This window comes from Neokomagataea thailandica NBRC 106555, assembly GCF_001598495.1.
Classification (GTDB): Bacteria; Pseudomonadota; Alphaproteobacteria; order Acetobacterales; family Acetobacteraceae; genus Gluconobacter; species Gluconobacter thailandicus_A.
Map to the genome: position 1 here is coordinate 1 of NZ_BCZB01000019.1, position 54,949 is coordinate 54,949.

Annotated in this window: 60 protein-coding genes and 3 tRNA genes (1 of these 63 cut by a window edge); 31 read left to right on the forward strand and 32 right to left on the reverse strand. The window is 51.9% G+C overall.

All coding sequences use genetic code 11. The features are described from left to right. Both secD and secF read left to right on the forward strand, forming a co-directional pair. The coding region (gene secD / locus NTH01S_RS07695; protein WP_068171989.1) for a protein translocase subunit SecD at positions 1-1,050 on the forward strand (1,050 nt) is incomplete at its 5' end. Between the two features lie 5 nt (positions 1,051-1,055). After that, the gene (secF, locus tag NTH01S_RS07700; protein WP_068171992.1) at positions 1,056-1,988 is read left to right on the forward strand and encodes a protein translocase subunit SecF; all 933 of its coding nucleotides are present in this window, start codon (positions 1,056-1,058) and stop codon (positions 1,986-1,988) included. Between the two features lie 108 nt (positions 1,989-2,096). On the opposite strand, the gene NTH01S_RS07705 is transcribed toward secF, so the two are convergent. Both NTH01S_RS07705 and mscL read right to left on the reverse strand, forming a co-directional pair. After that, positions 2,097-2,441, reverse strand: coding sequence for a hypothetical protein (locus tag NTH01S_RS07705; RefSeq protein WP_068171995.1), 345 nt, complete (start codon positions 2,439-2,441; stop codon positions 2,097-2,099). 9 nt (positions 2,442-2,450) lie between these two features. Then, entirely contained in the window at positions 2,451-2,903 is a 453-nt protein-coding gene (gene mscL / locus NTH01S_RS07710) for a large-conductance mechanosensitive channel protein MscL (RefSeq protein WP_068171999.1), read from the reverse strand. A 202-nt stretch (positions 2,904-3,105) separates the two neighbouring features. Between mscL and rpmE the strand changes: the two genes are divergently transcribed. From rpmE to NTH01S_RS07740, 6 genes are all read left to right on the forward strand, one after another. After that, positions 3,106-3,330, forward strand: a complete 225-nt coding sequence (gene rpmE / locus NTH01S_RS07715; protein WP_068172002.1) for a 50S ribosomal protein L31 — start codon at positions 3,106-3,108, stop codon at positions 3,328-3,330. 306 nt (positions 3,331-3,636) lie between these two features. Next, positions 3,637-3,933, forward strand: a complete 297-nt coding sequence (locus NTH01S_RS07720) for an Hsp20 family protein (protein ID WP_068172005.1) — start codon at positions 3,637-3,639, stop codon at positions 3,931-3,933. 201 nt (positions 3,934-4,134) lie between these two features. Continuing rightward, entirely contained in the window at positions 4,135-4,716 is a 582-nt protein-coding gene (locus NTH01S_RS07725; protein ID WP_068172011.1) for a DUF1013 domain-containing protein, read from the forward strand. A gap of 107 nt (positions 4,717-4,823) precedes the next feature. Beyond that, a complete protein-coding gene (locus NTH01S_RS07730; protein ID WP_068172013.1) occupies positions 4,824-5,024 on the forward strand; it encodes a YdcH family protein in 201 nt (66 codons plus the stop codon). A gap of 60 nt (positions 5,025-5,084) precedes the next feature. Then, positions 5,085-5,609, forward strand: a complete 525-nt coding sequence (gene purE / locus NTH01S_RS07735; RefSeq protein WP_084367134.1) for a 5-(carboxyamino)imidazole ribonucleotide mutase — start codon at positions 5,085-5,087, stop codon at positions 5,607-5,609. Beyond that, positions 5,606-6,730, forward strand: coding sequence for a 5-(carboxyamino)imidazole ribonucleotide synthase (locus NTH01S_RS07740; RefSeq protein ID WP_068172015.1), 1,125 nt, complete (start codon positions 5,606-5,608; stop codon positions 6,728-6,730). The genes purE and NTH01S_RS07740 overlap by 4 nt, the downstream gene beginning before the upstream one ends. Before the next feature lie 65 nt (positions 6,731-6,795). Here the strand turns inward: NTH01S_RS07740 and radC are convergent, their stop codons facing one another. Further along, positions 6,796-7,479 carry a RadC family protein gene (gene radC / locus NTH01S_RS07745; protein ID WP_084367136.1) on the reverse strand — a complete coding sequence of 228 codons (684 nt, stop codon included), beginning with the start codon at positions 7,477-7,479 and terminating at the stop codon, positions 6,796-6,798. Positions 7,480-7,488: 9 nt separating this feature from the next. Further along, on the reverse strand, positions 7,489-8,181 hold the full coding sequence (locus tag NTH01S_RS07750; RefSeq protein WP_068172016.1) for a JAB domain-containing protein: 693 nt from the start codon (positions 8,179-8,181) through the stop codon (positions 7,489-7,491). A 27-nt stretch (positions 8,182-8,208) separates the two neighbouring features. Here NTH01S_RS07750 and NTH01S_RS07755 point away from each other — a divergent pair, with 27 nt between their 5' ends. The 6 genes from NTH01S_RS07755 (at position 8,209) to NTH01S_RS07780 (ending at position 14,859) form a co-directional block, all read left to right on the forward strand. Continuing rightward, positions 8,209-10,446, forward strand: coding sequence for an ATP-dependent helicase (locus NTH01S_RS07755; protein ID WP_068172018.1), 2,238 nt, complete (start codon positions 8,209-8,211; stop codon positions 10,444-10,446). Beyond that, on the forward strand, positions 10,446-11,348 hold the full coding sequence (locus NTH01S_RS07760; protein WP_068172151.1) for a 50S ribosomal protein L11 methyltransferase: 903 nt from the start codon (positions 10,446-10,448) through the stop codon (positions 11,346-11,348). Before NTH01S_RS07755 ends, NTH01S_RS07760 begins: the two co-directional genes overlap by 1 nt. Continuing rightward, the gene (locus NTH01S_RS07765) at positions 11,341-11,862 is read left to right on the forward strand and encodes a GNAT family N-acetyltransferase (protein WP_068172020.1); all 522 of its coding nucleotides are present in this window, start codon (positions 11,341-11,343) and stop codon (positions 11,860-11,862) included. Before NTH01S_RS07760 ends, NTH01S_RS07765 begins: the two co-directional genes overlap by 8 nt. 16 nt (positions 11,863-11,878) lie before the next feature. After that, positions 11,879-13,663, forward strand: coding sequence for an aminopeptidase P family protein (locus tag NTH01S_RS07770; RefSeq protein WP_068172155.1), 1,785 nt, complete (start codon positions 11,879-11,881; stop codon positions 13,661-13,663). A 49-nt stretch (positions 13,664-13,712) separates the two neighbouring features. Further along, positions 13,713-14,468 carry a transglycosylase SLT domain-containing protein gene (locus NTH01S_RS07775; RefSeq protein WP_068172023.1) on the forward strand — a complete coding sequence of 252 codons (756 nt, stop codon included), beginning with the start codon at positions 13,713-13,715 and terminating at the stop codon, positions 14,466-14,468. Positions 14,469-14,529: 61 nt separating this feature from the next. Further along, on the forward strand, positions 14,530-14,859 hold the full coding sequence (locus NTH01S_RS07780; protein WP_267288063.1) for a DMT family transporter: 330 nt from the start codon (positions 14,530-14,532) through the stop codon (positions 14,857-14,859). 172 nt (positions 14,860-15,031) lie between these two features. Here NTH01S_RS07780 and NTH01S_RS07785 read toward each other — a convergent pair. From NTH01S_RS07785 to gatC, 4 genes are all read right to left on the reverse strand, one after another. Then, positions 15,032-15,123 (reverse strand) — tRNA-Ser (locus NTH01S_RS07785). A gap of 93 nt (positions 15,124-15,216) precedes the next feature. After that, positions 15,217-16,674 (reverse strand): Asp-tRNA(Asn)/Glu-tRNA(Gln) amidotransferase subunit GatB, encoded by a 1,458-nt coding sequence (gene gatB, locus NTH01S_RS07790; protein WP_068172029.1) that lies wholly within the window; start codon positions 16,672-16,674, stop codon positions 15,217-15,219. Continuing rightward, positions 16,671-18,158 carry an Asp-tRNA(Asn)/Glu-tRNA(Gln) amidotransferase subunit GatA gene (gene gatA, locus NTH01S_RS07795; RefSeq protein ID WP_068172032.1) on the reverse strand — a complete coding sequence of 496 codons (1,488 nt, stop codon included), beginning with the start codon at positions 18,156-18,158 and terminating at the stop codon, positions 16,671-16,673. Before gatA ends, gatB begins: the two co-directional genes overlap by 4 nt. Continuing rightward, positions 18,158-18,445, reverse strand: a complete 288-nt coding sequence (gatC, locus tag NTH01S_RS07800) for an Asp-tRNA(Asn)/Glu-tRNA(Gln) amidotransferase subunit GatC (protein ID WP_068172158.1) — start codon at positions 18,443-18,445, stop codon at positions 18,158-18,160. The genes gatA and gatC overlap by 1 nt, the downstream gene beginning before the upstream one ends. 68 nt (positions 18,446-18,513) lie before the next feature. Between gatC and ruvX the strand changes: the two genes are divergently transcribed. Further along, entirely contained in the window at positions 18,514-18,990 is a 477-nt protein-coding gene (gene ruvX, locus NTH01S_RS07805) for a Holliday junction resolvase RuvX (protein ID WP_068172035.1), read from the forward strand. Between the two features lie 22 nt (positions 18,991-19,012). On the opposite strand, the gene NTH01S_RS07810 is transcribed toward ruvX, so the two are convergent. Next, on the reverse strand, positions 19,013-19,459 hold the full coding sequence (locus NTH01S_RS07810; protein ID WP_068172038.1) for a hypothetical protein: 447 nt from the start codon (positions 19,457-19,459) through the stop codon (positions 19,013-19,015). Positions 19,460-19,741: 282 nt separating this feature from the next. Here NTH01S_RS07810 and NTH01S_RS07815 point away from each other — a divergent pair, with 282 nt between their 5' ends. After that, complete coding sequence (locus NTH01S_RS07815) at positions 19,742-19,987, forward strand: hypothetical protein (RefSeq protein WP_068172160.1); 246 nt, start codon at positions 19,742-19,744, stop codon at positions 19,985-19,987. Positions 19,988-20,133: 146 nt separating this feature from the next. On the opposite strand, the gene NTH01S_RS07820 is transcribed toward NTH01S_RS07815, so the two are convergent. Further along, positions 20,134-20,208: transfer RNA gene (locus NTH01S_RS07820), tRNA-Val, on the reverse strand. A 75-nt stretch (positions 20,209-20,283) separates the two neighbouring features. On the opposite strand from NTH01S_RS07820, the gene NTH01S_RS07825 reads away from it, so the two are divergent. Together NTH01S_RS07825 and NTH01S_RS07830 are read left to right on the forward strand one after the other, a co-directional pair. Next, complete coding sequence (locus tag NTH01S_RS07825; protein ID WP_068172041.1) at positions 20,284-21,129, forward strand: N-formylglutamate amidohydrolase; 846 nt, start codon at positions 20,284-20,286, stop codon at positions 21,127-21,129. 9 nt (positions 21,130-21,138) lie between these two features. Further along, the gene (locus tag NTH01S_RS07830; protein ID WP_068172044.1) at positions 21,139-21,741 is read left to right on the forward strand and encodes a nucleoside 2-deoxyribosyltransferase; all 603 of its coding nucleotides are present in this window, start codon (positions 21,139-21,141) and stop codon (positions 21,739-21,741) included. A 74-nt stretch (positions 21,742-21,815) separates the two neighbouring features. Here NTH01S_RS07830 and NTH01S_RS07835 read toward each other — a convergent pair. Then, positions 21,816-21,890, reverse strand: a tRNA-Val gene (locus NTH01S_RS07835). A 128-nt stretch (positions 21,891-22,018) separates the two neighbouring features. Between NTH01S_RS07835 and NTH01S_RS07840 the strand changes: the two genes are divergently transcribed. Beyond that, entirely contained in the window at positions 22,019-23,101 is a 1,083-nt protein-coding gene (locus NTH01S_RS07840) for an acyltransferase family protein (protein ID WP_068172047.1), read from the forward strand. Here the strand turns inward: NTH01S_RS07840 and NTH01S_RS07845 are convergent. Together NTH01S_RS07845 and NTH01S_RS07850 are read right to left on the reverse strand one after the other, a co-directional pair. Then, a complete protein-coding gene (locus NTH01S_RS07845) occupies positions 23,098-24,972 on the reverse strand; it encodes a hypothetical protein (protein ID WP_068172050.1) in 1,875 nt (624 codons plus the stop codon). The genes NTH01S_RS07840 and NTH01S_RS07845 overlap by 4 nt on opposite strands. Before the next feature lie 14 nt (positions 24,973-24,986). After that, positions 24,987-25,919, reverse strand: a complete 933-nt coding sequence (locus NTH01S_RS07850) for a mitochondrial fission ELM1 family protein (protein WP_068172052.1) — start codon at positions 25,917-25,919, stop codon at positions 24,987-24,989. Between NTH01S_RS07850 and NTH01S_RS07855 the strand changes: the two genes are divergently transcribed. Genes NTH01S_RS07855 through NTH01S_RS07865 form a run of 3 tightly spaced genes read left to right on the forward strand, consistent with a single transcriptional unit; the run spans position 25,918 to position 29,420 of the window. Beyond that, on the forward strand, positions 25,918-27,165 hold the full coding sequence (locus tag NTH01S_RS07855) for a DEAD/DEAH box helicase (protein ID WP_245642274.1): 1,248 nt from the start codon (positions 25,918-25,920) through the stop codon (positions 27,163-27,165). The two genes, NTH01S_RS07850 and NTH01S_RS07855, sit on opposite strands and share 2 nt — an antisense overlap. Positions 27,166-27,211: 46 nt before the next feature. After that, complete coding sequence (gene argE, locus NTH01S_RS07860) at positions 27,212-28,399, forward strand: acetylornithine deacetylase (RefSeq protein ID WP_068172056.1); 1,188 nt, start codon at positions 27,212-27,214, stop codon at positions 28,397-28,399. Beyond that, positions 28,389-29,420, forward strand: coding sequence for a succinylglutamate desuccinylase/aspartoacylase domain-containing protein (locus NTH01S_RS07865; protein WP_068172058.1), 1,032 nt, complete (start codon positions 28,389-28,391; stop codon positions 29,418-29,420). Before argE ends, NTH01S_RS07865 begins: the two co-directional genes overlap by 11 nt. A 31-nt stretch (positions 29,421-29,451) precedes the next feature. Here NTH01S_RS07865 and glyA read toward each other — a convergent pair whose 3' ends face one another. Then, the gene (gene glyA, locus NTH01S_RS07870; RefSeq protein WP_068172060.1) at positions 29,452-30,756 is read right to left on the reverse strand and encodes a serine hydroxymethyltransferase; all 1,305 of its coding nucleotides are present in this window, start codon (positions 30,754-30,756) and stop codon (positions 29,452-29,454) included. A 128-nt stretch (positions 30,757-30,884) separates the two neighbouring features. Between glyA and NTH01S_RS07875 the strand changes: the two genes are divergently transcribed. Genes NTH01S_RS07875 through NTH01S_RS07885 form a run of 3 tightly spaced genes read left to right on the forward strand, consistent with a single transcriptional unit; the run spans position 30,885 to position 33,735 of the window. Beyond that, on the forward strand, positions 30,885-32,327 hold the full coding sequence (locus tag NTH01S_RS07875) for an APC family permease (RefSeq protein WP_068172062.1): 1,443 nt from the start codon (positions 30,885-30,887) through the stop codon (positions 32,325-32,327). A 15-nt stretch (positions 32,328-32,342) separates the two neighbouring features. After that, a complete protein-coding gene (gene hemB, locus NTH01S_RS07880) occupies positions 32,343-33,341 on the forward strand; it encodes a porphobilinogen synthase (protein ID WP_068172065.1) in 999 nt (332 codons plus the stop codon). 1 nt (position 33,342) lies between these two features. After that, positions 33,343-33,735 (forward strand): YraN family protein, encoded by a 393-nt coding sequence (locus NTH01S_RS07885; protein WP_068172068.1) that lies wholly within the window; start codon positions 33,343-33,345, stop codon positions 33,733-33,735. Positions 33,736-33,781: 46 nt separating this feature from the next. Here the strand turns inward: NTH01S_RS07885 and NTH01S_RS07890 are convergent, their stop codons facing one another. The 9 genes from NTH01S_RS07890 to purB form a co-directional block, all read right to left on the reverse strand. Beyond that, positions 33,782-34,093 carry a hypothetical protein gene (locus tag NTH01S_RS07890; RefSeq protein ID WP_084367138.1) on the reverse strand — a complete coding sequence of 104 codons (312 nt, stop codon included), beginning with the start codon at positions 34,091-34,093 and terminating at the stop codon, positions 33,782-33,784. Between the two features lie 190 nt (positions 34,094-34,283). After that, entirely contained in the window at positions 34,284-34,619 is a 336-nt protein-coding gene (gene grxD / locus NTH01S_RS07895; protein ID WP_068172074.1) for a Grx4 family monothiol glutaredoxin, read from the reverse strand. A gap of 111 nt (positions 34,620-34,730) precedes the next feature. Beyond that, positions 34,731-34,964 (reverse strand): BolA/IbaG family iron-sulfur metabolism protein, encoded by a 234-nt coding sequence (locus NTH01S_RS07900; protein WP_068172078.1) that lies wholly within the window; start codon positions 34,962-34,964, stop codon positions 34,731-34,733. A 2-nt stretch (positions 34,965-34,966) separates the two neighbouring features. Then, the gene (gene purL, locus NTH01S_RS07905; RefSeq protein ID WP_068172080.1) at positions 34,967-37,171 is read right to left on the reverse strand and encodes a phosphoribosylformylglycinamidine synthase subunit PurL; all 2,205 of its coding nucleotides are present in this window, start codon (positions 37,169-37,171) and stop codon (positions 34,967-34,969) included. Beyond that, complete coding sequence (gene purQ / locus NTH01S_RS07910) at positions 37,168-37,869, reverse strand: phosphoribosylformylglycinamidine synthase subunit PurQ (protein WP_068172081.1); 702 nt, start codon at positions 37,867-37,869, stop codon at positions 37,168-37,170. The genes purL and purQ overlap by 4 nt, the downstream gene beginning before the upstream one ends. Then, complete coding sequence (locus tag NTH01S_RS07915) at positions 37,866-38,252, reverse strand: Rap1a/Tai family immunity protein (RefSeq protein WP_068172083.1); 387 nt, start codon at positions 38,250-38,252, stop codon at positions 37,866-37,868. Before NTH01S_RS07915 ends, purQ begins: the two co-directional genes overlap by 4 nt. Further along, positions 38,249-38,491: a phosphoribosylformylglycinamidine synthase subunit PurS gene (gene purS, locus NTH01S_RS07920; RefSeq protein WP_068172087.1), complete on the reverse strand. Its 243-nt coding sequence runs from the start codon at positions 38,489-38,491 to the stop codon at positions 38,249-38,251. The genes NTH01S_RS07915 and purS overlap by 4 nt, the downstream gene beginning before the upstream one ends. Continuing rightward, positions 38,488-39,252, reverse strand: coding sequence for a phosphoribosylaminoimidazolesuccinocarboxamide synthase (purC, locus tag NTH01S_RS07925; RefSeq protein ID WP_068172091.1), 765 nt, complete (start codon positions 39,250-39,252; stop codon positions 38,488-38,490). Before purC ends, purS begins: the two co-directional genes overlap by 4 nt. A gap of 150 nt (positions 39,253-39,402) precedes the next feature. Further along, the gene (purB, locus tag NTH01S_RS07930) at positions 39,403-40,734 is read right to left on the reverse strand and encodes an adenylosuccinate lyase (RefSeq protein WP_068172094.1); all 1,332 of its coding nucleotides are present in this window, start codon (positions 40,732-40,734) and stop codon (positions 39,403-39,405) included. 105 nt (positions 40,735-40,839) lie between these two features. On the opposite strand from purB, the gene NTH01S_RS07935 reads away from it, so the two are divergent. The 6 genes from NTH01S_RS07935 (at position 40,840) to NTH01S_RS07960 (ending at position 46,368) form a co-directional block, all read left to right on the forward strand. Beyond that, entirely contained in the window at positions 40,840-41,436 is a 597-nt protein-coding gene (locus NTH01S_RS07935) for a YjbE family putative metal transport protein (protein WP_068172098.1), read from the forward strand. Then, the gene (locus NTH01S_RS07940) at positions 41,423-43,312 is read left to right on the forward strand and encodes a lytic transglycosylase domain-containing protein (protein WP_245642276.1); all 1,890 of its coding nucleotides are present in this window, start codon (positions 41,423-41,425) and stop codon (positions 43,310-43,312) included. Before NTH01S_RS07935 ends, NTH01S_RS07940 begins: the two co-directional genes overlap by 14 nt. Further along, complete coding sequence (locus NTH01S_RS07945) at positions 43,305-43,790, forward strand: CinA family protein (RefSeq protein ID WP_068172101.1); 486 nt, start codon at positions 43,305-43,307, stop codon at positions 43,788-43,790. The genes NTH01S_RS07940 and NTH01S_RS07945 overlap by 8 nt, the downstream gene beginning before the upstream one ends. 97 nt (positions 43,791-43,887) lie before the next feature. Continuing rightward, the gene (locus NTH01S_RS07950) at positions 43,888-44,700 is read left to right on the forward strand and encodes a MetQ/NlpA family ABC transporter substrate-binding protein (RefSeq protein ID WP_068172106.1); all 813 of its coding nucleotides are present in this window, start codon (positions 43,888-43,890) and stop codon (positions 44,698-44,700) included. After that, positions 44,697-45,728, forward strand: a complete 1,032-nt coding sequence (locus NTH01S_RS07955) for a methionine ABC transporter ATP-binding protein (RefSeq protein WP_068172108.1) — start codon at positions 44,697-44,699, stop codon at positions 45,726-45,728. The genes NTH01S_RS07950 and NTH01S_RS07955 overlap by 4 nt, the downstream gene beginning before the upstream one ends. Beyond that, positions 45,709-46,368, forward strand: coding sequence for a methionine ABC transporter permease (locus NTH01S_RS07960; protein ID WP_068172111.1), 660 nt, complete (start codon positions 45,709-45,711; stop codon positions 46,366-46,368). The genes NTH01S_RS07955 and NTH01S_RS07960 overlap by 20 nt, the downstream gene beginning before the upstream one ends. A gap of 46 nt (positions 46,369-46,414) precedes the next feature. Here NTH01S_RS07960 and NTH01S_RS07965 read toward each other — a convergent pair whose 3' ends face one another. The 9 genes from NTH01S_RS07965 to trpD form a co-directional block, all read right to left on the reverse strand. After that, positions 46,415-46,666: a hypothetical protein gene (locus NTH01S_RS07965; protein ID WP_068172115.1), complete on the reverse strand. Its 252-nt coding sequence runs from the start codon at positions 46,664-46,666 to the stop codon at positions 46,415-46,417. 80 nt (positions 46,667-46,746) lie between these two features. Beyond that, on the reverse strand, positions 46,747-47,199 hold the full coding sequence (locus tag NTH01S_RS07970) for a type II toxin-antitoxin system RatA family toxin (RefSeq protein ID WP_068172118.1): 453 nt from the start codon (positions 47,197-47,199) through the stop codon (positions 46,747-46,749). Next, positions 47,199-48,203: a lipoyl synthase gene (gene lipA, locus NTH01S_RS07975; RefSeq protein ID WP_068172121.1), complete on the reverse strand. Its 1,005-nt coding sequence runs from the start codon at positions 48,201-48,203 to the stop codon at positions 47,199-47,201. Before lipA ends, NTH01S_RS07970 begins: the two co-directional genes overlap by 1 nt. 3 nt (positions 48,204-48,206) lie before the next feature. Beyond that, a complete protein-coding gene (lpdA, locus tag NTH01S_RS07980) occupies positions 48,207-49,613 on the reverse strand; it encodes a dihydrolipoyl dehydrogenase (protein WP_068172125.1) in 1,407 nt (468 codons plus the stop codon). Positions 49,614-49,616: 3 nt separating this feature from the next. Further along, entirely contained in the window at positions 49,617-50,846 is a 1,230-nt protein-coding gene (locus NTH01S_RS07985; protein ID WP_068172126.1) for a pyruvate dehydrogenase complex dihydrolipoamide acetyltransferase, read from the reverse strand. A 5-nt stretch (positions 50,847-50,851) separates the two neighbouring features. Further along, entirely contained in the window at positions 50,852-52,222 is a 1,371-nt protein-coding gene (locus tag NTH01S_RS07990) for a pyruvate dehydrogenase complex E1 component subunit beta (protein ID WP_068172130.1), read from the reverse strand. A gap of 3 nt (positions 52,223-52,225) precedes the next feature. Further along, positions 52,226-53,170 carry a pyruvate dehydrogenase (acetyl-transferring) E1 component subunit alpha gene (gene pdhA, locus NTH01S_RS07995; protein WP_370664313.1) on the reverse strand — a complete coding sequence of 315 codons (945 nt, stop codon included), beginning with the start codon at positions 53,168-53,170 and terminating at the stop codon, positions 52,226-52,228. Positions 53,171-53,386: 216 nt separating this feature from the next. Next, positions 53,387-54,310, reverse strand: a complete 924-nt coding sequence (gene trpC / locus NTH01S_RS08000) for an indole-3-glycerol phosphate synthase TrpC (protein WP_068172138.1) — start codon at positions 54,308-54,310, stop codon at positions 53,387-53,389. Then, positions 54,307-54,949: the 3' portion of an anthranilate phosphoribosyltransferase gene (trpD, locus tag NTH01S_RS08005; protein ID WP_068172139.1), read on the reverse strand. Its footprint extends 452 nt past the window's final position; only the last 643 of its 1,095 coding nucleotides appear in the window; its start codon lies beyond the right edge, outside the window — the gene reads right to left on this strand; the stop codon is at positions 54,307-54,309. Before trpD ends, trpC begins: the two co-directional genes overlap by 4 nt.

Here is a 54,949-nt window from a genome sequence, read left to right on the forward strand (position 1 = left end):
TCCATTGATCCGAGCATTGCCCGTGAAGGCGATGACCGTATTGTGGTGGAACTGCCGGGTGTTTCTGATCCGGAGCGGATTAAGACGTTGCTGGGCACGACCGCGCGTTTGACCTTCCGTCTGCTTGCGCCGAACCCGACGGCTGCGTCCCCCGGTTCAACAATGCTGGAAGATATTAGCACGCACACGCAGCTTGCAGTGCAGGATCATGTGGATGTGGACGGCACAGATCTGACCAATGCAGGTGCTGTGATTGATCAACAATCTGGCGGCTGGGCGGTAACATTCCAGCTCAACAGTACCGGGGCGAGCGCCTTCGGAAATGTGACACGTACGAATGTTGGTCGTCGTTTTGCGATTGTGCTGGATAACAAAGTTATCGAAGCGCCGAACATTATTAACCCGATTACGGCTGGTAGCGGTCAGATTACGGGTGGTTTTGATGCGCGTAGTGCGTCTGATTTGGCCCTTCTGCTGCGTGCTGGCGCCCTGCCCGCGCCGTTGGCTGTGATTGAGCAGCGTAGTATTGGACCAAGCCTTGGTGCCGCCTCAATTCATGCGGGCGTTATCAGTCTCGCGGCTGGGTTTGTGCTCGTGGTCGCGTTTATGGTTTTGTTTTATGCGCGCTTTGGCCTTTATGCAGATATTGCCCTGCTGGCGAATTTAGTTTTGATGGTTGGTATCTTGTCTCTGTTCCAAGCGACATTGACCTTGCCGGGTATGGCGGGGATGTTGTTGACCCTTGGTATGGCAGTTGATGCTAATATCTTAATCAATGAGCGTATTCGGGAAGAAGTGCAGCGTGGTCGTGGTGTTCTCCAAGCTTTGCAAGCGGGCTTTGACCGTGCCACGGGGACTATTATTGACAGTAACGCAACGGCATTCCTTGCCCACGTCATGCTGTTTGTCTTTGGTACGGGGCCGGTGAAGAACTTTGCTCTGACCATTACCATTGGTATTGCCACGACGTTGTTTACAACCTTGGTCCTGTCTCGGTTGTTAATCGTGCGGTGGTATGCCGTGACCCGCCCCTCTAAGCTTCCGGTTTGAACGCCATGCTCTCTCGTCCTCTTTTTCGATTTGTTCGTGACGGCCAGCGCATTGCGTTTATGCGAGGACGTCATATGGGGTTGGTCGTTTCGGCTGTTTTGTCCGCGGCGTCCTTGTTGCTGTTTTTTCAGCCCGGTTTGAAGCTGGGTTTGGATTTTCGCGGCGGTATTGTGGTGGAGGCGCAAACTGCGGCTCCAGCGAATATCAATCAGCTGCGCTCGGCTTTGGATCGCGCTGGTATCCATCCGGATGCAGTGCAATCTTTTGGTTCGGATCGTGATGTGCGTATCTCGGTTAGCGCGCCTGAAGGCGCAGACCGTGAAGCGCGCACTCAGCAAATCGTTGACCGCGTTAAGAACACTCTGGCCAAGGCTGCGCCGGGTACGCAAATTCAGCGTGCTGATGCTGTCGGCGCGTCTGTGTCCCATGAGTTGTTCCGCAATGGGCTTCTGGCGCTGGGTTTAAGCTTGGGGATGATCCTTGTTTATATATGGGTGCGTTTCGAGCGAGAATTTGCGATCAGCGCCGTCCTTACTCTGGTGTTGGATCTGACTAAAACGATCGGTTTTCTGGCCATTACACGTTTTGAGTTTGATCTAGTGATGGTCGCAGCACTGCTGACCATTCTTGGTTACTCCACCAATGATAAGGTGGTTGTGTATGACCGTATCCGTGAAAACCTACGGAAATATCGAACCATGCCGTTGCGTGAGGTCTTGGACCTGTCCATCAACGAAACGCTGAACCGCACGCTTGGGACGTCTATGACTGTCTTTCTGGCGGCCCTGCCTTTGGCTCTGTTTGGTGGAAGTACGTTGACGGGTTTTGCAACCGTGATGTTGTTCGGCATCGTTGTCGGCACGTCATCATCTATTTTTATTGCAGCACCACTCTTGTTGCTTTTGGGTAAGAAGCGCCTACGCCCATCCGGTGAGTAGAGTGGATTAGTCTCTGACGTGACCGGATGGAAAAGCCGCCTCTCCGTATAGGAGGGTGGCTTTTTTTATTGTGCGATGAAGGGATGAGGCCTTGGTGTCGAAACGTTATTATCGTTCAATATAAGATAATAAATCCGATAAGGCTTTGGTGGCCTGAATATCATTGGTGTTTGGCGCAGAGTCATGGTGTTGAAGGTGCCTCTTGAGAGCATTTTCAACAGTTTGTCGAGCCGTATGGTCCAAAGCAATGACGTGATCTAGGTCATTGGAGTGGAGTGTGCCTGTTATGAAGGCGCCGCGCGCAATGCCGTGAATAATTAAATATGTATAAAGTGACGCATTGGGGGATGCGATGACTGGTTTAGGCTGGAGAGTGGCGCAGCCCAGAGAAGACATCAGAAGCAGTGCTGCCGCAAGGTGTGTAACCTTGCGGCAGAAAAGTGCTAAGCGCATTGAAGATTCTTAGCGGCTTGCAAGCAGGTCACGAATTTCTGTCAACAGAACTTCCTCCTTACTTGGTGCCGGTGGAGCGGCCGGAGCTGCTTCCTTCTTGCGGTAAAGCTTACCGACAAGGCGCACGACCCAGAAAATGAAGAAGGCTACGATGATGAACTGAATGACGGCGTTCAAGAAAACACCAATGTTCAGTGTAACAGCGCCAGCTTTTTGCGCTTCAGCCAAGGTCGCCAGATGTGGGCCCTTCAGCGTGATGAACAAGTTGGTGAAGTCAACACCGTTGGTTGCAAGGCCTAGCAGAGGTGTGATGATGTCTTTAACGGCGCTGGTAACGATTGCTGTGAATGCAGCACCGATGACGACACCGACGGCAAGGTCAAGGACATTGCCGCGCATAAGGAATTTTTGGAAGTCAGCAACCCAACCTGGGGTGTGGACTACGCCTTTGGAATCACTCAAGGTAATCTCCTAAAAAACATGGGTGTTCTTACTTCAACGATAACTGGGGCTAGAGGTTTCCGAGGGATTTGCTCGAAGCGTTCGATAATTAAGACAAAAAACGCGAAAAAGTCTTCTTTCATCTCGCGGCTAATTCCGTTATACGGCCCCAATTAAGTCGCCCCGGTCGGTATCGGGGCATTGCGTTATGGAGTGAAGAACCATGAAGTCCGATATCCACCCAGATTACCACGAAATCACCGTCATCCAGACAGATGGCACCGAGTACAAGACCCGTTCTTGCTACGGCAAGCCAGGTGCAACGTTGCGCCTCGACGTTGACCCGAAGTCACATCCGGCTTGGACGGGTGTTCAGCGTATGCTCGACACCGGAGGCCAGGTTGCTAAGTTCAACAAGCGCTTCGCTGGTATCGGCACGCGCAAGTAATAAGCTCCTGAGCTTTTCGATCGCCCCTCTTGTAGGGGCGATTTTTTTGCCTATCTGAGTCGTAGTCTTGATGCCGTGAACGGGTCAGGATCGGTGTCTCCGCGTCGTACTGCCATTTGGGGTGCGCATTGGGAGAAAAACCTGCCAGATAGGAGGTTCTATGAAGAACGATTTTTCGCCTCTTTTGCGGAGCGCGATTGGTTTTGAGCGTTTTGCGCATTTGGTTGCTGCGCCACATGCTCAAGAAACAGTTAATTACCCCCTTATAATATCGAGAAAATTGGCCCGAGTGATTATGCTGTTACGATGGCCCTCGCAGGGTTTGACGCGCAGAATGTGCACGTCATCCACGAGAATGGGGCATTAATTATACGTGGCCGTGCTGTTGAGCATGAGCGGGCACGTAAGCTTTTGCATAGGGGTATTGCGACGCGCCCGTTTGAAAAACGGTTTGCCCTAGCAGATTACAGTGAAGTGACGCAGGCATCTTTTGTGAATGGCGTCTTGTCTGTCATCGTTAAGAACATTGTCCCAGATGAACGATGCGCTAAGGTTATTCCGGTTATGACAGAACAAAAATGTGAAGGTGCAGCGCTGTCTTAAAAACGAAGGAAAATGCTCTGTAACGTGCTTATATGTGGGTTAATACTTGACCTATGGGGGGATGCTGCCCCATAGGAGGAGCACTATCGCTGTGCATCCTGCAGGTGCCGCGACTATGTTCCCGAGCGGGTTCTCCCTCCGGGTCTTCCGCTCGGTGCCTGCGTTTGCCGGCACTTTAGCGCCCCTGAAGGAACGCACATTATGACCCTTCCGTTGATGCCAAAAGCGACTGCCGTTTGGTTGATTGAAAAGACTGGCCTGACATTTGTTCAGATTGCTGAATTCTGCGGTATGCACCCGTTGGAAGTTCAGGCTATTGCAGATGGTGAAGTGGCTGCGGGCATTAACGGCTATGACCCGGTACAGAACCATCAAGTGACGGCACTTGAGATCAAGCGCTGTGAATCAAACCCAGATGCACGCCTGAAAATTTCGTCTGCCGCGAGTCCGGTAAAGCGCCGCGCCAAAGGTGCCCGTTATACGCCTGTTGCAAAGCGCAATGACCGCCCTGATGCGATTGCATTTGTGCTGCGTCAGTTCCCGCAACTGGCAGAAACGCAGATTGTAAAGCTGCTGGGCACGACCAAAGATACCATTATCAAGGTTCGTGACCGTCAGCATTGGAATAGCCCCAACATTAAGCCACGTGATCCGGTCATCCTTGGGCTGTGCACACAGACGGATCTGAACGCTGCAGTGGCTGCTGCGAATGACCGTTTGGCACGTGAAGGCCAAGCTCTTCCGGTTGTTGAGGCATTTTCTGTCCGTGGTGACGAAGACTGATTTTGTGATTGACGGAGTTGTGCATTGCATGGCTCCGTTAGGGACGTTTTGAATGAAGTTGGTGTCTCATTGTTCATGGTAGGATGAAACGGTAGGGGAGCGTAGAGATGATCACTGATGACAGTTTGATGTTGCGCCGTTTGCATGAACTGCGGAGTGAGCATCGTGATTTAAACACTGTTATTGAGCGTTTGATCCGCCACCCTCTGAATCAGCTCCAAATTCTCCGCCTAAAAAAGCGCAAATTGCAGCTTAAGGACGAGATATCATGGATTGAGACACGGCTTATTCCGGATGATATTGCCTAATGTGCCCATCGGGCACCACCACCCTTCCCTTTTGTTCATCAGAAAAGTTTACTCCTGAGCATGAGCCAGACTCTTAACCAGACCGAAATGCTTGTCTCTGATACGCCGGTGCGTGTTGGTGTTATTATGGGAAGCCAGTCTGACTGGGAAACCATGCGTCATGCCTGTGATGTTTTGGATGCGCTCGGGATCGCGCATGAGCGCCGGATTGTGTCCGCGCATCGGACGCCGGATCGCTTGGCGGAATATGCACGGACCGCACGTGACCGTGGTTTGCATGTTGTGATTGCTGGAGCTGGTGGTGCTGCGCATCTGCCGGGTATGTGTGCCGCATGGACGAGCCTTCCGGTGCTTGGCGTGCCTGTTGAGAGCCATGCGTTGCGTGGGCAAGATAGTTTGTTGTCTATCGTACAAATGCCGGGTGGTGTGCCTGTTGGCACGCTGGCAATTGGCAAAGCTGGCGCAAAGAATGCAGGTTTGCTGGCGGCGTCAATTTTATCTTTGGCGGATTCAGAACTGGCTGCGCGTTTGGATGCGTGGCGCGCCATGCAGACAGCAGCCGTTGGGGATGTGCCGGTCGAATGATTGATCAGCAAGCAGTTTTTGCCCCGGGATGCACGGTCGGGATTATTGGTGGTGGGCAGCTAGGGCGTATGTCCGCGATGGCGGCGGCTCGTTTGGGGTATCGGGTTCATGTCCTGAATACTGCGGCGACAAGCCCAGCTATTGAGGTATCTGCCTCAGCAACGGTTGGCTCTTACGATGACCCAGAGGCGCTGAAGGCTTTTGCTGAAAAATGCGATGTGGTGACATTTGAATTTGAGAATGTCAGTGCGGAGGGCTTGGCTTTGTTAGAGCGTTATCGCCCAGTCCGGCCTGCTGGTGCAATTTTGCAAGTTAGCCAAGATCGTATTTTGGAGAAGACACGTCTGACACAGGCTGGTGTGTCTTTGGCACCGTGGCGTGCGGTATATGGGCCGGAAGACCTTGCGGCGCTGCATGATTTTGGTTTTCCGCTTATCTTGAAAACAACGCGTTTTGGATATGATGGGAAGGGGCAGTTTCGGGTTGCGGATGCTGCGGAGCTGGATGCGTTGGAAGATCTGCCCTACCCGCTCGTGGCGGAACGGCGCATTGATTTTGCGCGTGAATTAAGTGTTATGGTTGCGCGTGGTCTTGATGGTCAAATCCGTTGTTTTGATACGGTAGAAAACCGCCATCGTGATGGTATTTTGGACATCACGTTAGCGCCTGCACCGATTAACCCTGTTTTGGCGCAAGAAGCACAGTCTATGGCTGTGCGTATTGCTGAGGAATTGGCATTGGTGGGGATCATGGGCGTGGAGATGTTCCATGCGGCAGATGGCTCTTTATTGGTCAATGAAATCGCGCCGCGCCCGCATAATTCGGGTCACTGGACGATGAATGCTTGCCTTGTTGACCAGTTTGAAATGCATATTCGTGCTGTGACGGGCTTGCCGCTCCCGCCTGCGACGCGCCATTCCGATGCTGTGATGCATAATTTGATCGGGCCGGATGATATGGCACGTGTACCCACTATTTTGGCTGCGGATGATATGGCGCTGCATCTCTATGGTAAAAATGATGCGCGCCCCGGTCGTAAAATGGGTCATGTGAACAGTATCTTCCCGAAAGGGGCGCTGCCGGGTGAGTTGGCGTTAAGCCATCTTTTGCCTCAGAATTAAGGGTATGAGGAGTTATCCTTGGGTTTGAATACTGACAGGGTAGCTCCTCTTTTGGGGCGTTAAAACTATAATAAGTTCTTATTTTTAAAGCTAATATGCTGTCCGTTGCCGATAATGAAGTGATCCACTAGTCTTGTACCAACAGTGTCTAACGCTGCCTTGACGTGTTTGGTCATGATAAGATCGGCTTCAGACGGCGTGGGGTCCCCGCTTGGGTGGTTATGTACGAGTACAACCTCTGTGGCATCTAACTCCATAGCGCGGCGTGCAACCTCACGGGGGTAGACAGGTGTGTGATTGACCGTCCCGCGTGCTTGCGCCTCATCTTTGATGAGAGAGTGGCGTTCGTTTAAAAATAAAACACGGAATTGTTCGATATTTTCTCGTGCCAAACGAGAGGTAAGGTAATCGAGTAGCTTATTCTCGTTGTTTAATAAATTATCATTAGGTAATCGTTCTTTATTATAGCGTAGTGATGCATCCTTTAAGACTTGTAACATCGGAATGATATGTATTCCAATCCCTTCAACGCTTGTGAGTTCTTTGCTCGATATGGAGAGAAGAGTGGCGAGTGATGTAAAACGTGATGATAAGGTAGCGCTGAGTGCTGTTTGTTCACGGCCTGTTATGCTTTTTAAAAATAGGTCTATGAGTGTTGCTTCGTTGAGGTGCCGCCCTCTACCGCTAATGAGGGCTTGCTCTGGCGTCAGGTCGTGTATGGGGGCTTTGTCTGTCGTTACCGTGGTCATAGAAAATATCTAAAATCGTCCTTCTTGGCGCATGCTGCGCGGGGCAGGATTATGGTCTGTGATTAAAATATCATGCACGGTAATAGAGAGGCATTGGGCGGATGAATCAAGGTTTTTAGCGATTGTATTGAGGACTGTATCTTTGTCTGCAGGGTGTACAAACAGCCCAATAAGAGCCGTTGCGTGAAGGGTGAGAGCACGGCGGAAAATACCGCGATGACGCGCGGTCATGTCAGGATCATCTGGCGCAACTTCGTCTGCTAAAAGACGGTTGCGATTATCAAGATATAAAATGCGGAATTGATTATGGACGGCCCCTTGAGTAGCGCTGGTGAGATAGGTGCTGAGCTGTGCCCAATCCCCCAATGTTATGAGATGTCTGGGTTCGGCTTGTGCTAAGCGTTCAGCGCCGATGGCGGGTAGGCGTAAGGCGCGGATAGAGGCATCATTGAGGCCGGAGGCGCGTAAGGCGGATGTGGGGGCACGAAAAACGTTAATCAGTGAGCCGTATTGGGCCAGTAAGCCTTTGGCGATGGGTTTTGTGTCTCGGCGCGGTATGCCTAGGAATAGTAGCATCTCAAGCAGTTCATAATCTGCGAGTGTCTCTGCACCGTTATTGAGAACGCGCGCGCGCATACGTGCACGGTGCCCTTGTGGGCCTGTACCACGATTGCGTGGTTCAGTAGGATAAGTGTTGGCCATGAGGCCATCACACTCTATATTGGAAGAGTGCCGCAAGACCTTTCTTCCCCTCGCCCTGATTATCTCACGCGCCTCAATCCAGAGCAGCGTCGTGCCATTGAGACGACCGAAGGGCCGCTCCTGATTCTGGCTGGTGCCGGAACAGGAAAGACGCGCGTTTTAACAACGCGTTTCGCGCATATTTTGCTCACGGGCCGTGCTTATCCGAGACAGATTTTGGCTGTGACCTTTACCAATAAGGCTGCGCGTGAAATGCGTGAGCGTGTTGGTGTGTTGTTGGGAGAGCCTGCTGAGGGGCTTTGGCTTGGCACGTTCCATGCCATTTGCGCCAGAATGCTGCGCCGCCATGCGGAATATGTTGGGCTTCAAAGTGGCTTCAATATCATTGATACAGATGATCAGATCCGTCTGCTGAAGCAGGTTATGGAACCATATAAAATTGATACAAAACGGTGGCCGGCCAACCAGTTGATGGGGATTATCCAACGCTGGAAAGACCGCGGCCTTACGCCGGATCGTGTCGGCACGGCAGATGATACGGATTTTGCAAATGGCCATGCACGTGCGATTTACCAAGCGTATCAAGCGCGTTTGATTGCCCTGAATGCGTGTGATTTTGGTGATCTGATGTTGCATATGGTGGAGATATTGCGGAGCCAGCCAAGTGTTCTGGAGCAATATCACCGTATGTTCCGCTATATTTTGGTAGATGAATACCAAGATACAAATACCATTCAGTATCTTTGGCTACGGCTGCTAGCGAAGCGCGGCGATGGTGTGTCGAACATTGCCTGTGTTGGTGATGATGATCAGTCTATTTATTCATGGCGTGGTGCTGAAGTAGAAAACATTTTACGTTTTGAGAGAGATTTCTCCGGCGCTGAGATTGTGCGATTGGAGCAGAATTATCGTTCGACGGAGCAAATACTTGCTGCAGCATCCGGGCTGATTGCGCATAATGAGGGCCGCTTAGGTAAGACGCTACGTAGTGGCAAAGATGACGCGGCGGGCGAGAAGGTGCGCATCATCGGGGTCTCTGATTCTGAAGAAGAAGCCAGTGTTACCGCTAAAATGATTGAGCGTTTGCGTCGCGAGGGGCATAAACTCTCTGAAATTGCCATCTTAATGCGGGCGGGGTTCCAGACGCGGCCCTTTGAAGAGCGTCTTTTATCGACGGGTATTCCCTATCGCATTGTTGGTGGTTTGCGCTTTTACGAGCGGGCGGAAATTCGGGATTGCTTGGCGTATATGCGTGCCCTCACCCAGCCTTCCGATGACTTGGCGTTTGAGCGTATTGTAAATACCCCTAAACGGGGTGTCGGCGCGGTGGCGCTGCAAAAATTACGTCAGCATGCGATGAGTGGCGCCGGGGCTTTGCAACACGCGGTGCAAGATCGGTTAGCCACGGGCCTTTTGAAGGGAAAATCCGGCCTAGCTTTGCAGGGTTTGATGGATGCGTTTGAGCGGGCCAAAAAAACCATAGAGACGGAAGGCCATGTTGTTGCGGTAGAGCAGCTTTTGGAAGATTCTGGTTACTTGCAGATGCGGCGTGATGATCGCTCTGTTGAGGCACCGGGGCGTTTAGAGAACATTCGTGAGCTGATACGGGCCATTGGTGATTTTGCGACGTTAGAGGAGTTTCTCGAGCATGTTGCACTGGTCATGGATGTGGAGAATGAAACATCTGAGCAAGACCGTGTGAGCCTGATGACGATTCACGGTGCGAAGGGCCTAGAGTTTGATACGGTGTTCCTGCCTGGCTGGGAGGAAGGAGTGTTTCCGTCACAGCGTTCCTTGGATGAAGGCGGGAATAATGCGTTGGAGGAAGAGCGGCGCTTAGCCTATGTTGCACTGACGCGTGCACGTTTGCGGGCGATTGTGTTGCATGCGGCGCGCCGACGGATTTTTGCGAATTGGCAATCTTCTATTCCGAGCCGCTTTATTGACGAAATCCCTGCGCGTTATGTACAGCATTCGGGTTATCAGGTGGGGCGTAGTCATGATACAAGGCATGACCGTTTTTCTGGAGGCGCCTCTGTGTTTGCATCAGGCCCTCTTGTGGCACAACGCTCATCCGCAGCGCGTCCGTCACGCCCGTCGGTTGCGGCCTTAGCGGCTACGCGTATGCCGCCGGGAACATCTGTCTTTCACGCAAAATTTGGTGAAGGTGTGGTGCTTTCTGTGGATGGTGAGCGGTTGGAAATTAATTTTGAGAATGGTGGAGTGCGGCGCGTTATGGCCAATTTTGTGGAGATCTGCTCATGATGGCCCCTCGGAGCATTGGCCGGCGTCATGCGACGCAGTTGGAAACGATTTCCATTACCGTTTTGGAAGAGCATGTTCCGTTGTTTGAGCAGGCTTTGGCTTGTGCGTGTGAGACGGTGGGCATGTTTGAAGCCGATGATGAGCAAAAATACTGGCGCCTTGAAGGTGTGAAAGATATTGGGCACCGTGAGGAAGATCTGGAAAATGCACTCGCTGTTGCGCGCGTTTTAACGGGCACGGATGCCCCTCTTCTGCGTGAGGCAACAGAAGCTGAAGGCTGGTTGGCGCGAACGTACGAATCTTTTCCTCAGCAAGATGTCGGGAAGCGCTTTGCTATTCGTGGTACGCATCTGCATGGTGCACCTGATCGTTCACGTTTGACGATTACGCTTGATGCTGGGATTGCTTTTGGTTCAGGTGAGCATGGTTCGACCCGTGGGTGCTTGCGTGCTTTAGAGCGTATTGCGTACCGTAAGCCACGGCGTATTTTAGATATGGGTTGCGGTTCAGGCATTCTGGCGATGGCGGCAGCAAAGATTTTGCATAAGCCAGTCTTGGCGGTGGATATCGAGCCTTGGTCGGTTCGTACGGCTGAAATGAATGCACAGATGAATGGCTTAAGTCATTTGTTAGATTGCCGTTTTGGTAATGGTTGGCTGACGCCATCTGTCCGGCGCGGTACGTATGACTTAGTGTTTGCGAATATCTTGGCGCGCCCGTTATGTCGGATGGCCCCTTCCCTTGCGAAGCGCTTAGCTCCTGGCGGGACGGCGATTTTGGCAGGCTTGTTGGTAACACAAGCGCGTATGGTTTTAGCGGCGCATAGAGCGCAAGGTCTTGTTTTGGAAGCGATGCTCCGTGAGGGTGACTGGGCAACGTTGATTGTCCGTAAGCGTGGCTGATCGCAGCATTACAGTGCGTGCTGCGCATGACGGCGATCTTGAGGTTATTCTTGAGATCACCAATCATGCTATTTTACACACAGACGCATTGTGGCTCGATACGCCGTTGACCTTGGCGCAGCGGCGCACGTGGATGGAGCAGCGTTTGTCTGCGGGGTACCCGGTTTTGGTGGCATGTGGCGCGAATGATGTGCCTCTGGGGTTTGCCTCTTATGGTGCATTCCGCCCCTTTGAGGGATATGCTCATACGGTAGAGCATTCTGTGTATGTCTCTCCGGATCATCAAGGGCGTGGTATTGGAGCGTCTTTGCTTTCAGCGCTGATTGACCATGCGCGGTTAAGGAAGATGCGCGTTATGGTGGCAGGAATTACTGCGGGAAACCGAGCGTCAGAGGCGTTGCATCATCGGTTTGGATTCCAAAAATCTGGGATTTTACCACAAGTGGGCTATAAGCAAGGGCGCTGGTTAGACCTGCTTTTCATGACACTGTGCCTGAATACACAAAACGACTGATTGAAAGTTTTTAATGATGACGTTTGCGCTCTCTCCGTCTGAACGTATTGCTGCTGTTCGTGCTGCTTGCAGTGCGGCCAGTGTTGATGGGTTTATTTTGCCACGTGGTGACGAATTTCTTGGTGAGTATGTTGCGCCATATGCTGAGCGTTTGGCGTGGCTGAGCGGCTTTACGGGGAGTGCGGGACTGGCAATCGTATTGCCGGGGAAAGCGGGGTTGTTTTCGGATGGTCGCTATACCGTGCAAATGGAGCAACAGGCACAGCATGATGTGTGGAGCCGGTGTCATATCATTGAGCACCCCCCTGCTGCTTGGCTTGCAGAGCATGCACAAGGTCTGTGCGTTGGGTACGACCCGAAGTTAGTAAGCCGTGCCATGCTGAATGCGTGGACGACGCCTGGTGTGACCTTTGTGCCTTTGGCGAGTAATCCGGTTGATCAAGCTTGGGCCGATCAACCACAAGCTCCGCAAAGTGTAGTCTTTCCGCAATCTGATGCGGATGCAGGGCAGAGTTCTGAAGAGAAGCGTCATCAGATTGCCGCGCAATTGCAAAAAGATGGCCATGACGCTGTGATTTTAGCGGATTGTACGTCTCTTGCGTGGCTGCTGAATATCCGTGGTGATGATGTACCCCTGACGCCCGTGGCACAGGGTTATGCAGTGTTACGGTCAGATGCGCATGTAGAGTTGTTTATTGCGCCAGAACGCTTGGAAGCAGGTTTGGCGCAAGCGTTGGGGGATGAAGTTTCTGTACGCTCCCCAAAAGAATTGGCCATGAGCCTTGCTGAGCTTGGTGGTAATGTGGTCCGGATTGATCCAGCAACAACGCCGGTATGGTTTGAAACCGTTCTGGTGGCACATGGTGCTGAGATTGATCATGCGTCAGACCCTTGTACTTTGCCAAAAGCGATTAAAAACAGTGTTGAACAAGAAGGTTCACGTCGCGCTCATGCGCTAGACGCGATTGCTGTGACACGCTTTTTGTATTCGTTAACGCAGTCTGCTGCAGGTAAGCACGAAACGGAACTGTCGGATCGTTTGAATAGTTTTCGTGAGCAGCATGCCGATTATCGTGGACAGAGTTTTGATGCGATCTCAGCATCTGGGCCGAATGCAGCTTTCCCGCATTATAAGGCGGAAGTAGGGCGTGATAGCGTTTTACCGGCTAATAGTGTGTATCTCATTGATAGTGGTGGGCAATACCCGTTTGGTACGACGGATATTACGCGTACTGTATGGATCGGCCCTGAGCGTCCTTCGGATGCCGCGAAAGAAGCATTTACGCGCGTTTTGAAGGGAAATATTGCCTTGAGTTTGGCTCGTTTTCCAACGGGAACACCGGGCTATCGTTTGGACGCTCTTGCGCGAGCATCCTTGTGGGATATTGGGCTGGATTATGACCATGGCACGGGCCATGGAATTGGTAATTATTTATCGGTTCATGAAGGGCCGCAGAATATTTCGCCCGCGCCGCGTCCAACGGGTTTGGTGAACGGTATGATCGTTTCCAATGAACCGGGTTATTATGAACAAGGCGCATTTGGTATTCGGATTGAAAACCTTTTGCTGGTGAAGGATGTACAGCTTACTGCAAAGGCGAAGCGCCCATTCTCAGAGTTTGAAGTTCTAACTTATGTGCCGATTGACCGTGCGTTGATTGAGCCCTCTTTGCTTGATGACCGTGAGCAAGCTTGGTTGAATGCATATCATCAGGAGGTTCTTAAACGTGTGGGCCCATCTCTTGATGGAGATGAGCGTGCATGGTTAGAAGTCGCTTGTCAGCCAGTTAAAGCCGGATAACACAGCCCTATTAGGGGTTTCTTAAGGAAAATTGTGGAGATTAAGGCGCATGACATGGCGCTTTGTCTCTACGATCTTTTTTTTTATGAACGTCCCTGCCCTTGCATATGGTGGGGATGAGACCGCGTGCCAGATTGCAGTGCAGCATGTGGAACATGAATCTGCGCTTCCGTTCGGGCTGTTGGGGGCCATTAGTACAGTTGAAAGTGGTCGCCATCTGACCAAAGCGATGCCGCGTATAGCGTGGCCATGGACGGTGAATGCTGAGGGAAAGGGCTATTTCTTTCCAAGTAAACAAAAAGCGATTGAGGCTGTTTTAGCCTTTCAACAACGCGGCCTGAATTCCATTGATGTGGGGTGTATGCAGATTAATTTACATCATCATGCTGAGGCATTTTCATCATTAGAGCAGGCATTTGACCCTGTGGAGAATGCACGTTACGCAGCCCATTTTCTTAAAGAGCTCAATAGTCAGCATCGTGGGTGGTTTGCAGCTACGGCCGCTTATCATTCTCTCACCCCGGGTTTGGGACAAGACTATGCCCGACATGTCTTTGCTGCATGGAAGGGCGGAGATGATTCGTATCATCCTCCTGATTTTCTGCCTCAGGTCATTATGACATCAAGCGGGCCGCGGGTGTTTATGCCTTTATTTGCGACTCAACGGCCGCTTGTACGGCAGGTACCGCCCGCTTTCCCGCTTTCTCATAACAGTATGATCGGAAGTGCCTCTGGGCTTGCGGAGAACATGGGGCGTAATTTGGCATCTTATCGTCGGGCACCAACACGTTTATGGCGCCAATAACGACGGAATCTTGTAAGGAGAATTGCGCTTAAGGTGTATTGCCTTCTGGCAGGAGGAACTCGTGACGTATTTTTATCTTATGATTGCCATTGTTGCTGAAACAATCGCGACTTCTTTGCTGAAGCAAAGTGAAGGCTTTACGCGTCTTGTCCCGACGCTCCTAATGGGCTGTGGTTATATTGTTGCTTTTTATGCACTGTCGCTGGCGTTAAAAGACATTCCCACCGGGGTGGCGTATGCAATTTGGTCTGGTATTGGTATTGTTTTGATTTCTGCGGTAGCTTGGGTTTTCCAAGGTCAGAAACTCGATATTCCCGCCATGATCGGTATGGCATTTATTATTGCCGGCGTGGTGATCATGAATGTGTTTTCAAAAACGGCAAGCCACTAAGAGTATAGCTCATGTGCTACGGTGCTTCAAAAGTATTGTAGGAGACAATCTCTCGACAGTAACTGTTAAGCGCCGTTCAAGCATTACACCACCATGGTGTGGTACGAAGTCACAGTGAATAATGCGTGATTTTTATATAGGATAAATGGTTTTTATAAGGAAGATAAATAACTGGCGGAGGGGATGGGATTCGAACCCACGATACGAATTTCTCCGTATAACGGATTAGCAATCCGCCGCCTTCAGCCTCTCGGCCACCCCTCCGCAGGAAACGCTGTTTTTATGCAGCGTTTGCTGGAGTGTTACTAGGGGGAAATTCCTTGCAGGTCAAACCCCCTAGAGCAATTTTTTTTAAATTTATGCGTCTAACAACTTACGTAGAACGTCATTGACCATTGCGGGGTTTGCTTTCCCCTTCATAGCCTTCATGGATTGTCCAACGAAGAAGCCAAAGAGCTTGTCCTTGCCGCTCTTATATTGCTCAACCTTATCAGCATTTGCTGCTAAGATGGCATTGATAGCCGCTTCAATTGCGCCCGTATCTGTAACCTGACGCAAGCCTTTACGCTCGACAATGGCGCTGGCGGAATCACCCGTCTCGACCATGTCTTCCAGCACTTCTTTTGCGATCTTACCGTTAATGGTTGAATCGGAAATTAGGCCGAGCAACTCACGCAAGCCTTCAGCGCTGACGGGGCTGTCTTCAATGGTGCGGCCTGTACGGTTCAGTGCGCCGAAGAAGTCACCCAAGATCCAGTTGGTGGCCAAGCGTGCATCGGCACCTTTCGCTACGGTCTCATAAAAATCCGCAACAGCTTGCTCAGCCGTTAGAACGCCGGATTCATAACGTGAGATGCCGTATTCTTTTTCCAGACGGGCGCGTTTGTCTTCCGGTAGCTCTGGCAGAGCAGCCTTTAGCTCATCCACCCAAGATTGTTCAATCTCAAGTGGCAGCAGATCTGGGTCAGGGAAGTAGCGGTAGTCATGCGCGTCTTCCTTGCTGCGGAGGGAGCGCGTTTCTAAGCGAATATGGTCAAACAGGCGGGTTTCCTGATCAACTTCACCGCCATTTTCCCAGATTTCAACCTGGCGGCGTGCTTCCACTTCAATGGACTGCATGACGTAGCGAATAGAATTCACATTCTTAATTTCGCAGCGTGTACGGAAGCCTTCTTCACCGGGGCGGCGCACGGAGACGTTAACGTCTGCGCGCATGGAGCCTTCTTCCATGTTGCCGTCACAGGTGCCGATATAGCGCAGAATTTGGCGCAGCTTACGCAGGTAAGCGCCGGCTTCTTCTGGGCAGCGAATGTCTGGCTCGCTCACGATTTCCATCAGAGCTACACCAGCACGGTTGAGGTCAATGAAGGAGCGTGTTGGGTCCTGATCGTGAATCGATTTGCCAGCATCTTGCTCCAGATGTAGGCGTGTTACGCCGATTTCGCGCGTGCTGCCGTCGGGTAGATCTACAACGACCACGCCCTTCCCGACGATCGGATGCGCAAACTGGCTGATCTGATAGCCAGTTGGAAGGTCAGCGTAGAAGTAGTTTTTACGGTCAAAGCGGCTGAACAAATTGATTTCGGCATTCAGGCCAAGACCCGTACGCACAGCTTGCGCAACGCATTCAGCGTTTAGCACTGGCAACATGCCGGGGAAGCCAGCATCCACAAGGCTAACATGCGTGTTTGGCTCGCCGCCATAGGTGGCAGATGCCCCGGAGAACAGCTTGGCTTGGCTGATAACCTGTGCGTGGACTTCAAGGCCGACAACAATTTCCCAATCGCCGGTGTTGCCAGTGATAACGGTGCTCATGCTGGGTTCCCTGCGTGAATGGTTGGTCGGTGCGTGAAGGAAGCTGCTTGTTCCAGCACATGGCCTGCGGCAATCAGCGTTTCTTCATCAAAGAATTTGCCGATGAGTTGCAGGCCCAGTGGTAGCCCCTGCCCGTCCAGCCCTGCCGGAACGGAGAGAGCCGGCACACCCGCCATGCTGGCTGGAACGGTGAAGACGTCATTGAGGTACATTTGAACGGGGTCGGACGGCTTCTCGTTGAGGGCGAAAGCGCTGGATGGTGCTGTCGGCGTCAACAGAACATCCACATCTTCATAGGCTTTCAAGAAGTCTTGCTGGATCAGCGTACGGACCTTCTGAGCGCGCAGGTAGTATGCGTCATAATACCCTGATGACAGAACATGCGTACCAAGGAGAATACGGCGCTTTACTTCTTCACCAAAGCCAGCAGCACGGCTTGCTTCGTACATGGCATCGAGTGAATCGGCCTTTACACGTGCGCCGAAACGGAGGCCGTCATAGCGGGCAAGGTTGGATGATGCCTCGGCAAGGGCCGCGATGTAATAGGTTGGAAGGCCGTATTTTGTGTGCGGCAGAGAGACTTCTTTGATCTCTGCACCGGCTTCGCGCAGCCAGTTGATGCCTTGTTGCCACAACGCTTCAATTTCGGCAGGCATGCCGTCTGCATGATATTCCTTCGGAATGCCCACGCGCAGCCCCTTGACGCCACGGTTCAATGCAGCTTCATAATTGGGGACAGGTGTATCAACACTTGTGGAATCACGCTGGTCGAAACCTGCCATAGAGCGCAGAAGAATGGCGCAATCTTGCAGGTTGCGTGCCATCGGGCCTGCTTGGTCTAGCGAGCTTGCGAAGGCAATGGTGCCGAAGCGTGAGCAGCGGCCATAGGTTGGCTTAATGCCCGCAATACCCGTATACGCTGCTGGCTGACGGATGGAGCCGCCTGTATCAGTGCCGGTTGCGCCGAGTACGAGGCCAGCCGCAACGGCAGCAGCAGAGCCGCCGGATGAGCCGCCCGGTACGAGTTTCTCATCAGAGCCGTTGCGCTTCCATGGGTTGATAGCCGGGCCGAACGCAGAGTTCAGGTTGCCGGACCCCATAGCGAATTCATCAAGGTTCAGTTTGCCGAGGAATACGGCACCATCACGCAGAAGGTTGCTTGTGACTGTGCTTTCATAGGGCGGCACGAAGTCACGCAGAATGTTGCTCGCTGCCGTGGTGCGTGTACCGTTTGTGCAGAACAGATCTTTAATACCAAGCGGCAGACCGCACAGCTCCCCGCCCTCACCTTTTGCCAGCGTTGCATCAGCGGCGTCAGCGGCTTTGAGCGCGCTTTCTGGTGTGGTGGTGATGAAGCTGTTGAGCGTACCATCAAGGCGCTCAATCGCAGAGAGATGTGCTTCGGTCAGTTCACGTGCTGAGATTTTGCGTGCGCGCAAAGCGTCACGCGCAGAAGCGAGTGTGTAATCAAAAGGAGTAGACATTATTCAACGACCTTAGGCACGGTGAAATACGGACCTTCACGGTCGGGGGCGTTGGATAGAACGTCATCAGGGCGTTCACCATCCGTGATTCGGTCTTCACGAAGGCGCGGCTTCGCAAGGCCTGTGCCGATCATCGGCGGGACGTCCGTGACATCCAGTTCATTAAGTTGCTCAACCCAGTCGATGATGGAGCCCATGTCTTTTTGCAGGGCTTCCACTTCGGCGGGAGCAAGACCAATACGTGCCAGTCTGGCAGTGCGTAAAACCGTTTTCGCGTCGAGCGACATGAAGATTCCTGAGTGAGAGGAAATTAAGAGTGGCTTTTCAGCCTCAGGATAGATCATAACGCCGTGTTATGTCCCTGTTCAATCCACAAGACTTACGTATCAGCTTAAAGGCTGGTCAACGCGTGCTCGGAATCGATCCCGGAGCACGCACAATCGGCCTCGCATTGACCGACGTGTCTCTAATGCTGGCCTCTCCTTTTGCTTCTTTGAAGCGCCGGAAGCTTGGCGAAAATGCTAAGGAAATTGCCGATATTATTGCCCGCCAAGATATTGGCGGCTTGGTTGTGGGGCTGCCATTAGGGCTGGATGGGAGCTTCGGACCGGCCGCGAGGGCAGCGTCTGACTGGACGGAGGCACTATCAGAGCGCGTTGGGGTTCCAGCCTGCGTGTGGGATGAGCGGCTCTCATCCAGTGCGGTGAATCGCTTTTTGATCAGTGAAGCCGATATGACTCGCGCACGCCGTGCGGAAGTCGTCGATAAAATGGCGGCAAGCTATATGCTGCAAGGATGGCTGGAGGCCTCTGAGCCGCCAGCCGATTACTAAAAATTTGAAGTGGTGGGTGGGTTTACCACCCATACCCTCCAAAACCTGGGCCAAAGCCAGGTCCCATGCCGAAGCCGGGACCCCACCCGCCCCACGCGCCCCAATTCCAGTTGGCGTCATTATATTCTTGGGCAGTCATCTGCTGTTCATCAGCAAGGTTTTGTTGCTGCTGATATTGTTGGTAGCGACCATAGGCATCTTGTGACCCGACATAGAGGCAATCACAGACCGTTGGGTCAGAATACACATAATTGACCGTGTCACCGTTGATGCGGCGTAGGAAGCGGTGTGCTGGTAGGCGTTTGAGCATGCTTAGACGTTCCGGCGTATTTGCGGGCTTCGCAACAAATCCGGCGGCGGCGAGGTGATCTTCTTTATCGCTCACTACTTGTTGTGCCGATTCGCAGGCGGTGAGAGACAGAAAGCTCGTTAGCACGAGTGCGGCGGTAGCTTTTGCTTTTATGGACATAGAAGTTTCCTCGCCAGACGTCTTAATAGGACAACAAAGACGACTATAGTCCAGTTTTTGTATAAGGGTGGTGACAAAAAATTTAAGTTTTCTATGCCAGTATTTTTTCACTTCTGAAGCATCAAAAAAATTGGGAATTTTTTTTGGTGACATTTTTTAGGCATGGTGACGGCTTTTGCCCAGAAGATAGCCGTTTTTTAGAAAACGCCCTGATTAAGGGGTGATTGACTTTTAGCCGTAAGCTGGGCCTTCATCACCTCAGTTTTAGAAAGGGCTATGATCATGGCTGAAGAAGAAGTTGCAGGTTACCTGATTCGTCGTGAACTCGAAAACGGTGATGAAGAGTTCTGGAATGTTGATAACGGCTGGGTTTCTGACCCGGGTGAATCTGAGCTGTATGAAGAGGAAGACGCAGCTTCCGCTCAAGCAGATGAACTCCGCGCAAAAGATACGCTCGTCGTGACGGTTGAAGAAGTTTACTTCGACGATGAAGAGTATGTCGACGAAGATCACGACGACGAAGCCTAATTAGGCCCCTCGCCCGTAGCGACAGTGCGCTGCGTTATGGGCGAGGATATTTTAAGAGAATTTTTAAGCGCGTAGCGCTGTAACGTTAATTTAACGTTTTATTTAGAAGAAGTATTTTATTTTTTGGATTTAATGACCGAGCCGGGTGGTGGGCGCAACAGGGATTGAACCTGTGACCCCTACCATGTCAAGGTAGTGCTCTACCGCTGAGCTATGCGCCCTCCGGCTCGGTGAGGTGGTGTTTAGCTGTATTCGTGGGGGGTGACAACCCCTTAAAAATAAAAAATTATCATTGAATGCGATTTTCTTCTCCCCCCTCCTTTGTGTCGGTCGAAAAGCCTCGGTTTTCTGCCTGTAAACCACTTCTGGTGTCCTCTCCACATTCTGGGCGCTATTATCCAGAGTCTTTTTTGGCGGCGTCTTGTTTGTCTGAAGCCTCTCTGCGGCGTACGGAAGATCGTCATATGGACTGGTTTTGTGATGGATTGGCAGAAGATGGTGTAACGGTAATCAAAACGTCCTTGCCGCGTGTTTGGTGCGGTGTGAACCGTGGGGCTGCTGAAATTGACGAGCGTATGTTTCGCCCGCCTCCTATGGGCCGTCATTTTGAGCGTACAGATAAAGTCCGCGCGGGGTTTGGGGTTATTCCACGCCTCGCCTCGCACTCGATACCAATTTATACGCATTGTTTGCCTCTGGAAGAGTTGGATCAAAGGCTGTCCGCTGGGTGGTTTCCTTATCATGCGGCTATAGAGCGTGAACTGGCACATTTGTCCCAGCAATACAGTCGGGGCGTTGTGCTATTAGATATGCACTCTATGCCTCCTCTCCCAATTTCTGCTCCGTGCGATATTGTTTTGGGGGATGTGCATGGGCGGTCGTGTGATTTTGAGGTTACGGCCGCTGTGCGAGACTTTTTTCAGAAACGCGGTTATGCCGTGCGGCTTAATGCTCCCTATGCGGGCGGGTATATTACTCAGCATTATGGTCGATCGACGCAAGGCCAGCACGCACTGCAAGTTGAAATAAATCGTTCCTGCTATTTGAATATGAATACTTATGAGTTGTCTAAAAATGCAGAGATCGTAAAGCGTGATATACGTGATATGATATGCTTTTTAGCGCATGAGATAATGAAATAGGATTTTTGCATGACGCGGATCGAGAAAAAAAATCCCAAGGTCTATTTGGCGGGGGACCTCGTTTTTCGTCCGGATGCATTATCTATTTTTCGGCAATTAAAGTTGATTTGTGCGGATTACGGGCTGATTGGTGTTGCTCCTTTTGATGGACAAGAAGAAGCGCGCCACCTCCCCCCGGGGCGAGAAACAATTTTGGCGTTTGTGCGTGCTGACCGTGATCTTATGGATGAGTGTGATGCGGGGCTTTTTTGCGTTGATCCATTTCGGCGTAGTGCCGACATGGATCCGGGAACGGCTGTTGAAATTGGCTATATGCACGCCCAGAGAAAGCCGCTGGAGGCTTATACTGTTGATAGACGTTCATATCCGCAAAAGGTGGAGGATTATTGGGGGAGTGTTTTCAAAGCCCCTTTGCGGCCTAGGGTAGAGAGTGACGTGCCTAGCTCAGGCGCGATGGAAGACCCCGATGGTATGCTCGTGCATTCTGAGGGCATGCTGCAGAATGGTATGGTTGATGGGTTTATTATGTTTTCTGGTGGGAAGATTTCTAGCGCCGATGATTTTTTCGACGCATTTTGTTTGGCCGCGCAGCGTTTAGCGGGACGGTTGTGACTGTATAACAGTTTTTTGAAGCATACAGATTTGAAGTAAAGGATTAAACTTAAAAGATATTTTTGGGGATCGAATGGTGGGCGCAACAGGGATTGAACCTGTGACCCCTGCCGTGTGAAGGCAGTGCTCTACCGCTGAGCTATGCGCCCATTCGTTGGTGGGCGTTCTATCAGGGTGACTCTTCTGTGACAAGGGGCTTTTTTGCCTTGATAGGGTCTTATTAAGGCCATGAAAGTCCTGACGATGCTTATCGCCTTCACAGAAAAGAGAGCGGTAAATGGCACGAAATGCTGGTCTAGACTGTATGCGCGGAGCTGCTGTCTTATTCGTTTTGGGAAACCATATCGGTATTCGTATGCCATTGAGCCATACGGCTCTCGTGGATATTTTCCCAAAATGGTTTTTATCGGGGTTAAATTATAACGGTACAGAGGCCGTGTATGTCTTTTTCGTTTTGTCAGGTTTCTTGATTACCTCACGTCTACGCGAAAAATATGGATCTTTAGATGCGTTAAATCCGGGGCAATTTATCGCTGATCGTGCGCGAAGAATATTGCCTTGTCTTTTGTTTTTATTGATTATTTTGTTGATGTTGAATGCATTTCGCGTGGATAATTATACGTTCGTAAAAACGGGGCAGACAGCGATTGGAGCAACTGCTGCAGCTTTGGGGCTGTATTTCAATCTTTGGCAAGCACAGCATGGCTGGAGTGTCGCTAGCTGGACGGTCTTATGGTCCCTCTCCATTGAAGAGCTGTTTTATCTCGGCTTTCCGTTGATATGCCGCATGGGGCGTTGGGTTCGGTGGGTATGCTGTGGCGTCTTGGTCGTGGCAGGTCAAATGATGATCGCCCGTTCGTATCATGATGAGATATGGCAAGATGAAAATACGCTGGCGGGTATGGGGTGTATTGCTCTCGGTGTTCTGTGTGCGCTGATAGCGCCGTATTTACGAGAAAAACGTTTTGTTTTTATTCTCCCTCTTTTGGCGGTGATGTTTATGCTGCCGGATATGTTTTTCATGCATTTTTGGTGGGATGTCTTAGGGCGTTTATGGCTTAACCTCTTTGTTGTTGGTACCGCTTGTTTGGTGTTGTTCTGTGCACTTAAAGCACAAACCCCTCTTCCCGGCCTGTATTGGTTAAGACGTATTGGACAATTATCTTACGAGATTTATTTATTTCATATGTTTGTCGTGCTGAGTGTTGTGCACATATGGAATGGATCAACCCGATTAAGTTGGGTCCTCTATCCAGCTATTATTTTAATGGTATGGGGGTTGGGTGAAGCCATACACTGTGGGATGGGTGTTTTGGACAGTCGATTATGGGGTCGACTGTCCAGTAAACCCGGCGTTTAGAAACCGAACATATGGTCTAGGGAGAACCCACCATCTGGGTTCTCTAGGCCATGATAACCGAACAGACGGCAGGTTAAGTCGCGGATAAGAACATATCCCCCCACTCCCGCTTGTTCGAGATGCGCGCCATCAAAGAGTTCATGCGGGCGTACCATATAGGAACCTGAAGGTGGGATCGTGATGGTTGTTTCGGCAATCAGATGCCCGCTTGCACTGTGCAGTAGTAATGTCGTGCTGGAATCATGTGTTCCTTCCACCGAGGCAGGATGGATAAGGCAGCAGAAGCTTTGAAGGGCATCATGTCCAAGCTTTAGAAAGAGGCGTGTTGTCAGTCCCGGTGGTGGGCCAGCATAAGATTGCGGTTCTGAGCGCCATGTCATTAATGTGTTGAAGATATGTGCACCAAAACTGGTTTCTGCCGCGTGGCCCGTATTGCGGCTGCGATACCGCATCAGGCCGTGTAGCCAGCCATCAGCTTCCCCACCATCACGGAAATCATAGACAAGGTCCGCATGCCCCGCCCGGTCTGTTAAGTCATGCAAAGCAATGGCTGTTTGATGGTCACGTGGCAGATTTCCCAAAAAGTGAGAGCCAACAGGCGCTCCGTTCTCATCAAAAAGATCTAAGCGCACAGGTTGAGAGTGCAGCGCCTCAGACATCGGCGTGGGTTGCACGAAGCTTGTATAGTGTTTGGGGTCTAAAATTGGGAATGGGAGCAAAAACCCTCGGCCTAGTGACTTAGGGAAAGCACGAATTGCGGGGTCAGGTTGAATATTATCCCGCTCAACATTCAGGTGAGCGATACGGGTACGGTTGCCTTCCCGAATTTCATAGCGTGGGCGTACCAGATGACGTTTGGGACGCATTTCAAGTTGAGCGGGCCACTGAACATCTGGAAATAAGGCACCAATATCAACAGCGACTGTTTCAAAGGGGCCAATGGTACGATCAACGCTGCGATGGTCCTCTTTCCCCATTGTGTTGAAAGTGATTTCGCCTGCCGGAATGGTTGTTCCGTGGCTGTTTTGCACCCAGACGGTAATGGTTTCATGTGGGGCTGGTGCCGGAAGTGTGGCAAAACGAACCGATGGCCAGGCATTGGCATCATGCGTGACGGAGAGGCTGGGGTTTTCGCCTTTGCCAAAAATATCGAGGGCATATTTAACGACGTCATGCCCACGCGCGCCGAGAACATGAATGAACAGTTGCCCTGTAAAAGCCGGTAGATCGAAGCGTTCGCGGATCTCTGAACTGTCAATGATAATACCAGAATTTGCCTTTTCAATAGGCATTTCCCATTCTGCAATGACAGTGCCGCCTTCATCAAACAGGCGCATCCAGTAACGCAGATTTTCGCTTTGATAATTGGACCAGTAATTTGCTGTGACAATGCGTGTTGAGAATGAAGCATCGTCACGGAAGAACGCAAAATTCGTGGCAAAGTTGAGTTTATCTAGATACGGACGGCCACGCACAATCATAGAGTCTGGCAAGCGCGCAGGTGCAAGCGTCTCAAGCTCTTTGCCGTGCAGAAGGTCTTTCAGTCGCCCCCGCATTTTGGCGTCATCAAAAGAAAGAGCCAGTACACAATCTGCCTCAATATCGGGTAGATCGACGAGTGCATGGTAAGACCCGCCAAACCCGTCATTTTTACCGACTTGCTCAGTATCATGCGTCAGGACGAATGTTGGTTTTAAGCCGGGATAAAGTGCGGTTAGTGTCTGGACGGTGTCATCGGGGTCGTAAACAGCAATTTTACGACCAGAAAGGCGCTGCTCCATGGCGCTCAGAGCTGTGGCAGCGACTGGATGTGCCAGAGCTTTGTATAGAACATTGCCGCCTTTGGGGCCGAATGTACGAATATCGAGCATGAAGGTAGAGCCTTTCAGAGCTTCAAACGTCGGCGCATTTCTCTCGCGATGTCCGGCGTGTCGTCAAGCGGACGCACAGTCCATGACGTATGTTCTATTGAAAACGGGCGGATGCGATCATCTTTTTCGAGGGCGGCGATAAATTGCCCAATGCGCTGTGACCGTCCGGGTAACGGCAAAATCATGATAGGTGCAGGCGTTGCCACCGCTTCAGAAATCATAGAGACACTATCGGTTGTTACGGCGATCATATCAGCACAAGCGAGCATTCCCATATAGGGGTTAGCGTCCCCTTCCCCAGTTTCTAATCGAATGCCGTGGGGTGTTAAGTGTTCACGTAATACCGTGATGACATCAGCGCCGGTGCGGCGTGAAGGTGTGACGATGGTTTGCATGTTGTGGTGCTGAGTATAGGCGATGATCGTGTCTGCCAAATGTGCCGCTTCGCGCGGGCCAAGAGTAAAACGTCCGTTCGCACCGCCAATCATGACAGCCAATAATGGGCGATGATCACGCCGTAAATGACTGTGCCATTGCTGGCGGGCACCCTCTAGTTTTTGTGGTGTGACCGGGTGAAGTGCATTGCGGGAGATCAAAATATTCCCTCCCATGATGCCATCATGCGGGTTTGCAATGATGACGTCAAAGCGCTTGAACTGCCTGCGTGGGTTTTGGATTTGTACAATCGGCAGATGATATTTACGCGCTAGTGCGCGCCCAATGATCCCGCCCGTTCCCCCTACCCCGATTAAAACGTTGGTGTGTGGGGGGAGAGCAATAGGCTCAATGCACGATAAGGGGCGCAGCCAAAAACGCGAAGAGAAGTTGCTCCAAAAGGGGCGCGCGAGGACTGGACAAAAATGTGCCTCCCACCCGGCCGTTTCCGCCAAGCCGAGGCCTTGGGTCCGCATTCCGGCAAAATCTTCGGCGATGATGGTGGCCGTCATGACCCCTCCGTTATTTTTCTTTCGTCAACAAGCACTGCCGAATTGCCTGCAAGGGGCGTCTTTTGGCAAGATGCACACCATGACAATCTCAAACGTATCTTCTCCGTCTGTTTCTTTTGAAGGCTTAGGCCTTGCGCCTGCTCTTTTGGCAGCTCTTGAATCTGCCGGGCATAAGCGGCCGAGCCTGATTCAGGCGCGGGCTATCCCACCTCTGTTGAAGGGGAAGGATGTTCTTATCGCGTCACAAACAGGGAGTGGAAAGACCGCTGCTTTTGTACTGCCTTTGCTGCAAGCATTGGCGCGACGAAAGGAAGAAGGTTTAGAAACGCAAGGCCCGTGGGCTTTGATCTTGGAGCCAACACGTGAATTGGCCGCGCAAGCAGCGTCTGTCTGTCGTCAACTAGGGCGCCGTTTACCCTTGAAAACACGCGTGATCTGCGGGGGTACTCCGCGTGATCAGCAATTGCGTGGCTTGGCGGATGGTGTGGACATCATCGTTGCAACGCATGGGCGGTTGCTTGACCTTGTCGTGCAAGGTGATCTGGTCATTGATCAGATTGGGTATCTTGTTTTGGATGAAGCCGATCGTTTATTGGATGATGAATTTACCGATTCTATGACGGCTTTAAGCACGCATTTCCCCGATATTCAGCCACAAACAGTTTTTTGTTCTGCTACCTTGCCTGCTCCGGTTATGGATCTTGCTAAGCGTGTGACACAGGACCCTGTACGTATTGAGCTTGAGACAGAAGACGCAGCGCCGCAGCGAATCCGTCAGCGCGCTATGTTCGTACTCAAAGATGATAAAGTCCCCACCATTAAGCATGTGCTGAACCATTTTACCGGTCGTACCATGGTTTTTGTGCAAACTAAGCAAGGGGCTGAGATATTGGGGCGTTCTTTGTCTCGTAGTGGAGTGTCTGTGGAGACACTGCACGGGGATCGTACGCAAGGTGCCCGTGCCCGGGCATTGACGCGTTTCCGTGAAGGGCAAGTGCAGGTTCTGGTCACAACCGATATCGCTGCACGAGGAATTGATATTCCGGATGTAGAATGTGTGATCAATGCGGATATGCCATCAAGCGTACCTGCTTATATTCATCGTATTGGCCGTACCGCCCGTGCGGGAAAGCGGGGCATTGCGTTATCCTTGCTTGACCCACAAGAGCGGCATCTGCTGCGTGACGTTGAGAAAGAAACAGGCCAACGTGTACGGATTGTGACCGAAGAAACACTGGACCGTTAAAAAATAGAGGTATGCGGATCATGTTAAGCATGTTGAGAATAACATTATGAGTGATCCCCATACCGTTCCCCCTCAATCGGCTGATATTTTGGCTGCTCTTGTGGCGTTTGATACGACAAGCGCTAAGAGCAATGCACCAATCATCACATGGATTGAGCAATATTTATCTGCGCATGGTGTGCCCTCGACCCGCTATCCCGGCCCAGAAGGGGCTGTAGAAAAGTGGAATCTTCATGCTGTTATCGGCCCTGACCGTGCAGGCGGTTTAGCTTTTTCTGGTCATGTGGATTGTGTCCCGGTTGAGGGGCAGGAATGGTCATCAGACCCTTTTATCCTTCGTGAAGACGGAGATCGGCTTTATGGGCGCGGTGCTGCGGATATGAAGGGGTTTGTTGCTTGTATGCTGGCGGCTGTTCCAGATTTAAAAGCATATGCAGCCAATGACCCTATCCACCTGCTGTTTACATGTGATGAAGAGATCACATGTGATGGTGCGCGTTATCTTATGGCTGATTTGCGTGCCGCAGACAGAATGCCTGATCGGTGCATTGTGGGGGAGCCGAGCCTTTTAGCCCCGATTATTGCGCATAAGGGGCGTTTTGCTGTCCGTGTAACGTTTCAAGGGCTGCCGGGGCACTCGTCTAACCCTGAAGCCGGGCGCAATGCTTTGCATGCTATGGGGCGTGCTATTGCTTTCTGTGCCGATGAAGCGGATCGCTTGGCTCAAGACGGGCATCGTGTTGCAGGTTTTGAGCCGCCTTATACGACTATGCAGGTCGGGGTTGCGTCTGGTGGATCTATTTTAAATATCATCCCAGAACATGCCTCCTTCGAGGTAGAGTGGCGCAATGTGCCGGGTGATGATGGGCCAACAATGTTTCAGGCTCTGCAAGATACGCTTCGCCCTTTGGAGCAGGCTTTAAAGTTTGGGAACTCTCAAGGTGGCATTACCTATGAACAGCTTTGTGATTTGCCGCCCCTTGCTTTGTCTAGGGAACATACCCTGACACTAGAAGCACAGAGCATAACGGGACGGAATACGGCGGGTCATGTCTCTTACGGCACAGAAGCGGGCATTTATCAGCGCGCGGGGATGGAAAGTATCGTCTGCGGTCCGGGGGATATCGCACAGGCACATCGGCCAGATGAGTTTGTAACCCGGGATCAGTTAGCGCGTTGTGACCGTATGATACGCGATTTTGCAAGGCGAGGCATTGAGGAGCATGAGCTGTAAGGCCGGTTTACGCCACCACCCTATTCGCCTTCGTAAAACGGTATTAAGCGAAGAGCTGTTCCCTCAGCGTGCCTCTATTCCGCCTGTCGTTCTGCTGCCGCCTGATTTAAGCGCATGGAATGTCACGAATACGGATATTCCGGGGGTGATCACCTTTGAAGCACATGCCCCCGGCCCGGACCTTGTTATCACCGGCTTATTGCATGGTAATGAGTTTGCTAGTGGACATGTTTTAGAGCGTTTGAGGCGCACCCCCCCTATTCTAACCTCAGGGCGTTTAACGCTTATTGTGGCGAACCTAGAGGCATTTAAGTGCTTTCAGGTGCGTCAGCCTCTCGCGGCGCGCTACCTTGAAGAAGATATGAACCGGGTTTGGAACACACACCGTTTGCGCGGGAGTGAAACAAGTCATGAATTACGCCGTGCTCGAGAGATAGAGCCCTTTATCCGCCGGGCAGATCTCTTATTGGACTTACATTCTACCCTATGGCCCTCAGAGGCATTTTTTATCGCTCCACACGTCAAACGTTCCATGGATTTCGCTGCGGGGTTGGCGTCGGCACAGGGTCTTCCATCCGCTATTGTTTCAGATTTGGGGCATCAAGGTGGTGCGCGCTTGATTGAATATGATCGTTTCGCAGCAACGGTAGGCGCTGGGCGTGGATGTTTACTGGAAGCGGGTCAACATTGGCAGCCAGAAACGCTCCGGACGATGGGACAGACGGTTGAAGTCTTTCTACAGAATATAGAGGGGCTACATCTACATGCAAAGACGGGTGGCCCTCAGCAAACGGCACATTCGTTTTTTGTGACAGATAACGTCGTAGCGCGTAGTGCAGATTTTACTTTTACGCAATTATGGGAGGGGGGAACGACTATTCCTCATGCAGGTACCGTAATCGCGCATGATGGGCGTGATGTTATTTGCACCCCGTATGATGATTGCGTTTTGATTATACCCAACCACCGCCCCCATCTGGGGCAACTCGCGGTACGACTGGCGCGCCGTACCGCTTGGTAGGGTGTATAAATACGACCCTACCATAATGTTCTTAGGCTGATGCGCTGGTGTAAATTGGGAAGCGGCCGCATAGAGCCTTCACTTCTTCATGCACACGGGCAGCGACAGCTTCAGCATTATCTTCTTCCAATGCTGCGGACAGCACTTCGTCGATCATACGGCCAATGGTGCGGAATTCTTCTTCACCAAAGCCACGTGACGTGGCCGCCGGGCTGCCCAAGCGGATGCCAGACGTGACGAATGGTTTTTCTGGATCGAACGGAATGGCGTTTTTATTAGCCGTAATCCCAGCTTTTTCCAGAATGTTTTCTGCCAGCTTACCCGTCACTTTTTTAGGGCGTAGGTCTACCAGAACTAAGTGGCTGTCTGTGCCGCCGGTAATGATGTTGAAGCCGCGCTTTTGCAGTTCATCTGCCAGAGCGCGTGCATTGGCCAAAACGCGTGTTTGATAGTCCTTGAACGATTCGCTCAAGGTTTCACCAAACGCAACCGCCTTACCAGCGATAACATGCATCAGCGGGCCGCCTTGCAGACCTGGGAAAACAGCAGAGTTTACTTTTTTTGCAAGCTCTGGGCTGTTGGTCAGAATAATGCCACCGCGTGGGCCGCGGAGGGTTTTATGCGTCGTGGACGTAACGATGTCAGCATAAGGCACAGGGTTTGGGTACAGACCAGCAGCGACCAAGCCTGCGAAATGTGCCATATCGACCATCAGGAACGCACCAACTTCATCCGCAATTTTGCGGAAGCGTGCGAAGTCAATAACGCGCGGATAAGCCGAGCTACCTGCTACGATGATCGTAGGCTTATGCTCGCGTGCCAGCGTTTCCATTTCCTCATAGTCGATGAGGCCATCTTCAGCGCGTACACCGTATTGAACAGCATTAAACCACTTGCCGGAGTAGTTTGGTGCTGCACCGTGCGTCAGATGACCACCGGCAGCCAAACTCAGGCCAAGAATCGTATCGCCAGGCTTTGCCATTGCCATGAAGGCAGCTTGGTTAGCATTGGCACCTGAGTGAGGCTGTACGTTTGCGAACTCAGCACCAAAAATTTTGGTCAGACGTTCAATCGCAAGGCGCTCAACCCGGTCCACATCTACGCAACCGCCATAGTAGCGTTTGCCCGGCAGGCCTTCAGCATATTTGTTGGTGAGGACAGAGCCTTGCGCTTCCATGACGGCAAATGACGTCATATTTTCAGAAGCAATGAGTTCAATCCCGTCCTGCTGGCGGACGAGTTCATCGTTTAAAATGGCTGCAACATCGGCATCAACGTCCTTCAAAGGGGCTTGAAAGAAGGAATTATGTGCGGACTGGCTGGCATGTTCTGACATGGTGGTCCATTCTCCATCAAAGCTGATGGCTCGTCACTATCGCAGAATGGACGGGTCCGCAAAAATATTCGCCGGGTAAATGAAGATATCAGTTCTTTTTTGCCCCACATTGTCGTCAGGAAACACACATGTCTTCTCCGCTGTGGCGGACAAAGCCCATTCAGTCCGATTTTTCATCTTCTTCTGGCCTGAAACGAGTCCTAGGGCGCTGGCAGCTCATAGCGCTGGGTGTCGGGGTTACAATTGGTGCGGGTTTGTTCTCGTTAACGGGCGTCGCTGCTGGGCAAAATGCGGGTCCCGGTGTCACGCTCTCTTATATCATTGCTGCGATTACCTGTGGCTTTGCCGGATTGTGCTACGGCGAATTGGCGAGCATGATGCCGTCTGGCGGGTCTGCTTATACCTACTCTTACGCGGCATTCGGTGAGATTATTGCCTGGATGATCGGCTGGGATCTGGTGCTGGAATATACCATCGGGGCGGCCGCCGTAGCCTCCAGTTGGTCGGGTTATATGACGTCCCTTCTTTCAGACTGGGGCATACAGATTGATCCGCGCTTGCTTGCACCACCAATGACGCCTGTTCATCTGGCGGATGGTACGGTTGTACCAGCATGGTTTAATGCGCCTGCAGTTTTTATTTTGATCCTTGTGACAGCGCTTTTGATGCGTGGCATGAGCGAGTCAACGAAGATCAATAATATTGTGGTCTTCTTAAAAATTGCCGTGATTGCGTTGGTGACCATAGCGTGTGCAAAGTACATTAACGTTTCAAACTATCACCCCTTTGTTCCGCAGAATCAGGGGGAGTTTGGGCACTTTGGTTTTTCCGGTGTTATGCGGGCTGCCGGTATGGCGTTCTTTGCCTATATTGGCTTTGATATTATTTCAACCACGGCGCAAGATAGTAAAAACCCAGCAAAAGATCTTCCTATAGCAATGATCACAACGCTGGTGGTTTGTGCGCTTGTATATGCGGGTTTCTCTTTGGTGCTCACTGGGGTGGTGAACTATCAAAAGCTCGCAAATGACCCTAGCCCCGTAGCGACGGTAGTGAACACGGCACATGCGGCATGGCTGCATAATTTCGTAAAAATGGGCATTGCAGCAGGTTACATATCCGTTTTGTTTGGCTTGCTCTTAGGGCAAGCTCGGGTATTTTTGGTGATGTCTCAAGATGGGTTGTTGCCGAGAGTATTCTCAAAGTTGAACCCAAAAACCCGCACGCCTTGGACATCACACGTTATGTTCTGTGTGATTACCAGTATTTTTGCAGCAGTTCTGCCGATTGGCGAACTGGGTAGCATGACATCCATTGGGACGATCTTCGCGTTTATTCTGGTGTGCATTGGCGTGCCCGTTTTGCGTCGTCGTGCACCAGAGGCAGAGCGTCGCTTTAAGGTGCCAGGCGGAATGATTATTCCCGTTCTGGGGGTCGTTTTCTGTGGGGTGTCCATGGCATCTTTGGATGAAATGACATGGGTTCGCCTGCTGATATGGCTGGCTTTGGGCTTGGTAGTCTATGCGTGTTACGGGAAGAAGCGTAGTGCTCTTTCCTCAGTTGATAAATAGGAGCATCGTTGCGTCATGTCTTATGGAAGCTTTCCTCTCTCCCGAGCACGCCGTAATCGGCATGACGCGTTCACTCGTACTCTTGTGCGCGAGCATACGTTATTGCCTGATCATTTGATCTGGCCTGTTTTTGTGTGTGAGGGCACACAACAACGACAAGCGGTCGCTTCGATGCCGGGGGTTATTCGGGTTAGTCTTGATGTGTTGGTGGAGCATGTGCGACCCGCGGTTGAGTTGGGTATTCCAGCTATTGCTCTCTTTCCCATTACACCACCAGAATTGCGCGATGCTCGTGGAACGGAAGCGCTGAACCCTGAAAACCTGATGTGCCGCGCATCACGGCGTCTGAAAGAGGCGTTCCCTGATCTTGGGATCATTGGGGATGTTGCGTTGGACCCATATACAGATCACGGACATGATGGAATCATTGAGAATGGTCGTGTTCTTAATGATGTTTCGGTCGAAATTTTGGCAGCGCAGGCTGTGAATCAAGCGCGCGCAGGCAATGACATCGTGGCGCCGTCGGATATGATGGATGGCCGTGTTCGTAAAATTCGAGAAACGCTTGATGACGATGGGCTGCAAGATACGCGTATCATGGCGTATTCTGCAAAATATGCTTCGGCGTATTATGGCCCGTTTCGTGATGCGCTCGGTTCTGGCGGTCTGCTGACAGGCGATAAAAAAACCTATCAGATGGACCCAGCCAACTCAGATGAGGCCCTGATAGAAGTTGCGCGTGACCTTGAAGAAGGCGCAGATATGGTCATGGTCAAGCCGGGTATGCCCTATCTGGATATTATTCGCCGCGTGCGCGATGAGTTCAAGGTCCCTACCTTCGCGTACCAAGTATCAGGTGAATACGCGATGATGGCAGCAGCCTTCCAAAATGGGTGGTTGGATCGGGATCAGACGATTATGGAAAGCCTTCTGGCGTTTCGTCGCGCCGGTTGTAATGCAGTCTTGACGTATTTTGCGTTAGACGCCGCGCGGATTTTGCGTTCACGCCTGTAATATGAGTGTACCGCCTTCTTGGTCGCAGCGACGTTCTTCACAAGGGTTACGGTCTTATCGCTCCGGCTTAGAGGCGGAAGCGCTGGTCGCGGCACGTTTACAAGAAGCAGGATATAGCGTGCTCGCAGAGCGGTTAAAAACACCGTTTGGTGAGATTGACCTGCTCATTTGTACGGATGAGTGTTTGGTTGCTGTTGAAGTGAAGCGTCGGCGCTGTTTGAAGACTGGCGCGGAATCATTAAGCGCAAGGCAGAAAACACGCCTTCTAGCAGCCTTTGATTTTATCTGGGCAACACAAGAAGAATGGCATAGGCCGGAGACACGCTTTGATTGTGTCTTTGTGGATTATTCCGGAGCCATGAAGCGTATTAAAAACGCTTTTCGCCAAGAGTAGGCGCGGCGAGATAAAATATATCTCGCCATTGAGACGATAAATCGTCTTACGTGCGGCGGTGTTTTGCTGCGTGGTGATGTGTCGCTACGGAAACATGCGTTCTATACGAAACAGAGCGGATCATAGCCGTAGAGCGGTGTGCATTCATGGCGAGTGCCGTTGCATGAGTATCATGTCGGTGGCGGATGATATGCATCACGGGACGGTGATAAACAGGAACAGATGTCAAAGCGCCGAGCGTCAGTCGACTAGCTTCATAATCCGTGATTGCGGGCCGTGCGATGGCATGCCCTGCCCCAAGAGAAACGGCAACCCCTGATAGGCCGCTGATCATGACTTTAAAAACGCTTCGCGCCATTAGAAAATATCCGTACCTGCTGATAGGTATGACCGTAAGCTGTTATGGGCGCGGACGGCAAGCCCGATAGTGGTATATTCAAAAAAAATCAAGATCCTGCCATGTTTGGTAACAACATGGCAGGAATGTGGCATGCGCAAAGCTGGATAAAACCCAGATAGTAAGCAGGTATTAACCTGCTTCTACGGATTTATGCATTGGCAATAGCAATGCCTTTTTCAGACATCAGCGTTTCAAGCTCACCATTTTGGTACATGTCAGTCACAATATCACAGCCGCCGATGAATTCACCTTTGACATAAAGCTGAGGAACGGTTGGCCATTGTGAAAAATCTTTGATCCCTTGACGGATTTCTGGGCTTTCAAGCACGTTGCATGTCTCAAATGTCACACCCAAATGGGAGAGAATTTGAACAACACGTGCAGAGAAACCGCATTGTGGGAAAAGCTTATCGCCCTTCATGAACAGCATGACAGGGTTCGTATCGATCAGGTTCTGAATGTGCTGAAACACGGTCTCAGGCATGGGATATTCCTTATTGTGTAGAGCGGAAACGACTTCCGCTCTACGGCTGGATCTCATCACTAAGGTGCTTGCTCAGTGCAGGAACTTCAAGAGGTGGCTCAAGCGCCTCTTTTATTCAGGCACAATCGTGCGTAGCGCCATCGCATGCAGTTCAGTGCCCATACGGGTACCAAATGCGTCATAGACGAGCTTGTGTTGACGAATGCGCGGCAAACCACGGAATGCTTCGCTGGTCACAGCGCAGGCATAATGGTCACCATCCCCAGCTAGATCTTCGATTTCAATCTTGGCATCGGGCAGTGCTTCACGAATCGTACGTTCGATTTCCTGTGCGGTCATCGGCATAATTAGGAGTCCTGCCCCATGAGCGCTGGAAGGAACGCTGCATTCAAATCACGCAGGCGCGTTGCTTCAACGGAAATACCATCGGCCATATTCAGTGCTGTGCCACCGGAGTGACCTAAGTGACGTGCTGGCACGCCTGCTTTTTCAGCAGCTGAGATGAATGATGCAGCATTATCAGTCGCGACAACATAGCATGCTTGATCTTCACCGAACCAGAAGGCTTGGTGAGGCAAGCTCGCTGGGTGTTCGGCCAAGGAGCAGCCAACGCCACTCGCCATCACCATTTCCGCCAGCGTGATGAGCAAGCCGCCATCGGCAATGTCGTGACAAGCAGACACAGTGCCGTTTTGAATCTGGCTACGGACGAAATCACCGTTGCGGCGTTCAGCGACCAAATCAATACGTGGCGGAGCGCCTTCTTCACGGTGGCAAATTTCACGCAGCCAGAGTGACTGACCAAGTTCACCGCGGATTTCACCAATTAGTACCAGCTCCTTCTGGTCTGGCATGGCCAGGCCGACGGATTTGGAAACGTCTTGGAAAACACCCAAAGCGCCAATCGCTGGGGTAGGAAGAATGGCTTGGGGTAGACCTGTCGGGGAACGTGTTTCGTTATATAGAGACACGTTGCCGCTCACGACTGGGAAGTCGAGCGCACGGCATGCTTCACCCATACCCTTAATCGCTTCAGCGAACTGAGCCATGATTTCTGGGCGTTCTGGGTTGCCGAAGTTAAGGTTGTCCGTCACGGCGAGAGGTGTTGCACCCGTTGCCGTGATGTTGCGCCATGCTTCAACAACGGCTTGTGCGCCACCTGCATGCGGGTCAGCTTGGCAGTAACGTGGCGTACAATCGGTTGTCAGCGCCAAGCCAAGTTTGGTGTCCTCAACGCGCACAATCGCAGCATCCGCTCCACCGGGGCGCTGAACCGTTTGACCGCCAACAAGGCTGTCATACTGGTTCCAGATCCATGCGCGTGATGCGAGGTCTGGTGATGCGATAAGCGTGAGCAGTGCATGTTCAATGCCAACCGGATCAGCCGGCGGTTGAATATGACGTGGTGCTTCGAGCGGTGCACGTGGGCGGTCGTAGATCGGTGCTTCTTCAGCCAGCGGCGCTAGCGGAATATCAGCTTCTACGGCACCATTATGCTTGACGGTAATGTTGCCCGTATCGGTCAGATGACCGATAACCGCGAAGTCCAGTTCCCACTTTTCGAAGATAGCGCGTGCTTCTTCGGTGCGTTCTGGCTTGAGCACCATGAGCATACGCTCTTGGCTCTCAGACAGCATCATTTCATATGCTGTCATGTTGGGTTCGCGCTGTGGTACAGCATCAAGGTTCAACTCAATGCCAACGCCACCCTTCCCGGCCATTTCCACGGAAGAAGAGGTCAGACCAGCGGCACCCATGTCCTGAATAGCAACGATTGCATCCGTTGCCATCAGTTCAAGACAAGCTTCAATCAGAAGCTTTTCGATGAACGGGTCACCGACTTGAACGGTTGGGCGCTTGGACGCTGCTTCATCATCAAACTCGGCAGAAGACATGGTAGCGCCATGAATACCATCACGCCCAGTTTTGGAGCCGACGTAAACAACCGGGTTACCAACACCAGCCGCGGCAGACAGGAAGATCTTGTCTTGCTTCGCAATGCCAACTGTCATGGCATTAACGAGCGGGTTGCCGTCATATGCCTTATGGAAGTTAACTTCGCCACCAACGGTTGGGACGCCAACGCAGTTGCCGTAACCACCAATACCGCGCACGACGCCATCAACGATGCGACGCGTACCGGGGTTTTTTGCATCACCAAAACGCAGTGCGTTCAGGTTAGCAACGGGACGCGCGCCCATGGTGAAGACGTCACGCAAAATGCCGCCAACGCCGGTGGCTGCACCTTGGTAAGGCTCGATAAAGGATGGGTGGTTATGGCTTTCCATCTTAAAGACGGCCGCCAAACCTTCACCAATATCAACCACACCAGCATTCTCGCCGGGGCCATGAATGACCCAAGGAGCCTTAGTCGGCAGTGTCTTCAGGTGAAGACGTGATGATTTGTAAGAGCAGTGCTCGGACCACATGACCGAGAATACACCGAGCTCGGTAAAGCTCGGGGTGCGGCCCATAATGGTGAGAACTTTATCATATTCTACGCTGGTCAGCCCGAAAGACTGGGCGAGAGTGGCATCCACCTTCACGCTCATCCGACAAGTGCCTCCACAAGCCCGCGGAATAGAGGCACGCCATCCGTGCCACCAATCGCTGGGTCAGTCAGGTTTTCAGGGTGCGGCATCAGGCCACAAACACGGCCATTTTCGCTCAGAATGCCCGCAATGGCACGGTCGCTACCGTTAGGGTTCGCAGAAACATTATCTGCCGCCACCGTGCCATTGGCTGTGGCGTAGCGGAAGGCAACACGGCCTTCCCCTTCAAGACGATCGAGCGTGTCTTGAGAGGCGGTGTAGTTACCGTCTCCGTGCGCCATAGGTGAACGGAACACATCGCCCGCTTTCCATCCGCGTGTGAATGGAGATGTCGCGTTCTCAACCTTCAGGTGGCAATCTTGCGACAGGAAGCGCAGGCCTGCATTACGCAGAAGCGCACCCGGCAGAAGGTGAGATTCCGTTAGGATTTGGAAGCCGTTGCACACACCGAGAATGTGGCCACCGCGTTCAGCGAACGCTTTGACATCTGCCATGATGGGCGAATGTGCGGCCATCGCGCCACTACGCAGATAGTCACCAAAGCTAAAGCCACCGGGGAGAACGACGAGATCAAGGTCACCCAAAGATGTTTCTTGGTGCCAAATCATACGCGGAGCATGGCCAGAAATCAGCTTGAGCGCCTGTGCCATGTCGCGCTCCCGGTTTGTCCCGGGGAATACGACGATACCCGCTTTCATTTTTTGTCCTCCGTCGCGCCGTGGCAAGGGTAGGCTTCGTGCAGAGCCCGATAAACGCCTTTGCCCGCTGACTGTGTCAGAGCATCGTCATGACGGTGCAACCATGACACAACGCTCTCGCGCAGATGTGCTGTTGTTTCGCTGTCGGGCACGCAGAATGCAACAGGCGCATTGCCGTCATTCGCATGCTCGTCATATTTTTTGGACCAGACTTCGCTGTCTGTCACACCGGCAAGGTATGCGTCACACAGAGGCGCTGAACGTGCATTGGTGCACATAGAGCCCAGCATACGGCCGCTTACCTTGGATACACGTTGTGCGTGCGCAGTAGTGCCGAGTGTCAGAAGCGATGCTGCCGCAGTGAGGGCAAGCAGCGTCTTCATGCAGCCACCTCAACAGAAAAGTCTTCGATGACTTCATTAGCCAGAAGAGCGCGCGCCATAGCTGCACCTTGCTCTAATGCTGTAGCTTTATCCGTTGCTGGAACGTCCAGATCAACCACACGGCTTACGCGGACTTCACCAAGGCCTTTGAAGCCCAATGTGTCCAGAGCGTGGCCAATAGCCTTACCCTGTGGGTCAAGAACGCCTTCCTTCAGGGATACGAAAACACGGATTTTCATTGAACTGCCTCCGGACCCTTGAGGTCACCATTTCCAGCCTCCGGCAGAATGCCGAGGCGACGTGCTACTTCTTGATACGCTTCCCCTACTTTGCCGAGGTCACGGCGGAAGCGATCTTTGTCCATGCGCTCACTGGTCTTTGTATCCCAAAGACGGCAGTTATCGGGTGAGATTTCATCGGCGAGGATGATGCGCATCTCCTCACCTTCCCACACGCGACCGAATTCGAGCTTGAAATCAACCAGCGTAATGCCTGCACCAGAGAACATACCCATCAGGAAGTCATTGGTGCGCAGTGCTAGAGCGTTCATTTCATCAAGGTCCTGCGGAGCAGCCCAGTTGAACGCAGCAATGTGCTCTTCTGACACCATAGGGTCATTCAGCGAGTCATTTTTGTAGTAGTACTCGATGATGGTGCGTGGCAGGCGTGTGCCCTCTTCGAGGCCGAGACGCTTGGCAATAGAGCCAGCAGCTACGTTACGCACAACAACTTCGAGGGGAATGATCTCTGCTTCGCGGATCAATTGCTCACGCATATTGAGGCGACGCAGGAAGTGGGTTGGAATATTGATGTCGTGCAGATGCTGCATCAGATATTCGCTGATGCGGTTATTCAGCACGCCCTTTCCGGTAATGATGCCGTTTTTCTCGCCGTTACCGGCGGTAACATCATCTTTGAAATACTGGACGAGCGTTCCCGGTTCAGGGCCTTCAAACAGGACCTTGGCTTTGCCTTCGTAGATCTGGCGGCGGCGGGCCATTGGCTATCCTTGTTGCAATGTATCGGGCCTTGTCACCATTCTGAACGACTGATGCAGGCCCGATGTGTCAAGCGGAGTATTCCGCTCCCATAGCATCACAGCGCGTGAACTGCGAGGGGCGGATGAGAGAAGCATCCCCCCTGTGGTTTTTTAGCCGAAAACGCGCGTGAAAATACGGTCAACCTTGGCAAGATGCTGTGCCGGGTCAAAGGCTTTGTCGAGCACGGATGCGTCGATACGGTCTTTGACTTCTGGGTCAGCATCAAGGTTTTCACGGAAGCTGCGGCCATCTGGTTGGTTAAGGCGTGTCCATGTCGCCATCGCATTGCGCTGTACGATTTTGTAAGCATCTTCACGGGAGATGCCCGCACGGGCCAATGCTAGCAGAACTTCACCAGAGTGTACGACGCCACCAAGGCTTTCCATGTTGGCAATCATTTGCTCAGGATAGACGACCAGCTTTTCCATCATGCTGGCCATGCGGATCAGCGCGAAGTCAAGGCCGATGGTCGCATCAGGGCAGATGTTACGTTCAACGGAGGAATGGCTGATATCCCGCTCATGCCATAGCGCGACATTTTCCAACGCAGGCACAACATGCGAACGGATAAGACGCGCCAGACCTGTCAGATTTTCAGACAGAACGGGGTTACGCTTATGCGGCATGGCGGAGCTACCTTTTTGCCCCTTGTGGAAGAACTCTTCTGCTTCACGTACTTCTGAGCGTTGCAGATGACGAACTTCTACGGACAAGCGTTCAATGCTGCTCGCGATAACGCCGAGAGCACAGAAGAAAGCTGCATGGCGGTCACGCGGAATAACCTGCGTAGACACGCTTTCGGCTTCAAGGCCGAGCTTTGCAGCAACATATTCTTCAATGGCTGGGTCAATATGTGCGTATGTGCCAACAGCACCTGAAATGGCGCATACGGCAATTTCTTTGCGCGCTTGCACCAGACGCTCACGGCCACGCGCGAATTCTGCATAATGTCCAGCAAGCTTCAGGCCGAAGCTGGTTGGTTCAGCGTGAATCGCGTGGCTTCGGCCAATGGTAACCGTGTTTTTATGCTCATAAGCGCGGGTCTTCAGCGCTTCTAGAGCACGGTCCATATCTTCCAAAAGAAGATCGGCTGCTTGCGTCAATTGAACGGACAGGCAGGTGTCCAAAACGTCAGAAGACGTCATGCCTAGATGGACAAAGCGGCTTTCTGGGCCAACTTTTTCTGCCAGCCATGTAAGGAACGCAATGACGTCATGGCGCGTTTCTGCTTCGATTTCATCGATGCGTGCGAGATCAGCGTCAGAGAAAGCAGCAAGTGCGGCGTCGCCCTTTTCACGGATAACGCGGGCGGCTTCTGCGGGGATCGCGCCCTGCTCGGCCATAGCTTCGCATGCAAGGGCTTCGATTTCGAACCAGATGCGGTAGCGGTTGGCGGGGGACCAGATGGCGGTCATCTGAGGGCGGCTATAGCGGGGGACCATGCGAACTCCGAAAAGCGTGTGGGTCACGACCTTAAGGTCTTTACGGGGGTTGCTTAGACCAAATACGAGAACATTGCACGGATCGCTTTTAGGAAAGCACAACCTTTGTCACCCGATTCTATTCTCCATACCCTTTTTGCTCTTGCTCAGGTCACGCTGATCGACATCACCTTGGCGGGTGATAATGCGGTCGTGATCGGTCTTGCGGTTCGCCAGTTGGCGGGAAAAGATCGAACGCGCGCTATTTTTGCAGGAACGTTCCTGTCAGCCGTGCTGCGCATTCTATTTGCACTGGTTGCGGTGAAGCTGCTGTCCATTATCGGGCTGACCCTTGCCGGAGGACTGCTATTACTCTGGGTGTGCGTCCGTATGTTTCATGAGTTGCGGCATGAGCAGGCAGGGCCAAATGTGGAGGCCCCTTCCCGTTTGAGTACGGCCATTCTGCGCATTATCGCTGCTGACTTATCTATGAGCGTGGATAATGTGTTGGCGGTTGCTGGGGCTGCGGTTGGCCATCCATGGGTTCTAGTGTTTGGGCTTATTGTTTCTGTTTTGATGATGGCTTTGGCCGCGTCATTGATTGCGCGTCTTTTAGAGCGATATCGGTGGATCGCTTGGGTTGGGCTGGCCATTGTGCTGTTTGTATCGCTTGAACTGATCGTTAAAGGTGGCGGCGAGGTCTGGCAACATGTTGTTTACTAATCCGATGAAGGCCATGCGTCGTACGGCACTGCTCTGCATGGCTATGGGTGTTTTGAGTGGATATGGGGGTGTAGCGCATGTGGACGCCGCCCCGCTTTCAGCGCGGCTTCAGGAGTGGTTATTGCTTACGGGAGCCGATGCCGCTTATCCGGCTGCGCGTTATGAGGCTTTTTTAAAAAGCGGGCCAATTTGGCCTGAGCATAGCCGTCTTATGTGGCGCTACCAAACGGCCTTGGCACAAGAAACGGATACAGCGCAGTTACAAACGTTATGTGTATCTTTGCCTTTGAATTTGCCGGGGGCGGTTTTGAATTGTGCGTCTTATCTGCCGCATGCAGAGGCGCTGGCGCGAACATTATGGCGAGATGGCGCCGGAGATGGTCTTGAGGAAGCGGCGTTAGAACAGCGTTTTGGGGCGAGCTTGACCGCGAGTGACCAGTGGCATCGATTTGAAAGTTTACAGAATACGGGACGTCTCACGGCGGCACGCCGCCAGTTGGTCCGTCTTACGGCCGCGCAAAAGTCATTAGCGTTCGCGTATTTGGCTTTGCATAGCTCAGGGCCGGATGCAGATGCCGCGTTTGCGGCGTTAACTGAGCAGCAAAAAAATGACCCCATAGTGCTGCGTGAGTATATGCATGATTTACGGCGGGCAGACCGTTTGGATGATGCGCTTGCGTTGTGGGACACACGTGGCGCAGCCGTGCAACGGCATGCTCCGTCACCGATATGGACGAATGAACGCCTCGCATTGGCGCGGGCGTTCTTGTTGGTAGGGCGTAATGCAGATGCCGCACGATTGGCGCGTGATGTCTCGTTGCCTTTGGGTGATACGGCGAGGCTGGAAGCAGAAGAGCTCTCAGGTTTTATAGCGTTACGTGCCTTAAGTGCGCCGCAGGAGGCTTTGGCGCATTTTGATGCTCTGCATAATGCACAGGCTCTGCGTTTCCGTGCTTCCGGTTGGTATTGGTCAGGGCGTGTCTATACGGCTCTCGGGGAGAGTGGACAGGCACGTCATGCGTATCAGGAAGCCTCCCATTACCCTACCATGATTCATGGGCAACTCGCTTTAGCTGCCTTAACGGATCATAGTGCTTTGCTTAATGGCGGGGCGGAGGGAGTTGGGTTTCAACATGCGTTGCATGATGCTCTTTCCGAGCAAGTGCAGCCCTCCCCTACGGCTTTAACGCGTCCTGACTTAGTCGATGCGGCGCAAAGCTTGGCGGGCATTGGGGATTATGATCATGCGCGCCTTTTCCTGCTGTTGCTGCAAGCGGTGAATACCTCTCCAGAAGGACAAAAAACCGTAGCAGACCTATCTGTGCAGTTACAAGTTCCTGCTGGTGCGGTGGCGGCGTCTCATAGTTTGGCGCGGTTGGGGTATAGTTTATATCCGCAAGGGTACCCTAACCCGTGGCCTGTTGATGCCGATTTGCCAGAGGGCATTATTCTCGGCGTTGCGCGGCAGGAAAGTGCGTTTAATCCAAATGCTTTGAGCGCAGCGCATGCGGTTGGATTGTTACAGCTTTTGCCTGGTGCTGCTCGTGATGTTGTGCGGCATGCGCATTTGCATGGCTATGATGTATCCGCCGATGGTTTGAAAGACCCGCACACAAACCTCATTGTGGGCAGCGCGTATATCCGGCAGCTCTTAGAGCGTTTTGATCATGTCATACCTTATGCGCTGGCCTCCTATAATGCTGGCCCGCATCGGGTAGATCTTTGGTTGAAAGCGAACCCACCTGTTGCATCATCGGGTGATGAGGCTTTGCTTGACTGGATTGAGCGTCTGCCGTACCGGGAAACGCGTTTGTATGTTTTAAACATTGAAGCAAATATCACGCTTTATTCTGTAGAAAGCACATTCCATGAGTGATCTTGAATTAATATCACTTTCTAGAAGAGTGATATTTTCTTTGCAGGGCCGGGGGGCAAAAATCGTCACTGTTGAGAGCTGCACAGGTGGAATGATAGCCGCGCTTCTGACGGATATAGCGGGATCATCTGCGGTGGTTGAAGGTGGATTAGTCACTTACTCCAATGCATTTAAGCAAAGATTGGTGGGGGTTCGTAGTGACACTTTGGAACGTTATGGTGCTGTGAGCGAGCAAACAGCACTCGAAATGGCGCAGGGCGCTTTGAACGCTCTACCAACAACCACTGTTGCTCTAGCCGTAACGGGTATTGCGGGTCCGGGTGGAGGCTCCGTGCATAAGCCGGTGGGGACTGTGTGTTTTGCGCTGGCTATGAAAGGCCAAGAGCCGCGTGCACAACGCTGCTTCTTTACGGGTGATCGACGCGCTGTGCGCCATGCGAGCGTGTGTCATGGCTTACAAATGTTATTATTGCCTTAGAATATCTGCATATTGGATAGACATTTTTCACTAATGACATTATTAATTCGTCAATTCATGCATATCATTTCCTGATACTGTGTTTAAGGAGGTCACCATGCTGTCTCGTCGTCGTACTTTGTCAGCCTTTGCGGCTTTTGTAGGGGCTGCATCCTTGGCACGTGTGCGTGCAGCAGGTGCTGCTTTAACGCGTGTGCGTGTTGGTATCATGTCTGGCGAAGATGAGGATGTGTGGCGCGTTGTTGCAGCCAATGCTCGTAAAAGCGGCCTGAATGTCGAAGTGGTGACATTCTCAGACTATAACTTGCCGGACGAAGCATTGTCAGAACATGAGCTGGACGCGAATGCTTTCCAGCATGGCCCCTTTTTGAAGGCACAAGTGGAAGCGCATGGTTTCCACATTACGCCAGTGGGAGACATGTATGTCTCACCGATTGGCCTTTACTCGTCAAAATGGTCTTCTGTTGCGGCACTGCCGAAGGGGGCAACGATTGGCGTGCCGAATGACCCAAGCAATGAAGGGCGCGCGCTTCTGCTGTTGCAGGCTCAAGGCTTGATTAAAGTTTCACCATCTGCCGGGTTATTGCCAACGACGCTGGACATTACGGAGAATCCACGCGATTTAAACGTGAAAGAACTTGATGCGGGCGTGGTCGGTCGTGCATTGTCTGATTTGGATGCGGCTGTTGTGAACACGGATTGGGCACAGAAGGCTGGGATCGATGTTGTGCATCAGCGTATTGCGCAAGAAGCTTTGCAGCATAACGCTTACACCAACTTTATTGCGGTGAATGATGAGAACGTGCATGCACCATGGGTGGAGCCTTTGGTCGCGGCATATCAACAGCAAAATGTGCGCCAAGCACTGCTGGATGTGTATCACGGCGCAACGCTTCCGGCGTGGCAATGAGCGTTCTCAATGTTGTTGGCCTGCGGCATAGCTTTGCAGGCGCCCCCGTTCTGAAAGATATTTCTTTCCAGGTACAGAAAGGTGAGATCGTTGGACTTATCGGCCCGTCAGGAGCTGGTAAATCTACGCTGTTACGTGCGCTATGTGGTTTAGAGAAACCTGATTCTGGAGAGATTATACTTCAAAATCAGGACATTACCTCACTTTCCGAACGTAATTTACGTAAAGCGCGGCAAGGTATAGGTTTGGTTTTTCAACATTTTAATTTGCTGGAAACGCGCACTGTTACGCAAAATGTGGCTCTGCCATTGAAAATTGCAGGCTGGCCTGCCCAAAAACGTCAAGCACGTGTGGCTGAGTTGTTAGCTTTGGTTGGCCTGTCAGAACATCATGCCAAATACCCTGCGCAGCTTTCTGGTGGGCAAAAACAGCGTGTGGGTATTGCTCGTGCTCTGGCCAATGACCCATCTTTGTTGTTGTGCGACGAAGCGACGTCTGCTCTGGATCCACAAAGTACGACAACGGTTTTGGATTTGCTAAGCGATATTAACCGAACGCTTGGTCTGACGATTATTCTCATCACGCACGAGATGGAGGTCATTCGCCGCTTTGCACAGCGTGTTCTGGTGTTGGAGCAAGGGGCGTTGGTGCATGATGGCGGGATGCTGGATCTGCTGACCCGTGCGCATAACCCACCGGCTATTCAAGCGTTGCTGAATGAAACTCGCCCTACTCTTCCCTCGCCGTTGCAGCAGTCCTTAACACCACAACCACAGGCTGACAGACATGCAGTGATACGCGTGGTACTCGTGGAGAGTGCAGCTCAAACGGCTTTCCTCTCCGAGCTTTCAGAGCGCTTTTCAATTAAGGCTGTCTTGATTGCCGGGGGGGCTTCCTTATGTGCGGGGGTGCCGACAGTGGATATGATTTTGGCGCTTAATCGCGCATTGACGGATGATATTGTGGAGTATTTGGCGGAGAAGGCACAACTCATGGAGGTTTTGGGTTATGTTCCGGCTCATCGTTAATCTTGTTCTTCAGGCTACGGAACAAACCCTGATTATGGTTTTGGCCTCGGGTGCTATCGCATTGCTAGTCGGTTTACCCTTGGCGATAATCGTATTTTCAGCCAGCCGGAAAGAGCTTTATGGAAGCCCGTGGATTGCGCGCCCATTAAGCCTGTTGATTGACGCGCTCCGTGCCATACCTTTTATCATTTTATTAGTTATTTTACTGCCGGTGACGCGCTGGTTGGTTGGTACATCATTGGGGACAGGCGCTGCTATTGTACCATTATCAATTGCCGCTATCCCGTATTATGCGCGTATTGCTGAAATTGCACTGCGTGGCGTGGATACAGGTTTAATAGAGGCTGTGCAGGTCATGGGTGGCTCGCGCTGGATGGTGATGTGTTATGGCGTGATACCAGAGGCTTTACCGAGTTTGATTAGTGGCTTGACCGTTACGTTAATTACGCTCACAGGCGCTTCAGCAATGGCTGGTGCCATCGGGGCTGGTGGTTTGGGCGATCTTGCAATTCGTTATGGGTATCAACGGTTTAATACCCAAGTGATGATTGCTGTTGTGGTTGTTTTGATTGCTTTGGTTGGCCTCATTCAAGCCATAGGTAATTTTTTAGCGAAACGTGCTGCACCGCAACGCGGTTAAGGAAAACACCCCCTCGTATTATGTTGAAGGGGGTGTTTTTACGCTTTTATTTACCGTCAACAGGCGCTGGAGCTGCAGGTGCCTGCATCGTTGCTGGTGCTGTTACCGGTGTTTGTGCTTTTTGAAGCGCACTGTTGTTCAGGGCCTCTGTTGCAGATGATTCTTGCGGTGTTGTCTTTTCTGCAACTTTAGCCGCTTTTTTATGATGATGGTGACCGTGATGTTTTGCAAAAGCTGGTGACGTTGTCGAAACTGCGGCTGTCAGAGCAAGTGCTGCGAATAAAGCTTTCTTCATCATGACCTAATCCTTCGTTAGAAACGTTTTTTGTTCCTTAAACTCAACGTGTGGAAGATTAGGTGGTTTTCACATAATAAAAATTAACGCGTCTTTTCGGCTAATTTTACCCCATAAATATCACGTGCACGTTTGATAAAGGCAGACACCATGAGGCGAACCCCCTCATTGAAAACAACGCCCATCGCATTTTGTAACAGGCGTGACTTAAACTCAAAATCGACAAAGAAGTCGACCAAGCAGCCACGCGGATCTGCAGTGAATGTCCAAACGTTATTGAGATAACGGAAAGGACCTTTCTCATAACGCACGTGGATACGTAGTGGTCTGTCTAGTGTAACGCGACTTGTAAAGCTTTCGCGAAAAGGTCCAAAGCCTACTGTTAAGTCAGCAACAAGTTCTGTTTCTGTATGACTTTTGACAACAGCTTTAACGCACCACGGCAAAAACTGTGGATACTTCCCGACATCAGCGACAAGATCAAAAAGCTGTTCTGGCGTGTAAGCAATGAGGCGCTGCTCGGCATGAGTCGGCATCAGGTGATGTCTTTCAGTCGGCTGTTTCGGGCGGCGCGTAATTGCGCAAAGTCACTATCAGCATGGTAAGAAGAGCGCGTTAAGGGGGAAGCACTGACCTGTAAAAAACCTTTGACGCGGGCCGTTTTGGCATAGCTTTCAAAAGATTTTGGTGTAACGAACTCAGCCACCGCAGCATGTTTTGGAGTAGGTTGAAGGTACTGCCCTAATGTCAAAAAATCGACATCGGCCACTCGGAAATCATCCATCACCTGCCACACTTCCAAGCGTTCTTCTCCCAATCCCAGCATAAGACCAGATTTTGTGAAAATCGAAGGGTCTAAGCGTTTCACACCGTCTAACAGACGGAGGGATTGATAATAGCGTGCTCCGGGGCGAATTGTCGGGTATAAACGTGGCACGGTCTCGATATTGTGATTGAACACATCGGGGCGTGCCTCCACAACAATTTCCAGCGCACCATCTTTGCGCATGAAGTCTGGAGTCAAAATCTCAATCGTGGTGCTGGGGGATGCGTCACGAATAGCATTGATAACACGGGCGAAATGGCGTGCCCCGCCATCAGCCAAGTCATCACGGTCAACAGATGTAATGACCACATGACGTAAGCCTAGTTTTGCTACCGCATCTGCGACGCGCCTTGGTTCATCATCATCCAATGCTTTTGGTAAACCTGTGGTGACGTTACAGAACGCACAGGCACGCGTGCAAATTTCCCCCATGATCATCATGGTGGCATGACGTTGAGACCAGCATTCCCCGATATTCGGGCACGCGGCTTCCTCACAGACGGTCACGAGATTGCTGTCGCGCATCAGTTTCCGTGTTTCATGGTACACGGGATGGTTCGGCGCTTTCACCCGGATCCATGCAGGCTTGCGCTGGATTGGGTTGTCAGGCCGGTGCGCCTTCTCCGGGTGACGGAGCCCCGTTTTGGGCTCCGTCACTGCCGGAGGTGCAATGCCAGTAGACTGGCGGTGGTCTATCGTAATGCGTTGAGACATGCGTTAGATATGCAACGCGCCGTCAAAGGCTGACAAGGTTGCCTCATGCATTGTTTCAGAAATTGTTGGATGCGGGAAAACCGTTTCCATCAACTCTGCTTCGGTCAGTTCACCAGTCCGGGCAATGACATAGCCTTGGATCATCTCTGTCACTTCAGCGCCAATCATATGAGCCCCCAGTAGTTCACCTGTTTTTGCGTCAAAAACAGTTTTAACCAGCCCTTCTGTTTCACCCATTGCAACAGCTTTGCCGTTACCAATGAATGGGAAGCGACCTACGCGTACTTTATGACCAGCCGCGATGGCTTTTTCTTCACTCAAACCAACAGAGGCGATTTGTGGGCGGGAATAGGTGCAGCCTGGAACATTGAGAGCATGCAATGGCTCAGGAGAGCGGCCAGCAATTTTCTCAACGCAAATAATGCCTTCATGGGATGCTTTATGCGCAAGCCATGGAGCACCAGCAACATCGCCAATGGCATAAATGCCGGTCTCACCTGTACGGCAGAATTCATCAGTAATGATGTGCGTACGATCGACCTGAACCTTGGTGCCTTCTAGGCCAAGGTCTTCGACGTTGCCAACAATCCCGACAGCACAGATGACGCGGTCAACGGTGAGATCAACCTTACCAGTGGCGCTTTCGATCGTTGTGGATACTTCATTCTCGCCACGATTAAGCGGCCCGACTTTTGCGCCGGTGATGATTTTCATCCCCTGCTTTTCAAAAGATTTACGAGCAGCAGCACTGATTTCTGGATCTTCGGCAATCAAAATACGATCAGCGACTTCAGCAATGGTAACGTCACAGCCCATATTGCGATAAAAAGATGCAAACTCGACACCAATTGCACCAGAGCCGATAACTAAAAGACGCTTAGGTAGCTCTTTTGGGGTCATGGCTTCACGAGCACTCCAGATCAGCTTGCCGTCTGTTTCCAAGCCGGGAAGTTGACGTGCTCTTGCGCCTGTAGCGAGGATGACATGTGGCGCCTTGAGCGTCGCAACGGCATTGCCGTCTTTTGTAACGTCCACGCGATGTGCTTCGCCGTCTCGGCCATTGAGTTTTGCAAAGCCATCATATGTTGGGACTTTGGCTTTCTTGAGCAAATGCCCAATGCCTCGGCCCATTTGACGAGCAATACCGCGTGAACGCCCGACGATCTTATCAAGATCGAAAGCAATATTGTCGGCTGAAAACCCAAATGCACTGAGGTTATGCAGTTGGTGATGGATTTCAGAAGAGCGCAGCAGCGCCTTTGTGGGAATACAACCCCAGTTCAGGCAGATGCCGCCCAGATGCGTGCTCTCAACGACAGCAACACGCAGCCCAAGCTGACTGGCGCGCAGCGCGGCAACATATCCGCCCGGGCCGCCGCCGATCACGATCAGATCAAAAAGTTCAGACATGGATCAGACCACCAGAGTGTAAGGATTATGAATAATGTCACGCAGCGTGTTGAGCCATTGGGCCCCCAAAGCGCCGTCGATAGCGCGATGGTCAACAGACAGCGTGGCCGTCATCACAGTTGCAATAGCCAGTTGACCATCCCGCACAACAGGGCGTTTTTCGCCAGAAGCAATCGCTAAGATGGCAGCCTGCGGTGGATTGATGATCGCGCTGAAATCGCGCACGCCGAACATACCCATATTTGAAATCGAGAAGGTTCCGCCTTGGAATTCTTCTGGTTTCAGTTTGTTAGCCCGGGCGCGTTTTGCAAGGTCTTTGGCTTCTGCGCTGATTGTCCGCAGAGACTTTGTGTCTGCATTACGGATGATTGGCGTGATCAGGCCATCCGGTATGGAAACAGCCATAGAGATATCGACGTTGTCGAAATGTAGCGTTTCTGCTTCTGTGAATTGCACGTTCAGACCGGGGGTCTTTTTCAGAGCAAGAGCAACAGCCTTGATCATCATATCATTCACAGAGATTTTGAACGCACCATCATGAGCCGCGCCGTTCAGCTTCGAGCGTAAGGCGAGCAAGGCGTCTAGTTCAATGTCTACTGAAACATAGAAGTGCGGAACTTGCGTTTTTGATTCCGTCAGACGACGCGCAATAACTTTACGCATGGTTGAGTTCGGAACACGCTGCACATCGCTGTTTGTTTGCGCAGCGGGCGTAACGTCAACGGCAGGGGACACGGCTGGTTTAGCCGCACCGTGCTCAACATCGCGCTTCAGAATACGACCATTTGGTCCCGTACCCTTCAAGCTGTTCAGTGCAATGCCCTGCTCATGGGCTAAACGCCGTGCGAGCGGAGAAACGAAAATGCGCTCAGCATTTGCGGGTTCCGTTGCCGGAGTTGCTTTTGGTGTTGATTCAGCTTTTTTCTCAGGCGCGGAAGGTGCCGGTGTAGGAGCAGCATTCTGTGATGCGGGGGCATCAGGAACGCTCTCACCGTCTTCAACCAGCACAGCGATTGGAGCATTCACCGCGACATTTTCTTGTCCCTCAGGCACAAAAATGCGGCCGAGAATACCTTCATCAACAGCCTCGACTTCCATAGTTGCTTTATCGGTTTCGATCTCAGCAATTACTTCGCCCGATGTAATGGTATCGCCTTCTGCTTTTAGCCAGCGTGCGAGCTTACCTTCGGTCATGGTCGGCGACAGGGCCGGCATCAAAATCTCAATGGCCATAACGATCAGTCCCGGAACAGCTTGCGTACAGCATCCACAACCCAGTCGGGCTTAGGAAGTGCCAGTTTTTCGAGGTTCGCTGCGTAAGGCAACGGAATATCGAGCCCACAGACGCGCGCGGGTGGTGCATCAAGCCAATCAAAGGCTTGTTCAACAGCGACCGTGCAGATCTCAGAACCGATACCGGCAACAGGCCATCCTTCTTCAACGGAGACGACACGGTTCGTCTTCTTCACGCTATTGATGATGGTTTCTGTATCCAGGGGGCGGATTGTACGCAGGTTAATAACCTCTGCCTCAATCCCCTCTTCTGCCAGCTTCGCAGCGGCTTCTAAGGCAACGCCAACCATGATTGAGAAGGCAACGAGGGTAACGTCTTTACCTTCGCGCTCAATTTTAGCTTTGCCGATCGGCACGATGAAATCTTCATCTTCTGGGCATGGGAATTTTTGCCCGTAGAGGATTTCATTTTCCAACACCACAACAGGGTTGGGGTCGCGGATCGCGGCGCGCAGCAGGCCTTTTGCATCAGCAGAAGACCAAGGAGCTACGACTTTGAGGCCGGGAACATGCGCGTACCAGCTTGCAAAACACTGTGAATGTTGTGCACCCACGCGAGCTGCGGCACCGTTTGGTCCACGGAACACGATGGGGCACCCCATCTGACCGCCGGACATATAAAGCGTTTTGGCTGCGGAGTTGATGATATGATCAACTGCTTGCAGGGCGAAGTTCATGGTCATGAACTCCACGATAGGCTTTAGACCTGTTAGAGCGGCACCAACAGCCATGCCTGCAAAGCCGTGTTCGGTAATAGGCGTATCAATAACGCGCTTTTCACCGAACTCGTCTAGTAAGCCTTGGCTGACTTTATATGCGCCTTGATACTGGGCGACTTCTTCACCGAGTAGAAACACATCTTCATCGCGTCGCAGTTCTGCGGCCATGGCGTCACGAAGTGCTTCACGAACGGTAATATCCCGTGTTGGGCCCCATTCTTTTTCGGCTTCGATGGCTTTGGCAGCGGGTGCAGCAGCAACGGGAGCGTCTGCTTTTGGCTCATTATGAGAAGATACGTTCGCAGATGATGCACTTGACCCCGTCAATAGAGCATCTGCGGCGGATGAATCTTCACCGTCTTCGAGCAGCACGGCAATCGGCGTGTTTACGGCAACATTCTCAGTGCCAGCATCGACGATGATTTTACCGAAGATGCCGTCTTCTGTTGCTTCGACTTCCATGGTGGCTTTGTCGGTTTCGATTTCAGCAATCACGTCACCCGACTGTACAGCGTCACCGGGGTTACGCGTCCAACGGGCGATGGTGCCTTCTGTCATGGTGGGAGACAGTGCGGGCATCAAAATAAGAGATGCCATGGATCAGCCCTCCACCAGAATATCAGTCCACAGCTCGGAAGGGTCCGGCTCTGGGCATGTCTTTGCATAATCAACAGCATCCGCAATGACGGCTTTCACGTCATCATCAATGCTTTTCATTTCCGCCGGGTCGATGCCCCATTTAGCCATTTCAGCCTTCAGGGTTTCGATCGGGTCACGCGTACGGCGCATTTCCTCGACCTCATCACGCGCACGGTACTTTGCGGGGTCAGACATGGAGTGCCCACGGTAACGGTAGGTTTCCATCTCTAGCAGGTATGGCCCCTTCCCTGCACGACAATGTGCAATGGCTTCTTGTGCGGCTTGGTGTACAGCAAGAACGTCCATACCATCAACCTTGCGGCCTGGAATGTTCCAAGCTGCGCCGTTGCGTGACAAATCTTTGGATGCCGAAGCGCGCTCAATAGATGTACCCATGCCGTAGCGATTGTTTTCAATCACATAAACGCATGGCAGCTTATGGAGGGCTGCAAGGTTAAAGCTTTCAAATACCTGTCCTTGGGAGGATGCGCCTTCCCCAAAATACACGATGGCGACTTCATCTGTGCCACGGTATTTATTAGCAAATGCCAACCCTGTGCCGAGTGCAACTTGTGCGCCAACGATGCCATGACCGCCATAGAACTCCTTTTCACGGGAGAACATGTGCATGGAGCCGCCTTTGCCACGGGAGTATCCGCCTTCACGCCCGGTCAACTCGGCCATAACACCGCGTGGGGTCATGCCGGCAACAAGCATCTGTCCATGATCACGATATGACGTGATGGATTTATCACCCTGCTTCATATGCAGGCCCAGACCAACGACCACGGCTTCTTGGCCAATATATAGGTGGCAGAAACCACCTATCAGGCCCATTCCGTAAAGCTGACCAGCCTTTTCTTCAAAACGGCGCACAAGGAGCATGTCCTTGTAGGCCCGCTTCATCGTCTCCGGCGCTAGTGCCGGACCATTCCCTTTGACAGGAACGGACGCCGTTTCGTCCATGGCGGTCTCCTGAAAAAATAGTTCTCATCATGAGCATAGGCTCAGGACGCTAATTGATGGTGTTATTACCGGGAGTTTGCCCAGAACACCAGCACCGGAAGCGCTAACAAAAGATGTTTCGCTTCCGAGTGGTGTTTAAACACTATGATTTTGTGGTTACGCATACCCTAAAAGGCGTCGTGCCGCTACGCCGGGATCGTCTTCGCGCAGGAGGCTTTCACCAACAAGGACCGCACTCGCACCAACCTCACCGACCCGCATAACGTCATCTTGGGTACGAATGCCACTTTCAGATATGACAAGCCTATCTGGTGGGACCAGTGGCGCCAATTGGCGAGTGGTTTCGATGTCTGTTTTGAGGGTGCGTAGGTTACGGTTATTAATACCGATGAGAGACGTGTCGAGCGCAAGGGCACGGTTTAATTCGTCTTCATCATGCACTTCGACGAGAACATCCATATCGAGACCGCGTGCCGTTTCGATGAGTTCAACGGTTTGGTCCTCGCTTAGAGCTGCGAGAATTAACAAAATGCAGTCTGCGCCAATCAGACGGCTTTCGTGCACTTGCCAAGGATCAAGAATAAAATCTTTCCGAAGAATGGGGAGGCTGCATGCTTCGCGTACAACACGAATATCATCCGTATTGCCGTGGAAGCAGGAGCCTTCTGTCAAGACAGACAAGCAAGTAGCGCCAGCATTAGCATAAGCACGAGCGATGCCTGCGGGGTCATAATCCGGGCGTAAAATGCCGGCAGATGGTGACGCCTTTTTGATTTCTGCAATCAGCCCAACGTTTTTATCGGCGGTCAGGTGCTTTAATGCTTTGCCGAAGCCGCGCGTGGGGGTGGAGACTTCGCGGGCACGGGCAGTAATTTCTTTGAGCGACATGCTTTGTGAGCGCTGCTCAACGTCCAGCCTGGTGCGTGCGCAAATGCGCTGTAAGACGTCCCCTTTGTCCTGAATATCCGTATTCGGGTTTTGGATGGGCTCCATGGTGGTTGCGGGAATGTCAGTATCCGGGAACTGATCCGGACCTTCAGGAGCGTAGGTTTTAGCCATGCGGCTCAGGGGGAATGTCATGATCGTTCCACATTCTTTGTAAAAGGCGCGGCAGAGCGTGTTTCGAGGGGAGATATTGTACGCTCTAATGCCGCGTTAGCAGACCCATTATCAATGGCTTGCGCAGCGCGTTGTATGTTGTTGTAAAAGGCTCGTTCGTTAAAACACTTATCGCGTATCACCGTGCCGTGTCCAGCGACGTGAAGGGCCGCGGCCGTGTTTAATAAAACGGTATCACGGTATGCACCTTTTTGTCCCTGTAACAGGGCTTTAAGGGCAAGGGCATTTTCAGGCGGCGCTCCGCCACGTATGTCCGCAATAGGGCGTGATGCGAGCCCTACGTCGTGAGCGTGGAATGTGAAGCGACTTTGTGTTTCTTGCTCGAAGCTAAACACATGATTGGGCCCTGAGAGGGTGAGTTCATCACTGCCCCCTTCATCGGTTTCGCTATGGATTGTCCATGTATATGTGCTGCCAAGTTGGTGAAGAACTGTACCGAGACGCTCTAACCAGCGAAGGTCAAAAACACCGAGTAATTGACGCTTAACGCATGCCGGGTTGCACAAAGGGCCTACGAGGTTGAAGATAGTCCGAAACCCGAGAGATTTTCGGACGGGGGCTGCATGCCGTAAAGCTGGGTGGTGATACGGTGCTGCGAGG

Excerpts from the sequence above, each read along its gene's own strand:
- NTH01S_RS07725 (WP_068172011.1), top strand. The coding sequence starts at position 4,135 with ATGACCCTTCCGTTGATGCCAAAAGCGACTGCCGTTTGGTTGATTGAA.
- NTH01S_RS07960 (WP_068172111.1), top strand. The coding sequence starts at position 45,709 with ATGTTCCGGCTCATCGTTAATCTTGTTCTTCAGGCTACGGAACAAACC.
- NTH01S_RS07810 (WP_068172038.1), bottom strand. The coding sequence starts at position 19,459 with ATGTCCATAAAAGCAAAAGCTACCGCCGCACTCGTGCTAACGAGCTTT.
- gatC (WP_068172158.1), bottom strand. The coding sequence starts at position 18,445 with ATGTCGCTCGACGCGAAAACGGTTTTACGCACTGCCAGACTGGCACGT.
- NTH01S_RS07985 (WP_068172126.1), bottom strand. The coding sequence starts at position 50,846 with ATGGCCATTGAGATTTTGATGCCGGCCCTGTCGCCGACCATGACCGAA.
- NTH01S_RS07950 (WP_068172106.1), top strand. The coding sequence starts at position 43,888 with ATGCTGTCTCGTCGTCGTACTTTGTCAGCCTTTGCGGCTTTTGTAGGG.
- NTH01S_RS07940 (WP_245642276.1), top strand. The coding sequence starts at position 41,423 with ATGTTGTTTACTAATCCGATGAAGGCCATGCGTCGTACGGCACTGCTC.
- NTH01S_RS07890 (WP_084367138.1), bottom strand. The coding sequence starts at position 34,093 with ATGGCGCGAAGCGTTTTTAAAGTCATGATCAGCGGCCTATCAGGGGTT.
- gatA (WP_068172032.1), bottom strand. The coding sequence starts at position 18,158 with ATGTCTACTCCTTTTGATTACACACTCGCTTCTGCGCGTGACGCTTTG.
- pdhA (WP_370664313.1), bottom strand. The coding sequence starts at position 53,170 with ATGAAGCGGGCCTACAAGGACATGCTCCTTGTGCGCCGTTTTGAAGAA.
- grxD (WP_068172074.1), bottom strand. The coding sequence starts at position 34,619 with ATGCCTGAGACCGTGTTTCAGCACATTCAGAACCTGATCGATACGAAC.
- NTH01S_RS07865 (WP_068172058.1), top strand. The coding sequence starts at position 28,389 with ATGAGCTGTAAGGCCGGTTTACGCCACCACCCTATTCGCCTTCGTAAA.
- NTH01S_RS07750 (WP_068172016.1), bottom strand. The coding sequence starts at position 8,181 with ATGGCCAACACTTATCCTACTGAACCACGCAATCGTGGTACAGGCCCA.
- ruvX (WP_068172035.1), top strand. The coding sequence starts at position 18,514 with ATGTCCCTGTTCAATCCACAAGACTTACGTATCAGCTTAAAGGCTGGT.
- NTH01S_RS07845 (WP_068172050.1), bottom strand. The coding sequence starts at position 24,972 with ATGCTCGATATTCGTACATTCGGCCCCAAAGGCGGCAATGTTCTATAC.
- NTH01S_RS07705 (WP_068171995.1), bottom strand. The coding sequence starts at position 2,441 with ATGCGCTTAGCACTTTTCTGCCGCAAGGTTACACACCTTGCGGCAGCA.
- NTH01S_RS07945 (WP_068172101.1), top strand. The coding sequence starts at position 43,305 with ATGAGTGATCTTGAATTAATATCACTTTCTAGAAGAGTGATATTTTCT.
- NTH01S_RS07815 (WP_068172160.1), top strand. The coding sequence starts at position 19,742 with ATGGCTGAAGAAGAAGTTGCAGGTTACCTGATTCGTCGTGAACTCGAA.
- NTH01S_RS07775 (WP_068172023.1), top strand. The coding sequence starts at position 13,713 with ATGACATGGCGCTTTGTCTCTACGATCTTTTTTTTTATGAACGTCCCT.
- purL (WP_068172080.1), bottom strand. The coding sequence starts at position 37,171 with ATGAGCGTGAAGGTGGATGCCACTCTCGCCCAGTCTTTCGGGCTGACC.
- gatB (WP_068172029.1), bottom strand. The coding sequence starts at position 16,674 with ATGAGCACCGTTATCACTGGCAACACCGGCGATTGGGAAATTGTTGTC.
- radC (WP_084367136.1), bottom strand. The coding sequence starts at position 7,479 with ATGACCACGGTAACGACAGACAAAGCCCCCATACACGACCTGACGCCA.
- hemB (WP_068172065.1), top strand. The coding sequence starts at position 32,343 with ATGTCTTATGGAAGCTTTCCTCTCTCCCGAGCACGCCGTAATCGGCAT.
- NTH01S_RS07770 (WP_068172155.1), top strand. The coding sequence starts at position 11,879 with ATGACGTTTGCGCTCTCTCCGTCTGAACGTATTGCTGCTGTTCGTGCT.
- rpmE (WP_068172002.1), top strand. The coding sequence starts at position 3,106 with ATGAAGTCCGATATCCACCCAGATTACCACGAAATCACCGTCATCCAG.
- NTH01S_RS07970 (WP_068172118.1), bottom strand. The coding sequence starts at position 47,199 with ATGCCGACTCATGCCGAGCAGCGCCTCATTGCTTACACGCCAGAACAG.
- NTH01S_RS07855 (WP_245642274.1), top strand. The coding sequence starts at position 25,918 with ATGACCCCTCCGTTATTTTTCTTTCGTCAACAAGCACTGCCGAATTGC.
- NTH01S_RS07990 (WP_068172130.1), bottom strand. The coding sequence starts at position 52,222 with ATGGCATCTCTTATTTTGATGCCCGCACTGTCTCCCACCATGACAGAA.
- NTH01S_RS07740 (WP_068172015.1), top strand. The coding sequence starts at position 5,606 with ATGATTGATCAGCAAGCAGTTTTTGCCCCGGGATGCACGGTCGGGATT.
- secF (WP_068171992.1), top strand. The coding sequence starts at position 1,056 with ATGCTCTCTCGTCCTCTTTTTCGATTTGTTCGTGACGGCCAGCGCATT.
- NTH01S_RS07900 (WP_068172078.1), bottom strand. The coding sequence starts at position 34,964 with ATGCCGATGACCGCACAGGAAATCGAACGTACGATTCGTGAAGCACTG.
- purQ (WP_068172081.1), bottom strand. The coding sequence starts at position 37,869 with ATGAAAGCGGGTATCGTCGTATTCCCCGGGACAAACCGGGAGCGCGAC.
- NTH01S_RS07875 (WP_068172062.1), top strand. The coding sequence starts at position 30,885 with ATGTCTTCTCCGCTGTGGCGGACAAAGCCCATTCAGTCCGATTTTTCA.
- NTH01S_RS07885 (WP_068172068.1), top strand. The coding sequence starts at position 33,343 with ATGAGTGTACCGCCTTCTTGGTCGCAGCGACGTTCTTCACAAGGGTTA.
- NTH01S_RS07915 (WP_068172083.1), bottom strand. The coding sequence starts at position 38,252 with ATGAAGACGCTGCTTGCCCTCACTGCGGCAGCATCGCTTCTGACACTC.
- purC (WP_068172091.1), bottom strand. The coding sequence starts at position 39,252 with ATGGCCCGCCGCCGCCAGATCTACGAAGGCAAAGCCAAGGTCCTGTTT.
- purS (WP_068172087.1), bottom strand. The coding sequence starts at position 38,491 with ATGAAAATCCGTGTTTTCGTATCCCTGAAGGAAGGCGTTCTTGACCCA.
- NTH01S_RS07955 (WP_068172108.1), top strand. The coding sequence starts at position 44,697 with ATGAGCGTTCTCAATGTTGTTGGCCTGCGGCATAGCTTTGCAGGCGCC.
- NTH01S_RS07760 (WP_068172151.1), top strand. The coding sequence starts at position 10,446 with ATGGCCCCTCGGAGCATTGGCCGGCGTCATGCGACGCAGTTGGAAACG.
- purE (WP_084367134.1), top strand. The coding sequence starts at position 5,085 with ATGAGCCAGACTCTTAACCAGACCGAAATGCTTGTCTCTGATACGCCG.
- NTH01S_RS07850 (WP_068172052.1), bottom strand. The coding sequence starts at position 25,919 with ATGACGGCCACCATCATCGCCGAAGATTTTGCCGGAATGCGGACCCAA.
- NTH01S_RS07825 (WP_068172041.1), top strand. The coding sequence starts at position 20,284 with ATGCGATTTTCTTCTCCCCCCTCCTTTGTGTCGGTCGAAAAGCCTCGG.
- NTH01S_RS07830 (WP_068172044.1), top strand. The coding sequence starts at position 21,139 with ATGACGCGGATCGAGAAAAAAAATCCCAAGGTCTATTTGGCGGGGGAC.
- glyA (WP_068172060.1), bottom strand. The coding sequence starts at position 30,756 with ATGTCAGAACATGCCAGCCAGTCCGCACATAATTCCTTCTTTCAAGCC.
- NTH01S_RS07840 (WP_068172047.1), top strand. The coding sequence starts at position 22,019 with ATGGCACGAAATGCTGGTCTAGACTGTATGCGCGGAGCTGCTGTCTTA.
- purB (WP_068172094.1), bottom strand. The coding sequence starts at position 40,734 with ATGGTCCCCCGCTATAGCCGCCCTCAGATGACCGCCATCTGGTCCCCC.
- trpC (WP_068172138.1), bottom strand. The coding sequence starts at position 54,310 with ATGACATTCCCCCTGAGCCGCATGGCTAAAACCTACGCTCCTGAAGGT.
- argE (WP_068172056.1), top strand. The coding sequence starts at position 27,212 with ATGAGTGATCCCCATACCGTTCCCCCTCAATCGGCTGATATTTTGGCT.
- lpdA (WP_068172125.1), bottom strand. The coding sequence starts at position 49,613 with ATGTCTGAACTTTTTGATCTGATCGTGATCGGCGGCGGCCCGGGCGGA.
- NTH01S_RS07720 (WP_068172005.1), top strand. The coding sequence starts at position 3,637 with ATGGCCCTCGCAGGGTTTGACGCGCAGAATGTGCACGTCATCCACGAG.
- lipA (WP_068172121.1), bottom strand. The coding sequence starts at position 48,203 with ATGTCTCAACGCATTACGATAGACCACCGCCAGTCTACTGGCATTGCA.
- NTH01S_RS07730 (WP_068172013.1), top strand. The coding sequence starts at position 4,824 with ATGATCACTGATGACAGTTTGATGTTGCGCCGTTTGCATGAACTGCGG.
- NTH01S_RS07965 (WP_068172115.1), bottom strand. The coding sequence starts at position 46,666 with ATGATGAAGAAAGCTTTATTCGCAGCACTTGCTCTGACAGCCGCAGTT.